The sequence below is a fragment of the Methanobrevibacter sp. genome (genome assembly GCF_017409525.1).
Taxonomy (GTDB): Archaea; Methanobacteriota; Methanobacteria; order Methanobacteriales; family Methanobacteriaceae; genus Methanocatella.
Genome location: NZ_JAFQSO010000011.1, coordinates 57,672 through 115,342, shown reverse-complemented (window position 1 = coordinate 115,342; position 57,671 = coordinate 57,672). Strand labels below are relative to the sequence as shown.

55 protein-coding genes and 6 tRNA genes (2 of these 61 cut by a window edge) are annotated in these 57,671 nt (G+C 37.4%); 17 read left to right on the top strand and 44 right to left on the bottom strand.

The features are described from left to right. Window positions 1–113, bottom strand: the 5' portion of a protein-coding gene (gene rimI, locus IJE64_RS05605; RefSeq protein WP_342764998.1) for a ribosomal protein S18-alanine N-acetyltransferase. The gene continues 343 nt to the left of window position 1, outside the view; only the first 113 of its 456 coding nucleotides appear in the window; the start codon lies at window positions 111–113; its stop codon lies off the left edge, out of view. Window positions 114–183: 70 nt separating this feature from the next. Here rimI and IJE64_RS05600 point away from each other — a divergent pair, with 70 nt between their 5' ends. Genes IJE64_RS05600 through cobK form a run of 3 tightly spaced genes read left to right on the top strand, consistent with a single transcriptional unit; the run spans window position 184 to window position 3,804 of the window. Next, window positions 184–573: a UPF0146 family protein gene (locus IJE64_RS05600; protein WP_292783225.1), complete on the top strand. Its 390-nt coding sequence runs from the start codon at window positions 184–186 to the stop codon at window positions 571–573. Window positions 574–577: 4 nt separating this feature from the next. Then, entirely contained in the window at window positions 578–3,007 is a 2,430-nt protein-coding gene (locus IJE64_RS05595; protein ID WP_292783222.1) for a calcium-translocating P-type ATPase, PMCA-type, read from the top strand. Next, the gene (gene cobK, locus IJE64_RS05590; protein WP_292783220.1) at window positions 3,004–3,804 is read left to right on the top strand and encodes a precorrin-6A reductase; all 801 of its coding nucleotides are present in this window, start codon (window positions 3,004–3,006) and stop codon (window positions 3,802–3,804) included. Before IJE64_RS05595 ends, cobK begins: the two co-directional genes overlap by 4 nt. 2 nt (window positions 3,805–3,806) lie before the next feature. On the opposite strand, the gene IJE64_RS05585 is transcribed toward cobK, so the two are convergent. The 18 genes from IJE64_RS05585 to IJE64_RS05500 form a co-directional block, all read right to left on the bottom strand. Then, window positions 3,807–3,890, bottom strand: a tRNA-Ser gene (locus IJE64_RS05585). A 34-nt stretch (window positions 3,891–3,924) separates the two neighbouring features. Next, window positions 3,925–4,233: a 30S ribosomal protein S10 gene (rpsJ, locus tag IJE64_RS05580; protein ID WP_042691424.1), complete on the bottom strand. Its 309-nt coding sequence runs from the start codon at window positions 4,231–4,233 to the stop codon at window positions 3,925–3,927. Between the two features lie 68 nt (window positions 4,234–4,301). Further along, window positions 4,302–5,543: a translation elongation factor EF-1 subunit alpha gene (gene tuf, locus IJE64_RS05575; RefSeq protein WP_292783217.1), complete on the bottom strand. Its 1,242-nt coding sequence runs from the start codon at window positions 5,541–5,543 to the stop codon at window positions 4,302–4,304. A 148-nt stretch (window positions 5,544–5,691) separates the two neighbouring features. Continuing rightward, window positions 5,692–7,893 carry an elongation factor EF-2 gene (locus tag IJE64_RS05570; protein WP_292783214.1) on the bottom strand — a complete coding sequence of 734 codons (2,202 nt, stop codon included), beginning with the start codon at window positions 7,891–7,893 and terminating at the stop codon, window positions 5,692–5,694. A gap of 31 nt (window positions 7,894–7,924) precedes the next feature. Beyond that, window positions 7,925–8,485, bottom strand: coding sequence for a 30S ribosomal protein S7 (locus tag IJE64_RS05565; RefSeq protein WP_292783211.1), 561 nt, complete (start codon window positions 8,483–8,485; stop codon window positions 7,925–7,927). Window positions 8,486–8,498: 13 nt separating this feature from the next. Further along, window positions 8,499–8,924, bottom strand: coding sequence for a 30S ribosomal protein S12 (locus tag IJE64_RS05560; protein ID WP_067044341.1), 426 nt, complete (start codon window positions 8,922–8,924; stop codon window positions 8,499–8,501). 336 nt (window positions 8,925–9,260) lie between these two features. Beyond that, a complete protein-coding gene (locus IJE64_RS05555; RefSeq protein ID WP_292744083.1) occupies window positions 9,261–9,692 on the bottom strand; it encodes a NusA-like transcription termination signal-binding factor in 432 nt (143 codons plus the stop codon). A 6-nt stretch (window positions 9,693–9,698) separates the two neighbouring features. Then, window positions 9,699–9,998: a 50S ribosomal protein L30e gene (locus IJE64_RS05550; protein WP_292783208.1), complete on the bottom strand. Its 300-nt coding sequence runs from the start codon at window positions 9,996–9,998 to the stop codon at window positions 9,699–9,701. Window positions 9,999–10,006: 8 nt separating this feature from the next. Further along, the gene (rpoA2, locus tag IJE64_RS05545) at window positions 10,007–11,197 is read right to left on the bottom strand and encodes a DNA-directed RNA polymerase subunit A'' (protein ID WP_292783206.1); all 1,191 of its coding nucleotides are present in this window, start codon (window positions 11,195–11,197) and stop codon (window positions 10,007–10,009) included. An 8-nt stretch (window positions 11,198–11,205) separates the two neighbouring features. Then, complete coding sequence (locus IJE64_RS05540) at window positions 11,206–13,968, bottom strand: DNA-directed RNA polymerase subunit A' (protein ID WP_292783203.1); 2,763 nt, start codon at window positions 13,966–13,968, stop codon at window positions 11,206–11,208. Window positions 13,969–13,993: 25 nt separating this feature from the next. Continuing rightward, on the bottom strand, window positions 13,994–15,799 hold the full coding sequence (gene rpoB, locus IJE64_RS05535; protein WP_292783201.1) for a DNA-directed RNA polymerase subunit B: 1,806 nt from the start codon (window positions 15,797–15,799) through the stop codon (window positions 13,994–13,996). A gap of 24 nt (window positions 15,800–15,823) precedes the next feature. Beyond that, complete coding sequence (locus IJE64_RS05530; RefSeq protein WP_292783199.1) at window positions 15,824–17,368, bottom strand: DNA-directed RNA polymerase subunit B''; 1,545 nt, start codon at window positions 17,366–17,368, stop codon at window positions 15,824–15,826. A gap of 246 nt (window positions 17,369–17,614) precedes the next feature. Beyond that, the gene (locus IJE64_RS05525) at window positions 17,615–17,848 is read right to left on the bottom strand and encodes a DNA-directed RNA polymerase subunit H (protein WP_292783196.1); all 234 of its coding nucleotides are present in this window, start codon (window positions 17,846–17,848) and stop codon (window positions 17,615–17,617) included. Window positions 17,849–17,891: 43 nt separating this feature from the next. Further along, window positions 17,892–17,965 (bottom strand) — tRNA-Lys (locus tag IJE64_RS05520). Between the two features lie 31 nt (window positions 17,966–17,996). Next, a tRNA-Asp gene (locus IJE64_RS05515) sits at window positions 17,997–18,068 on the bottom strand. Between the two features lie 131 nt (window positions 18,069–18,199). Beyond that, window positions 18,200–18,273: transfer RNA gene (locus tag IJE64_RS05510), tRNA-Tyr, on the bottom strand. A 6-nt stretch (window positions 18,274–18,279) separates the two neighbouring features. Further along, window positions 18,280–18,354 (bottom strand) — tRNA-Pro (locus tag IJE64_RS05505). A 115-nt stretch (window positions 18,355–18,469) separates the two neighbouring features. Further along, window positions 18,470–18,543, bottom strand: a tRNA-Thr gene (locus tag IJE64_RS05500). A gap of 120 nt (window positions 18,544–18,663) precedes the next feature. Between IJE64_RS05500 and thiM the strand changes: the two genes are divergently transcribed. Beyond that, window positions 18,664–19,527: a hydroxyethylthiazole kinase gene (gene thiM / locus IJE64_RS05495; protein WP_394355592.1), complete on the top strand. Its 864-nt coding sequence runs from the start codon at window positions 18,664–18,666 to the stop codon at window positions 19,525–19,527. After that, window positions 19,524–20,144 carry a thiamine phosphate synthase gene (gene thiE / locus IJE64_RS05490; RefSeq protein WP_292783146.1) on the top strand — a complete coding sequence of 207 codons (621 nt, stop codon included), beginning with the start codon at window positions 19,524–19,526 and terminating at the stop codon, window positions 20,142–20,144. Before thiM ends, thiE begins: the two co-directional genes overlap by 4 nt. A gap of 38 nt (window positions 20,145–20,182) precedes the next feature. On the opposite strand, the gene IJE64_RS05485 is transcribed toward thiE, so the two are convergent. The 4 genes from IJE64_RS05485 to IJE64_RS05470 are packed head-to-tail and all read right to left on the bottom strand — an operon-like array spanning window position 20,183 to window position 23,874. Further along, window positions 20,183–21,397, bottom strand: a complete 1,215-nt coding sequence (locus IJE64_RS05485; RefSeq protein ID WP_292783143.1) for a phosphoglycerate kinase — start codon at window positions 21,395–21,397, stop codon at window positions 20,183–20,185. Between the two features lie 15 nt (window positions 21,398–21,412). Beyond that, window positions 21,413–22,081, bottom strand: a complete 669-nt coding sequence (tpiA, locus tag IJE64_RS05480; protein ID WP_292783141.1) for a triose-phosphate isomerase — start codon at window positions 22,079–22,081, stop codon at window positions 21,413–21,415. A 46-nt stretch (window positions 22,082–22,127) separates the two neighbouring features. Continuing rightward, on the bottom strand, window positions 22,128–23,006 hold the full coding sequence (locus IJE64_RS05475; RefSeq protein WP_292783139.1) for a site-specific DNA-methyltransferase: 879 nt from the start codon (window positions 23,004–23,006) through the stop codon (window positions 22,128–22,130). Window position 23,007: 1 nt separating this feature from the next. After that, on the bottom strand, window positions 23,008–23,874 hold the full coding sequence (locus IJE64_RS05470) for a hypothetical protein (protein ID WP_292783138.1): 867 nt from the start codon (window positions 23,872–23,874) through the stop codon (window positions 23,008–23,010). A 131-nt stretch (window positions 23,875–24,005) separates the two neighbouring features. Between IJE64_RS05470 and twy1 the strand changes: the two genes are divergently transcribed. Beyond that, on the top strand, window positions 24,006–24,923 hold the full coding sequence (gene twy1 / locus IJE64_RS05465) for a 4-demethylwyosine synthase TYW1 (protein WP_292783137.1): 918 nt from the start codon (window positions 24,006–24,008) through the stop codon (window positions 24,921–24,923). Here twy1 and IJE64_RS05460 read toward each other — a convergent pair. The 7 genes from IJE64_RS05460 to IJE64_RS05430 all read right to left on the bottom strand — a co-directional run bounded on the left by IJE64_RS05460 (window position 24,898) and on the right by IJE64_RS05430 (window position 32,172). Next, window positions 24,898–25,560, bottom strand: coding sequence for a flavodoxin family protein (locus IJE64_RS05460; protein WP_292783135.1), 663 nt, complete (start codon window positions 25,558–25,560; stop codon window positions 24,898–24,900). The two genes, twy1 and IJE64_RS05460, sit on opposite strands and share 26 nt — an antisense overlap. A gap of 1 nt (window position 25,561) precedes the next feature. Continuing rightward, window positions 25,562–26,680 (bottom strand): ADP-forming succinate--CoA ligase subunit beta, encoded by a 1,119-nt coding sequence (sucC, locus tag IJE64_RS05455; protein ID WP_292783133.1) that lies wholly within the window; start codon window positions 26,678–26,680, stop codon window positions 25,562–25,564. A gap of 8 nt (window positions 26,681–26,688) precedes the next feature. After that, entirely contained in the window at window positions 26,689–27,240 is a 552-nt protein-coding gene (locus IJE64_RS05450) for a 2-oxoacid:ferredoxin oxidoreductase subunit gamma (protein WP_292783131.1), read from the bottom strand. 9 nt (window positions 27,241–27,249) lie between these two features. Beyond that, window positions 27,250–28,113: a 2-oxoacid:ferredoxin oxidoreductase subunit beta gene (locus IJE64_RS05445; RefSeq protein WP_292783129.1), complete on the bottom strand. Its 864-nt coding sequence runs from the start codon at window positions 28,111–28,113 to the stop codon at window positions 27,250–27,252. A 1-nt stretch (window position 28,114) separates the two neighbouring features. After that, on the bottom strand, window positions 28,115–29,233 hold the full coding sequence (locus IJE64_RS05440) for a 2-oxoacid:acceptor oxidoreductase subunit alpha (protein ID WP_292783127.1): 1,119 nt from the start codon (window positions 29,231–29,233) through the stop codon (window positions 28,115–28,117). A gap of 2 nt (window positions 29,234–29,235) precedes the next feature. After that, window positions 29,236–29,499, bottom strand: coding sequence for a ferredoxin family protein (locus tag IJE64_RS05435; protein ID WP_292783124.1), 264 nt, complete (start codon window positions 29,497–29,499; stop codon window positions 29,236–29,238). Between the two features lie 144 nt (window positions 29,500–29,643). Further along, window positions 29,644–32,172 (bottom strand): right-handed parallel beta-helix repeat-containing protein, encoded by a 2,529-nt coding sequence (locus tag IJE64_RS05430; protein ID WP_292783122.1) that lies wholly within the window; start codon window positions 32,170–32,172, stop codon window positions 29,644–29,646. A 57-nt stretch (window positions 32,173–32,229) separates the two neighbouring features. On the opposite strand from IJE64_RS05430, the gene IJE64_RS05425 reads away from it, so the two are divergent. Then, window positions 32,230–32,721 carry a fumarate hydratase C-terminal domain-containing protein gene (locus IJE64_RS05425; protein ID WP_292783120.1) on the top strand — a complete coding sequence of 164 codons (492 nt, stop codon included), beginning with the start codon at window positions 32,230–32,232 and terminating at the stop codon, window positions 32,719–32,721. On the opposite strand, the gene IJE64_RS05420 is transcribed toward IJE64_RS05425, so the two are convergent. Beyond that, window positions 32,718–33,293 carry a DapH/DapD/GlmU-related protein gene (locus tag IJE64_RS05420; protein WP_292783118.1) on the bottom strand — a complete coding sequence of 192 codons (576 nt, stop codon included), beginning with the start codon at window positions 33,291–33,293 and terminating at the stop codon, window positions 32,718–32,720. The genes IJE64_RS05425 and IJE64_RS05420 overlap by 4 nt on opposite strands. 869 nt (window positions 33,294–34,162) lie before the next feature. Between IJE64_RS05420 and IJE64_RS05415 the strand changes: the two genes are divergently transcribed. The 3 genes from IJE64_RS05415 to IJE64_RS05405 all read left to right on the top strand — a co-directional run bounded on the left by IJE64_RS05415 (window position 34,163) and on the right by IJE64_RS05405 (window position 35,855). Further along, on the top strand, window positions 34,163–34,777 hold the full coding sequence (locus IJE64_RS05415; RefSeq protein ID WP_292783116.1) for a TetR/AcrR family transcriptional regulator: 615 nt from the start codon (window positions 34,163–34,165) through the stop codon (window positions 34,775–34,777). Window positions 34,778–34,893: 116 nt separating this feature from the next. Further along, window positions 34,894–35,616, top strand: a complete 723-nt coding sequence (locus tag IJE64_RS05410; protein ID WP_292783114.1) for a CPBP family intramembrane glutamic endopeptidase — start codon at window positions 34,894–34,896, stop codon at window positions 35,614–35,616. 47 nt (window positions 35,617–35,663) lie between these two features. Continuing rightward, complete coding sequence (locus tag IJE64_RS05405; RefSeq protein WP_292783113.1) at window positions 35,664–35,855, top strand: hypothetical protein; 192 nt, start codon at window positions 35,664–35,666, stop codon at window positions 35,853–35,855. A 21-nt stretch (window positions 35,856–35,876) separates the two neighbouring features. Here the strand turns inward: IJE64_RS05405 and IJE64_RS05400 are convergent, their stop codons facing one another. Continuing rightward, window positions 35,877–36,611 carry a peptidylprolyl isomerase gene (locus IJE64_RS05400; protein WP_292783110.1) on the bottom strand — a complete coding sequence of 245 codons (735 nt, stop codon included), beginning with the start codon at window positions 36,609–36,611 and terminating at the stop codon, window positions 35,877–35,879. 154 nt (window positions 36,612–36,765) lie between these two features. Further along, the gene (locus IJE64_RS05395; RefSeq protein ID WP_292783107.1) at window positions 36,766–39,117 is read right to left on the bottom strand and encodes an Ig-like domain repeat protein; all 2,352 of its coding nucleotides are present in this window, start codon (window positions 39,115–39,117) and stop codon (window positions 36,766–36,768) included. Window positions 39,118–39,285: 168 nt separating this feature from the next. Between IJE64_RS05395 and IJE64_RS05390 the strand changes: the two genes are divergently transcribed. Further along, window positions 39,286–40,380, top strand: a complete 1,095-nt coding sequence (locus IJE64_RS05390; protein ID WP_292783104.1) for a DUF763 domain-containing protein — start codon at window positions 39,286–39,288, stop codon at window positions 40,378–40,380. Here the strand turns inward: IJE64_RS05390 and IJE64_RS05385 are convergent. From IJE64_RS05385 to IJE64_RS05375, 3 genes are all read right to left on the bottom strand, one after another. Beyond that, window positions 40,377–40,916 carry a tRNA (cytidine(56)-2'-O)-methyltransferase gene (locus IJE64_RS05385; protein WP_292783101.1) on the bottom strand — a complete coding sequence of 180 codons (540 nt, stop codon included), beginning with the start codon at window positions 40,914–40,916 and terminating at the stop codon, window positions 40,377–40,379. The two genes, IJE64_RS05390 and IJE64_RS05385, sit on opposite strands and share 4 nt — an antisense overlap. A 249-nt stretch (window positions 40,917–41,165) precedes the next feature. Beyond that, window positions 41,166–41,948 (bottom strand): adenosylcobinamide-GDP ribazoletransferase, encoded by a 783-nt coding sequence (cobS, locus tag IJE64_RS05380; protein ID WP_292783099.1) that lies wholly within the window; start codon window positions 41,946–41,948, stop codon window positions 41,166–41,168. 2 nt (window positions 41,949–41,950) lie between these two features. Further along, complete coding sequence (locus IJE64_RS05375) at window positions 41,951–43,036, bottom strand: phosphatidylglycerophosphatase A (RefSeq protein WP_292783097.1); 1,086 nt, start codon at window positions 43,034–43,036, stop codon at window positions 41,951–41,953. 86 nt (window positions 43,037–43,122) lie between these two features. On the opposite strand from IJE64_RS05375, the gene larC reads away from it, so the two are divergent. Both larC and queC read left to right on the top strand, forming a co-directional pair. Beyond that, window positions 43,123–44,292, top strand: coding sequence for a nickel pincer cofactor biosynthesis protein LarC (gene larC, locus IJE64_RS05370; RefSeq protein ID WP_292783095.1), 1,170 nt, complete (start codon window positions 43,123–43,125; stop codon window positions 44,290–44,292). Beyond that, window positions 44,289–44,966, top strand: a complete 678-nt coding sequence (gene queC / locus IJE64_RS05365) for a 7-cyano-7-deazaguanine synthase QueC (protein WP_292783092.1) — start codon at window positions 44,289–44,291, stop codon at window positions 44,964–44,966. Before larC ends, queC begins: the two co-directional genes overlap by 4 nt. Here queC and IJE64_RS05360 read toward each other — a convergent pair. Both IJE64_RS05360 and IJE64_RS05355 read right to left on the bottom strand, forming a co-directional pair. Further along, window positions 44,963–45,577 (bottom strand): vWA domain-containing protein, encoded by a 615-nt coding sequence (locus IJE64_RS05360; RefSeq protein ID WP_292783089.1) that lies wholly within the window; start codon window positions 45,575–45,577, stop codon window positions 44,963–44,965. The two genes, queC and IJE64_RS05360, sit on opposite strands and share 4 nt — an antisense overlap. A gap of 141 nt (window positions 45,578–45,718) precedes the next feature. Then, window positions 45,719–46,816: a M48 family metallopeptidase gene (locus IJE64_RS05355; RefSeq protein WP_292783086.1), complete on the bottom strand. Its 1,098-nt coding sequence runs from the start codon at window positions 46,814–46,816 to the stop codon at window positions 45,719–45,721. Window positions 46,817–46,908: 92 nt separating this feature from the next. Here IJE64_RS05355 and IJE64_RS05350 point away from each other — a divergent pair, with 92 nt between their 5' ends. Continuing rightward, window positions 46,909–47,478: a hypothetical protein gene (locus IJE64_RS05350; protein WP_292783083.1), complete on the top strand. Its 570-nt coding sequence runs from the start codon at window positions 46,909–46,911 to the stop codon at window positions 47,476–47,478. Between the two features lie 25 nt (window positions 47,479–47,503). Here the strand turns inward: IJE64_RS05350 and IJE64_RS05345 are convergent, their stop codons facing one another. After that, a complete protein-coding gene (locus IJE64_RS05345; RefSeq protein WP_292783080.1) occupies window positions 47,504–47,917 on the bottom strand; it encodes a pyridoxamine 5'-phosphate oxidase family protein in 414 nt (137 codons plus the stop codon). A gap of 173 nt (window positions 47,918–48,090) precedes the next feature. Between IJE64_RS05345 and IJE64_RS05340 the strand changes: the two genes are divergently transcribed. Then, window positions 48,091–48,390: a hypothetical protein gene (locus tag IJE64_RS05340; protein WP_292783078.1), complete on the top strand. Its 300-nt coding sequence runs from the start codon at window positions 48,091–48,093 to the stop codon at window positions 48,388–48,390. Between the two features lie 161 nt (window positions 48,391–48,551). Here the strand turns inward: IJE64_RS05340 and IJE64_RS05335 are convergent, their stop codons facing one another. The 3 genes from IJE64_RS05335 to IJE64_RS05325 form a co-directional block, all read right to left on the bottom strand. After that, window positions 48,552–49,565: an NADH-dependent flavin oxidoreductase gene (locus IJE64_RS05335; RefSeq protein ID WP_292783076.1), complete on the bottom strand. Its 1,014-nt coding sequence runs from the start codon at window positions 49,563–49,565 to the stop codon at window positions 48,552–48,554. A 51-nt stretch (window positions 49,566–49,616) separates the two neighbouring features. Continuing rightward, the gene (gene oadA, locus IJE64_RS05330) at window positions 49,617–51,338 is read right to left on the bottom strand and encodes a sodium-extruding oxaloacetate decarboxylase subunit alpha (protein WP_292783073.1); all 1,722 of its coding nucleotides are present in this window, start codon (window positions 51,336–51,338) and stop codon (window positions 49,617–49,619) included. Window positions 51,339–51,489: 151 nt separating this feature from the next. Beyond that, window positions 51,490–52,584, bottom strand: coding sequence for an inositol-3-phosphate synthase (locus IJE64_RS05325; protein WP_292783070.1), 1,095 nt, complete (start codon window positions 52,582–52,584; stop codon window positions 51,490–51,492). Window positions 52,585–52,741: 157 nt separating this feature from the next. Between IJE64_RS05325 and IJE64_RS05320 the strand changes: the two genes are divergently transcribed. Both IJE64_RS05320 and IJE64_RS05315 read left to right on the top strand, forming a co-directional pair. After that, the gene (locus tag IJE64_RS05320) at window positions 52,742–53,584 is read left to right on the top strand and encodes a UbiA family prenyltransferase (protein ID WP_292783068.1); all 843 of its coding nucleotides are present in this window, start codon (window positions 52,742–52,744) and stop codon (window positions 53,582–53,584) included. A gap of 216 nt (window positions 53,585–53,800) precedes the next feature. Continuing rightward, entirely contained in the window at window positions 53,801–55,345 is a 1,545-nt protein-coding gene (locus IJE64_RS05315) for an NERD domain-containing protein (protein ID WP_292783066.1), read from the top strand. A 23-nt stretch (window positions 55,346–55,368) separates the two neighbouring features. Here IJE64_RS05315 and IJE64_RS05310 read toward each other — a convergent pair whose 3' ends face one another. After that, the gene (locus tag IJE64_RS05310) at window positions 55,369–56,421 is read right to left on the bottom strand and encodes an N-acetylneuraminate synthase family protein (RefSeq protein WP_292783064.1); all 1,053 of its coding nucleotides are present in this window, start codon (window positions 56,419–56,421) and stop codon (window positions 55,369–55,371) included. Continuing rightward, window positions 56,418–57,671: the 3' portion of a cytidylyltransferase domain-containing protein gene (locus IJE64_RS05305; RefSeq protein WP_292783061.1), read on the bottom strand. It continues 432 nt past the right edge of the window; 1,254 of the gene's 1,686 nt are visible here — the last part of the coding sequence; its start codon lies off the right edge, out of view — the gene reads right to left on this strand; the stop codon is at window positions 56,418–56,420. Before IJE64_RS05305 ends, IJE64_RS05310 begins: the two co-directional genes overlap by 4 nt.

Here is a 57,671-nt window from a genome sequence, read left to right as displayed (position 1 = left end):
CCCATGTCATGCAATTGCTGAAACATGTTTATGCCATATGACTGGTTGAATGACATGCTTTCAATTTCAAAGACTCTTTTTAAATCTGTGGGTTGGAATTTTCTTACAATCATGCTAAGATAACATATTAAAAGCAATGTATTTAATAGTTTGTATGAATTAATATAAAATGAGGACAAGAAAATGTGGCAAGATTTCAGGGATTATATAATCAGCGAATCCGAAAACAAAAACGTCAAGATAGCCGAGATAGGTGTTGGAAAATTTGACAGGATAGCCAATGAGCTATCACAAAAGGAAAACATCACATTGATAAAAACCGATATCGCACCGGCAGATGACAGCATAATAAGGGACGACATCAGAAATCCCAATCTTGACCTTTACAGCGACGCTGACATAATCTATTCCATCAGGCCGCCAAGCGAGCTTCAGCCATATCTGGTGAAGCTTGCCCTGAAAGTCGACTCGCAGCTCATAATCAAGCCTCTGACGAACGAAGATTTAAATACCGGCAAGGTTAAAATGAAATTAAAAAATTTCAGAAAAGCAAGCTTCTACTGCTTGAGGTGATGTTATGGTCGACATATTATCCAAATACAAAACATCAGCAAATGGATTGAGCACAAAAGAAGCGCTTGAAAGACAGAAAAAATTCGGATTGAACGAGCTTGAAGAAAAAAAGCCAACACCGGCATACGTTTTGTTTCTCTCACAGTTCATTGACGTTCTGATAGCTCTTTTGATTATAGCAGCCATCGCATCATTCGCCATCGGAGACATAATTGACGCAAGCGTGATTCTTCTGGCAGTCATGCTGAATACAATCATAGGATTCATACAGGAATACCGGTCCCAAAAGGCTGTCGAATCGCTTAAAAGCCTGATGGTTAAAAAGGCCGTTGTCAAAAGGGATGGCAAGACTTTCCAAATCAATGCATGCGAGCTGACGGTTGGAGACATCATAGTTCTGGAGGAAGGGAATAAGGTTCCCGCAGATGCGATACTGCTTGAAGCCAAAAACCTGAGCTGTGACGAATCATATCTCACAGGGGAATCCGAAGCGATTCCAAAACAAAAAGATGATGAGATCTACATGGACTCAAATATAGTTTCCGGAAACGCCACAGGAGTCGTGAGCGCAATCGGAATGGATACTCAAATGGGTCAAATCGCAGACATCGTCCAAAGCGAGGATGAAGACACCCCGCTAAAGCAAAAGGTAGGAAGGCTTGGGAAAATCCTCTCTGCAATTGCAATAGTTGTCTGTATAGCCATTTTCATCATGGAATTCATGAAGGGAATTCCTCTTGTCGAGACATTCATGACAGCAGTATCGCTGGCCGTTGCCGCAATTCCAGAAGGTCTTCCTGCAGTCCTGACCTTGACACTGGCACTTGGAATGAGCGAAATGGCAAAATCCGATGCCATCGTCAAAAGATTGCTTTCTGTTGAAACGCTCGGGTCATGCACTGTAATCTGCAGCGACAAAACAGGCACACTGACCGAAAATAAAATGACTGTAGTGGAAAGCTTTCTTACAAACAAAGACAAAAGCGAAGTCATTGGAAGTTTATGCAATAATGCAGTCCTTAACGGAGATGAAGTGATAGGAAATCAAACCGATGGAGCCATTCTAAAATTTTTCAAGGATTGCAAAAAAAGCTATGAAAGAATTGATGAAATCCCACTTGACAGCAATCGCAAAATGATGACCACTATACATAGACTGGACGGTGAAAAAAATATTGTCTTGTCAAAAGGTGCGCCAGAAATCATTTTAGGTAAATGCAAATGGGTAGATGATGATGGAACTATTGAAATAATTACTCCTGAAATTAAGGAAATGCTCACTGAAAAGATTACTGAAATGACAACACAGGCATTGAGAGTAATCGGCCTTGCATACAAAATCGGTGACAGTGAAAATCCGGAAGAGGAACTGACATTCACCGGCCTCGTCGGCCTGATAGACCCTGCAAAAAAAGATGCTAAAAAGGCCATAGATGACTGCAAAAACGCAGGAATCGAAGTGGTGATGATTACAGGAGACCATGAAAGAACCGCATGCGCAATAGCACGAAATCTAGGCATCCTGACTGACGGATGCACAATGACAGGAGACCGGCTGGACAGCTTAAGCGATGAGGAATACTTAAAGGTTGTGAGTGACGTCCAAGTATACGCAAGAGTGAAGCCAATCCAAAAAATGAGGATAGTCGAAGCATTGAAACAACTTGGAAATGTCGTTGCAATGACAGGAGACGGAGTCAATGATGCTCCAGCACTCAAAAAGGCATCCATCGGAATAGCCATGGGTGACGGAACTGACGTTGCAAAAGAAGCATCCGACATGATTCTTAAAAACAATGACTTCTCGACAATAGTGAAGGCAATAAGGGAAGGGCGAAAGATCTATGACAACATCAAGAGATTCGTCAAGTTCCAGGTATCGACAAATGTAGGGGCAATCCTGACAATTATCGGAACAAGCCTATTGTCACTTCCACTTCCGTTCAACCCCGTGCAATTGCTATGGCTCAATATTGTGATGGACGGACCTCCTGCACAGACATTAGGCATGGAAGGGGGCGAAAGAAACATAATGCAGCGCCCTCCTGAAACCGGAGACATCCTGACAAAAAATGCCCTCATGGAAATATTCATCCTGGGGCTCGTGATGGCAATCGGGACAATACTGGCATTCAGCTATGAGATATATATGGGAAGCACAACTAGAAGAGCTATGACAATAGCGTTCACGTTATTCGTGATGTACCAGCTGTTCAATGCCTACAACGGAAAATCCAATTCCGACAAATCAAGCAAATACCTGTATATGGGAATTATATTGTCATTCATCCTGCAGGTGCTGATAATATACATTCCACAGCTTCAGATAATCTTCAGGACAACTGCAATAGGATTGCTTGACTGGATAGCGATTACGCTGATTGCCTCAACAATAGTAATAGCTAACAAAATAATGAATAAAGTGATAAAATGAAAATATTCCTACTGGGCGGCACCAAAGATTCGATAAATATCATAGAACACATTAAACAGAATTATGATGCATTCATCCTAACCACAACCACTACGGAATACGGTGCAAAATTGGCGATTGAAGGCGGAAGCGACGATACAATCGCAAGGCCTCTTCTCAAAGATGAGATAATTGAAATAATAAATGATGGTGATTTTGACATGTTGATTGATGCGACCCATCCGTTTGCAGCCCACATAACACAGACTTCAGCAAGCATTGCCAGTGAGCTTGAAATTCCATATGTCCGCTTTGAAAGACCCACCACCAACCTTGATAACATAGACACGTCCCGCATTCATTATGCAGATTCATTTGACGAAGCGGGAAAACTGATAGCCGATGAATTTGATGAAGGAAATGTCCTGCATTTTGCAGGAGCCAACACCATGGAGGATGTCATGAAACATGTCCCTGCCAAAAGGTTCTATCCAAGAATTTTAAAAGTGGAGAAATCACTTGAAAAATGCGAGAAACTGGCCATCAATCCTGACCACATCATCCCAATGACTGGCGCCGCAACAAAACAGGAAAACATCGACTTGATAGAAAAGTATGATGCAAGCGTGATGATCACCAAAGAAAGCGGGGAAATCGGCGGAGTCATCGAAAAGATTCAGGCAGCCAATGAAAAGGACATAGCCATCATAATGATAAGACGCCCAAAAATAGAGATGTTAAATAAAGACGACATCGTGAATGATTTAAAGGAGCTAGACTCCAAAATAAAAAGTTTTTTTAAAAATAGATATAGATAACACGCCGAGACTGGGATTTGAACCCAGGCGAGGATGACCTCACAGGATTTCAAGTCCTGCGCCTTACCAGACTAGACTATCTCGGCATGTGAAAGGAATATTTAGAAGGATTCTAAATATTTATCCTTTAAGTTCAATTTCAATACTTACGTTATCAGGAACGTTAACTTTCATGACTTGTCTCATTGCACGTTCATCAGCTCCAATACCGATTAAACGTTTGTGAATTCTGAGTTCCCATTTTTCCCAAGAAGCTTTACCTTCTCCATCTGGAGATTTTCTAGTTGGGACTACCAATTTTTTAGTAGGCAATGGAATAGGACCGGACAAGTCGACACCAGTTCTTTCAGCAATCTTTTTAAGTTGATCACATACGTATGCTAATTTTTCTGGGTCTGTTCCAGTAAGCTTAATTCTTGCTTGATTCATTTATTCTCCTCCAAAAAAACAAAAAGAAAAGAAAGTAAAAGATTACTTTCTAATTATTGTTTACAAACTTATTTTGCTGGGGTAACGTTAAGACATAAACCTGCAGCAACAGTTTGACCCATATCTCTGATAGCAAATCTACCCATTTGTGGGATTTCTTTTGCGTTTTCGAGACACATTGGTTTGGTAGGTTTAATTTTAACAATAGCTGCGTTACCGGTTTTTAAGAAGTCAGGGTTTTCTTCGTCAACAGCACCAGTAGCAGGGTTTAATTTTTTGGATAATTCTAAGAAAGTACATGCTACTTGGGAAGTGTGACAGTGGAATACAGGAGTGTATCCAACGGTAATTACACCAGGGTGTTGTAAAACAACAATTTGTGCGTCGAATTCTTTAGCTACAGTAGGAGCGTTGTCAACGTGACCAGCTACGTCTCCTCTTCTGATATCGTTTTTACCTACACCTCTTACGTTGAATCCGATGTTGTCACCAGGTTCAGCTGCATCAAATTGTTCGTGGTGCATTTCGATAGATTTAACTTCTCCGGAAGCTCCAGCAGGTTCAAAGATAACGTTTTCACCTTTTTTCATTACACCAGTTTCAACTCTTCCTACAGGTACGGTTCCTACACCAGTGATGGAGTAGACGTCTTGAATAGGAATTCTTAATGGTAAACCGGTTGGTTTATCAGGTGCGCTTAAAGCGTCTAAAGCATCGATTAAAGTAGGTCCTTTGTACCAGGAGGTATTTGAGGATGCTTCAACAATGTTGTCCCCTTCAAATGCAGATAATGGGATGAAAGGTACGTCAGCAGGGTTGAATCCTACGGTTTTGATTAAGTTTGATACTTCTTCTTTTAATTCGTTGTATTTGTCTTCAGAGTAATCGATTAAATCCATTTTGTTGATAGCAACGATTAATTGGTTGATACCTAAAGTTTTTGATAAGAACACGTGTTCTTTGGTTTGAGGCATTACACCGTCGTCAGCTGCAACTACTAATACACCTGCGTCTGCTTGGGAAGCACCAGTGATCATGTTTTTAACGAAGTCTCTGTGTCCTGGGCAGTCTACTACAGTGTAGTCGTATTTTTTAGTGGAGAATTTTTGGTGAGCTAAGTCGATGGTTACTCCTCTTTCTTGTTCTTCTTTAGTAGTGTCCATAATGAATCTGAACTTGTCTTCTCCAGAAGCTAATTGTTGTTCATTGATGGTACCAGCTTTAACTAATAAGTTTCCTACTAAAGTAGATTTTCCGTGGTCAACGTGTCCGATAAATGCTAAGTTAAGATGTTCTTTTTCTTTTGCCATTATAATAACCTCTATTGTAATTATTAACAAACATATCTATAAGCTTAAATGTTAGCTTAAATTAAATATTATACTTTAACATATAAAAAGATATGTTTTTTCTTATGAATTTTTAATAAAAATATAAAAAATTAAAAAATTTTAATTCTTATAAATCACCTAAGTAGTGGCTTGCAGGGAACGGCTCTTCTGATAAGCCTTTTCTTTGCCTGATTTGCCTTACGATTTGATGTTGCATTTCACGAGGAAGTGGTTCAAATCCAGCAATTTCAGTAGACCATAAACATCTACCTTCTGCTGCAGATCTGATATCTCCAGCGAAACCGAACATTTCAGCTACAGGTACTTTGGATTCAATTTTAGCCATGTCTCCGGTTCCTTGACCCATATTTATGATTTGGCCTCTTCTGTTTTGAATCTCACGAGTACATGCACCCATATAATCGTTAGGAGTATCAATTACTACTTTTTGCATTGGTTCGAGTAATGCAGGTTCTGCAAGCATCATGGAACCTAAGATTGCATTTCTGATTGCAGGCAATACTTGAGCAGGTCCTCTGTGAACTGCGTCTTCGTGAAGTTTTGCATCGTTGAGCTTGAATTTTAATCCCATGGAAATTTCGTTTCCTAAAGGACCGTTTTCCAAAGTGGATTCGAATCCTTCAAGTAAAAGCTCTTTTACTTCATCCAAGTATTGGATACCACGAGTCATGTTAAGGAAGACGCTTCTGTTGTGAACAGCCCATACCCTTCTGGCTTCCTCTTTATCCAAGCCATGTTCCATGAAGTCGTTGGCAGATTCTTTACCTTTAACTCTGCCCTCTTTAATTTTTCCTTCTTGAATTGCTTCGAAGAGTTCAGGTTCAATAGGTTCAACAGTAATGTAAAATCTGTTGTGCTTGTTAGGAGATTTACCTTCAACTTGTGGAGAGAGTTTTTTCACGGTTTCCCTGTATACTACAATAGGTTCGGAAGTTGTGATGTCAACACCTTTATCCTTGATTCTGTAACCGATGACTTCCAAGTGAAGTTCACCCATACCGGATACCAAGTGCTCACCAGTCTCTTCGTTAATCTCGATTTTTACGGTAGGGTCTTCCTTACCGGTTTGTCTTAATACTTCGATTAATTTTGGTAAGTCTTTGGTATTTTTAGCTTCTACAGCTACAGTAACTACAGGCTCGGATATGTGTTCCAATCCTTCAAACTCTTTGATTTTGTCTTCTGGAGAACATAATGTTTCACCGGCAATAGCTCCTTTTGCACCAGCAATGTATACAATGTTACCTGCAGGCACCCTATCGGTGTTAACCCTTTCAGGACCGAAGTATACACCTACTTGCTGTACTCTGGATTTACCGTGGGAACCTACCATGTAAACTTCAGTTCCTTTTTCGATAGCTCCACCGTATACCCTACCGGTTGCGATTTCACCAGCGTGCTTGTCTACAGATACGTTGGTAACCATAACTGCTAAAGGTCCGTCAGGAGCGGTAGTGACCATACCTTTTCCTGCAGGAGACTCGATATCTCCATCCCATATGTTAGGTACCCTGTAGACTTGCGCTTCTTTAGGGGAAGGCAAGTGTTCGACTACCATACCTAATAATACGTCGGATAAAGGTACTTTCTGTGCTAGCTCTTTTTCATTTTCAGCATTACAGTAATCGATAATGTCTTTGAAGTTGATTCCGGTTTCTTGCATGGTTGGAACATTGATAGCCCAGTTGTGATATGCGGAACCGAAAGCTACACTACCGTCAGTGAAATCTAATTTCCACTCTTCTTTCTTGTCTTCAGGAGCCATGTTCTTAATCAATTTATTGGCTTCCATGAAGATTTTCAAGAATCTGTTCTGCAATTCTTCAGGTTCTAACTTTAACTCGTTGATTAATCTGTCAACTTTGTTAATGAATAAAACCGGTTTAACATTTTCTTTTAAAGCTTGTCTGAATACAGTTTCGGTTTGCGGCATGATACCTTCCACAGCACAAACTACAACCACTGCACCGTCTACAGCTCTCATAGCACGAGTTACGTCCCCACCAAAGTCAACGTGACCAGGTGTATCAATCAAGTTAATTAAGTATTCCTTGTCCTGATAATCGTGTACCATGGATACGTTAGCCGCATCGATAGTAATACCACGTGCTTGTTCCTGTTCGTCAAAGTCCAAGAATCTTTGATCACCTGCAAGCTCTTCGGAAATCATTCCTGCGCCTGCCAAAAGGTTATCAGATAAAGTGGTTTTACCGTGATCGATGTGAGCACAGATACCAATGTTTCTGATTTGACTAGGTTCATACATTAACTCTTTGATTTTTGCAATCATTTTGTCTCTTCTACTCAAAATAACCACCTAAAATATAAACATGATATGATTAGTGTGCTGCTTTAGCAACTCTTTCTTTCTCTTCAGCTTTTTGTAAAGCGAAGCTTCTTGAATCTTCTTCAGAAGCAAGAATCAATTCATCAGCTAAACATTCAGCAACAGATCTTCTGTTTTTGAATGAAGATTGTAAAGTACCTCTAGTCAAGAATCCTAATGAAAGGTCAACCCTTCTTTGTGGAGAAATGTCTACAGCTACCTGGTATCCGATACCACCGTATTTGATACGGGTAGTTTCTTCACGAGGTGCAGTGTTTTCAACTGCAGTGACTAGAACCTGTACAGGATTCTTTTTAGTTCTTCTGTTGATAATCTCTAAAGCATCTTTAACGATATTGTAAGCTTTGTTTTTCTTACCTGAGTTGAGATGGGTTCTCATAATCTTGTTCATTAATCTTTCAACAATTGATACTTTAGATTTTGCGAATTGTCTTTTTACGTGTCTACCAGAAGTATGTGGAACTAAAGTTTCATCCAAGCAGATATATTTTACTAAACCTAAGTCCTCAACTTTTACTTCATCGAGATCCCATTTGTTAAATAATTTACTCATAAATATAACCACCTTATCTTACAGGTTTTTCTATTTTTCCACTTACCATTTCTGATAAAGCTACGTTATTAACTTTGGAAACTTTCCAACGGACTCCAGGAATATCCCCCATGGATCTTCCGGATGGTCCACCGATTCCTTCAATCATCACTTCATCGTGCTCATCGATAAATCCAATAGCTCCGTCACCTGGTGCGAAAGCAGTTAATTGTTTACCGTTCTTAATCAATTGAACACGAACACATTTACGGATAGCAGAGTTAGGTTGCTTTGCTTCTATCCCTACCTTTTCTATTACGATACCTCTAGCTTGAGGAGCTCCTTCGAGCGGATCCGCTTTAACATCTAACCTTAAAGCTCTCCTTTTGTAATCTACATCTTTCCACTTAAAATTTTGTCTATTCTTTTTAAGTTTTTTTGCAGCAAAAAGTCCTGGCATATTTTTTCCTCTAATCTTTTTGTTAAAAACATATCTAAGAATCCACCGCTGCGATTTATACTATAGTCTATAGTACAATCTAAATTCAAAGATATTAATCAGTAATAATAATTAATTAGATAAAATACATTATCTAAAAGAAGATATCTTGAAATAAAATTCAAAACATTGACAAAAAGCACACATAGTCAAGTTATTAAAAAGTACAGATATCTTAAGATAAAATATATATTTCAACCTTTATAAAGGTATGTTTTTTCAGGTCTAAAATAAAAATAAAAAATGTTTTTTAAAAAAAAACAAATGAAAAAGAAATATTAAAAAATAGCATGAAAGCTATTTTAAAATAATATTGTCAATATTATGTTGCCTATTTGCTAATAATTTAGCTCTTTCAATATTGATTCCGTTTTTACCGATAGCAATACGCTTGTTGGTATTGTCTGCTGTGACAGTAGCTATTTTTTCGCCTGACTGTTTTTGACTAATCTTGACAGTCTGCAACTTTGCAGGGGATAAAACGTTCTTAATGAATTGTATCGGATCATCATCCAATTCGATAATCTCAACACCCTTATCTACTGCTCTTTGAACTTTAGAAACTGAACTTCCTTTTTTACCTATAGCAAGTCCCATGTCACCATTCTTAACAACGAAAGTGACTTTTCCATGTTCATCATCGATAATGCAATCCTTAACCATTGCTCCAGTCATATTTTCGAAAAGAGCTATGTATCTAATCTCATTTGCACTAAATTTAATAGACACTTAAATCTACCTCAAATCGTCTAATATTGTAGAATCTCCTGGATCGTTTACGATTAATGTAGCAACAGTGAAAGGTTTACCACAAACAGAGCCCAAATCCACACTGGTTCCATCATATACGAAGGATGGAATTTCGGAAAGATTTGCATAATATTCAACATCTTCAAGAATTTCTTTAGGAGCGTTACTAGCAACAACTACAAGCTGTCCTTTTCCTAATTTTAAAGATTGAATTGATTTTTCAGAGCCTAAGATTACATCACCAGTATCTACAGCTACCCTGATTCCTCTATCTACGTCCATCATCTAGCCTCCTATTCATTTTTATAATCCATTTTGACACCGACTGAACCGGTACCAAGAGGTATTGGTTGTCCAATAATAATATTTTCGATGATACCTGTTAAATCATCCACTTCACCGCGAATACTTGCGTTAAGTAAATGTTTACCAGTTTCTTCAAAAGCTGCACGAGCTAATACGCTTGATTTTTCACCACTAATACCATGTCTTCCAATAGATTTGACGATTCCCTCTGAAGTCATGATATCAGCGACTAACATGATATGCCTTACATCAACACTAAGACCTTGTTCGGAAAGAGTATTTTGAGCTTCGTTGATAATAGATTGACGAGCAGCTTCAATACCTAAAACCTCACCTATCTCGTGAATGTTGTTGGTGGTTGTCCTCACATGGTCGATACCGTCCATGTCAAGAATCTCCTTAAGGTTGGATCCTTCAGTGTGAATAATCCATTCAACATCATCTTTACGAATGATAACTTTACCTATTCCTTTTATACCACTGATCTGTAAATCACGAACTTTATCAGCTAAAAGACGAAGTTCACGTATTTCAAACTTGGAATCAGATTTATCTGATTTAGGAGAAGGAATTATTATGGTGTTATTATTGATTGTTGACTTTTTGAAAGTCTTTTGAATAATAGCATCAATTTCTTCTCTGTCAAGTCTTTTCTCTTCAATTTTCTTATTATCTAAAACTGCTTCCACTTCCATTGTACCATAGTTCAGATTGAAGTCGGAAAGAATATCGTTGATGGTGCTTTTACCTATTTGGTTAGCTAAGGTTCTAACGAATTCCTCATCATTGCGCCTTTCCTCATCAAAGTAAATGTCCATGGTAGGAGTGGCAATCTCTTTTCTAGCGTCAACAATCTCGATAAGTCTTGGAAGACCCAATGTTACGTTTAACTCAGTTACCCCTGCATAGTGAAAAGTACGCATGGTCATCTGAGTACCCGGTTCACCAACAGATTGTGCAGCTACTGTTCCAACAGCCTCGCCAGCTTCAACATGAGCTCGGTCATAGGCGGCCTTGAGCTTTCTGATAAGCACTCTTAATTCATCATCAGTTAAGTCTTTATTAATGTATGCTTTTGATAAATCCTCGATGTAACTATCTGGAAAATCAATAGCAAGATTCTCATCTTCATTTAACTCAGCTATAGTATCTTTTACCTTAATTATAATATCTTCCATAATTACACCTACTTAGCATCCGCTTTAGTTTTAATTCTTATCTCATCAATGAGTTTATTTAAATCTGCAGGTTTACCGAAGTCAGATTTTGCAGGGTCCACTCCATCTTCACCGAACATGGTTTGAATAACATTACCTTGATTATCGGTAACAAGTCCTGAAGATTTAACCTGCAAGTCCTGAAGTGCGTTTACAAGCCTTCTTTGCATGTAACCGGATTGAGCTGTACGAATCGCTGTATCTACAAGACCTTCCCTTCCACCCATTGCGTGGAAGAAGAACTCGATTGGGTCAAGACCGGATTTGTAACTTGAATGCACAAATCCTTTCGCTTTTGCCCCTAACTCACCTTTCTTGAAGTGAGGCAAGGTTCTGTTGAGGTATCCCCTTTCGATACGTCCACCCCTAACCGCCTGTTGTCCTACACAAGCAGTAATCTGAGTAAGGTTCAACATGGATGCCCTTGCACCAGTACGTGCCATTACTACAGAGTGGTTTTCCACAGCCATCACATGGTCATATGGATCATCATCGGACTGTTTACCCATTGTAAGGTAGTTTTCTGCAATGCTACCGGACATGTCCCTAGCTTCCCCGAGAACTTGCATGATCTTCATCTCCAAAGTTTCTTCTAGACTTCTACCCGGCAAAGCTTGGAGATATCCTTCTTCATAAGATTGAACAAGCATGTCTACTTCTTCCATCTTCTTGTTCAAGTGCTCATTAATACGGTCCTGAGCCTCTTCAGGAATTTCCTCATCATTTAAGGAAGTTGTAATTCCGGTTTTCATGATTCCGCAGATAGCCAAGTCAGTGGAACGGTCTAGGAATTCTTTTGCTCTTCCAGGACCGTATTCCTTAACGATCTTATCTAAAATCTTACCTGAGAATGAACCGTAAGCGGATTCATCGATTACACCCTGAGTCAAGATACCGTTCTTGATTACAACAGTAGCGTCTTCAACAGGGAATACTGCAGGACATTTTGAAATTTCAGCACTATAAGACAAGTTCATGTCATTAGGCAGTAACAGTGAGAATAACTCTTTTCCAGTCCATTTCTCTCCTTTTTCCTTGAAGATATAAGTATCTTCATTGTATTCAGAATCATGTTTTAAAACCCAATGGTTGGATTTGAACGGAGGAATAGGCAAGTGAGATTTGCGGATGATTTGCAAGGCTTCCTCTTCCGTGAATTCAACGCCATCCCTTGTCAATAGGTATGCTCCTGAAATGTGGTCGTGAATAGCACCGATAATCGGTCCACCGAACCTTGGAGATAAGATGTGTTCCTGAACACGCATTAATGATTTGGCTTCAGCACGTGATTCGTCAGTCTGGAAAACGTGCATGTTCATTTCGTCCCCATCAAAGTCCGCATTGTATGGAGGACATACACATAAGTTAAGTCTGAAAGTTTTGTAAGGCAATACCCTTACCTCATGAGCCATCATACTCATTCTGTGCAAGGAAGGTTGTCTGTTGAATAAAACCATGTCCCCATCTTTTAAATGTCTGTCGATGATGAAACCAGGTTCCAATTGTTCTAAAATGAACTCTTTGGTATCATCAGTAACCCTTCTTTTTGTATTGCCGTTTCTTACATAGTTTGCACCAGGGTGAATATCAGGACCGTTCTCGATATAGGTCCTCATCTCATCGATGTTCCATTCATTTACATATACGGGCACGGTCACTTCCTTAGCAATCATTTCAGGTACACCGACCTCATTGATACTGATGTTAGGGTCCGGTGAAATAACTGTACGTGCAGAGAAGTTAACACGTTTACCGGAAAGGTTGGAACGGAAACGTCCTTCTTTACCTTTCAACCTTTGAGTCAAGGTTTTAAGTGGTCTTCCTGACCTGTGCCTTGCAGGAGGAACACCGGATGCTTCATTATCAAAGTAAGTAGTAACGTGATATTGCAATAACTCCCATAAGTCTTCAACAATCAATTGAGGAGCTCCAGCTTCCATATTCTCAAGCAAACGTTGATTGATTCTCAAGATATCTACAAGCTTGTGAGTCAAGTCATCCTCAGACCTCTCACCTGTATCGAGAGTGATTGATGGCCTTACAGTTACAGGAGGAACCGGAAGTACGGTCAAGACCAACCATTCAGGCCTTGCAACTTCAGAGTTAACACCTAAAATGTAGGCATCTTCATCAGTAATCTTTTCAAGTCTTTCACGAACTTCAGAGGGAGTTAACTTATAGTCGCCTTGACGGATAGTGACAGGCTTGTCTAAAATAATGGCTTCCTGAGGCTCGCCACAGTGAGGGCAGCAGTATTTCAAATCCACTTCCTCGTCGTCTTCAGGCATGGTTTTTAACTCTCTTTTAGCAGATTTATAAACATCTTTTAGGATATTGTTAATGCTTTCCTTATTGCCCATTGATTCGCGTATTCTTTCTTCATAAAACTCAATCTGATCGTCACTTAAAAGAATACGACCACATTCGTTACATGTAGAACGCAAGATTTTGTGGATTATATCACCAAAACCTACATGAATGACAGGTCTTGCAAGTTCAATGCTACCAAAGTGACCTTGACAATCCCCACCTTTAAAACCGCAAGTTCTACATACCAAACTAGGATCAATAATACCTAAACGAGGGTCCATTAAACCTTTTTCAATAGGAAAACCATCATCCCCATAAGTATCAGGATATTCAACAGTGACAACAGACATCTTACGAATATCCTCAGGAGACATTAAACCAAAGTTAATTTGTTCAATTTTTTTAATATAATGATCTGTCATGAATTGGCTCCTTTAATAAATGTAATTATGCTTTGTCTCCTAAAACTAATTTAGGGAAAATACATAAACTCTTAAGTTCGTCTAATAATAATTTAAATGCGTATGATATTTCTACAGGATAAGTTTCCACATCTCCACAGATTGGACAGTATTTCTTGTTTTTATTCCTGTCATATACAGCCAACATACCGCAGTTATCACATACGATAGCTTCGTATTTGTCGGACTCGTCAAGAAGTCTTTCCTTTAATGTTAAAGCTGCACCGTGTGCAATAAGGCAGTCCCTTTCCATTTCTCCAAATCTTAAACCACCTTCACGTGCTCTACCTTCAGTAGGTTGACGTGTAAGCACTTGCACAGGACCTCTGGAACGAGCATAAACCTTATCTGTAGTCATGTGGTGTAATTTCTGATAATATGCCACTCCTACAAAGATTTCAGCATCAATTCTCTCACCGGTTACTCCGCTGTATAATGATTCGCATCCTGCAGATTCGAATCCATGATTGATTAACTGCTGTTTGATTTCATCTTCAAGGTCTTGGTTGAATGGAGTTGCGTCAACTCTTGCACCTTCAAGACAGCCTGCCTTACCCGCAACCATCTCTAACACCTGTCCAATGGACATCCTGGATGGAATAGCGTGAGGGTTAACTATTAAATCAGGAACGACACCGAATTCTGTAAATGGAATGTCTTCAGGAGATAATATTAAACCGACAACCCCTTTCTGACCGTGTCTTGATGCGAATTTATCACCAAATTCAGGTTGCCTGGTATCTCTTACTCTTATTTTAGCTAATCTTGAACCTTCAACTGTTTCAGATAAAAGAACTGCATCGACAATACCTTTTTCACCGTGTCTTACAGTGACTGAGGTTTCCCTTCTTCTGTCTGCAACAGAACCGAAGTCCTCTTCCAAGAATCTTGGAGGTGAAGTCTTTCCAATCAATACGTCACCTGATTCCACATAAGATTCAGGGTTTACTACACCGTCCTCATCCAAGTTCCTGTATGCCTCTTCGGACCTGTATCCCTTGATGTTCTTGTCCGGAACCTCAAACTTGTCCACTTGACCTCCGGCATATCTTTTCTCTGAAGTGTCGTAAGCTCTGAAGAAAGAAGACCTTGCAAGACCCCTTTCAAGGGAACCCTTGTTGATAACCATTGCGTCTTCCATGTTGTATCCTTCATAAGACATCAATGCCACAACGAAGTTCTGGCCGGATGGTCTTAAGTCATAATTAGTTGAATCGATGATACGTGTTTTTACGATAGGGGTTTGAGGATGATGTAACAAGTGAGCTCTGGTATCGGTACGTAATGCATAGTTTGAAACATATAAACCTAAAGCCTGCTTTGTCATACCCGCTTCCATAGTGTTCCTTGGAGAGGAGTTGTGGTCTGAAAACGGAATGATTCCTGCACAGATTCCAAGCATTGTGGCAGGGTCGATTTCCAAGTGAGTGTGCTCATCATTCAAGTCCGCTAAAGTCATTGCAATGTATGAGTTTTCCTCTTCCTCAGCATCCAGGTATTCGATAAGCCCTTTGTCAATTAAATCGTCCCATTTTAACTTTCCGTTTGCAACTTTGTTTAAATGTTCCTCTTTTAAAAGTGGGAGGCCTTCCTTAACAATGATTAATGGCCTTCTAGCTCTACCTGGGTCATTGAATATGTAAATTTCATTATTATCTTCATAATATGTAATATTCATTTCATGAGAGATTTCACCATTTCTTCTCTTCTCTCTCATTTCTTGGGTAAATGATATCGGATCTTCACAAGACCCTAAAAGTTCACCATTTATATAAATTTTAGATTTCTGCAAAAAAATTCCCTCCTAACAAGTAACTTAATCTATTAATACACCCATACTTTCAATAACATCTCTAATTTCTTGTTCATCAGAACCTTCAGAAATATTACACATTAAAGCCAAGTTCTTAACCAAACCACAGTTAGGCCCTTCCGGGGTCTCGTTCGGACATATCTTACCGAATTGTGTTGGGTGCAAATCTCTTGCTTCAAAGTGAGGTTGACTTCTTGTTAACGGAGATACGACACGTCTCAAGTGAGAAAGAGTTCCCATGTAACTGGTCCTATCTAAAAGCTGACTTACACCAGCTCTTCCACCTACCCAATTACCTGTAGCAATAGCGTGCTTGATGTTTTCAGTTAAAACATCACTACGAACAGCTTGCTTAATTGAAAGTTCCTTGCCTCTTGAAAGGCTTCTTTCAAGCTGATAACTCATGTCCCTAGTTAAATTGGTGAAAGCCACTCTGAATAAATCTTCCATCAAATCACCAGAAACCCTGAGTCTCTTATTGGTGTAGTGGTCCTTATCGTGAGGTTCTCTTTTCTGTTCGATAACTTCAAGTAACATTTCAGTCATTTCTGCTAAATAAATAGCTTTATCGTAACATCTTTCCTGTTCAGTACCCATATGAGGCAATAGATAACGGTTTACAACATCTGTTGCACGTTTGATACGATAATCCTTAGGCATGTTCTTAGCCACTCTGTTACCAATATATTTGATGGCGGCATTTTGCATGTACTCCCTTCTTTCTTCAAGAGTCATTCCATCCATTTCGTTCTGATCCAGTTTCAAGGCTTCAAGTGAAACCTGGATATCATCCGCTATCATCATCTGGAAATTATTATCGTCGGAAATTGCGGTAATAATCTCTTCATCAGTAGCCAGACCAAGTGCCCTTAATAATATAACTAATGGAATTTCCCCTGGAAGATATGGGAAAGAAATTCTTAAGAACACTCCGTTTTTACGAGGTTTTTTGTATTCCAAAGTAATTCTTGCTCTGAAACCGCTTTTGATTGAAGTGACAACAGCTTTAGCGTGCCTTTCTTCAACTTCGCCTAAGCGTTCAAGAATAATTTTGTTCGGAGCTATTTCCTCCATTGTAACTACAGCCCTTTCAGAACCGTTTACAATAAAGTAACCTCCTAAATCTTGAGGGTCTTCATGTTTTTCAATTAATTCTTCAGCGCTGAGACCGTTAAGATGGCAAATGTCTGATTTGAGCATTACCGGCAACTCGCCGATATACACCTCTTCCAAAGGATTGTCTTCTCCTTCTTCATTCAATGCCATTTCAAGGTACATGTCTGCAGAATAATTTAAGTTTCTAAGTCTTGCTTCAGTTGGATCTATTTCGCTACTGGATCCATCTGCTTCCTTATTAGATGGTTTTTCAATACGTACTTTACCAGTTTTTAAAGTGTATTTTCCATCATCTAATGTAATAGGTTCAGTGATATCAATAATATTCTGAATCCTATTGTTTACAAAATCGTTGTATGACTTAATATGGTGATCGACCAAATCATACTTATCAAAAAATGCATCAACTAATTTCCAGTTATTCTCTGTCATGGACATCCTCCAGCATTACGTACGCAATAAAAATAATAATATAAATAAAAACAACACATACATTAGGATAAACCTAATAACTAATTCATTTAATCATTATTCTTAATTTACTCATAACTATCTCCTTTTAAGATAATTCCTCTCAAACTAAGTTCAAATTTATTATATGAATTTCTAAAAAACAAAAAAATACAGAAATTATACTATATTAAATTTACTTTCTAAAATTATATTAAAGACTAAAATTTACCCTTCTACAATTCTGTAAGTAATGAATTCTCCCGCTGTTTGGCTTTCACGAGTGATTCTTAAAACATTACCCGGCTCAGCACCTATCGCTTCCACAACAGGATCGTTAGCCCTTATTTTTGGAAGGTCTTTAAAATCATAGTCAACATCACTAAATTCTTCAGAAATTTCTTCTTCAGTCATGATTTCATGCTTTGGTACGAGCATATGGTCTTGAATATCTATTTTCAAATTTTTTCCTCCAGATAGAAAAGTTAAAATATAAAATTAGAAACAGGCCTGACGGGAATTGAACCCGCGGCCGCTTGGTTAAAAGCCAAGCGCTCTGCCAGACTGAGCTACAGGCCTAAACGATATATTACTACTTAAGAACTTGAAGCGCCCTGGCCGGGATTTGAACCCGAGTCGCGGGCTCGACAGGCCCACATGATAGCCCCTACACCACCAGGGCAACCAACACTTAAATAGCACATGTGTAAAAATACACTATCAATTACTATAATCTTAATCATATATAAAGTTTTCGGAAAAAACAGATATTTCACAAAAAATCACATATGAAAAATTATAAATAAATTGAAATCCCGCCTGCCGGACTTGAACCAGCAACATTTGGATCTACAGTCCAACGCTCTGCCAAATTGAGCTAAGGCGGGTTGAAATGGGTCCGCCCGGATTTGAACCGGAGTCTCAGGCTCCCAAAGCCCAAAGGATCGACCAAGCTACCCTACGGACCCACATACAATATGTATGTAGATAACATACTAATAGTAATATCTATTAACAACTATATAAATGTTACTATAGAGTATAAAAACATTGAAAAAAACTTAAATTAACAATATAAATTAAAGCCCCGGACGGGAATTGAACCCGCGACCACGAGATTACAAGTCTCGCGCTCTACCAGACTGAGCCACCGAGGCAATATTGTTAATGTTATATAACAATATAACTTATATCAATTGTCATTTAAATACTTTACTATAAACAACCTTTTTTTAGAAAATATCATATTAAAATATAAATATTAAATAATATAATTAATAATCATGACAGACACTATTCTAGATAAGATTGACGAAACTTTAAAAAGCATTAAAGAGAAAAACCCATTAACCCATTGCATAACAAATTCCGTAACAATCAATGACTGTGCAAATGCAGTTCTGGCAATTGGCGGATCCCCATTCATGGCAGAAGATGCAGATGAACTGGAAGAAGTGGTGACCATAGCAGATGCATTAGTGATAAACATTGGAAAATTAAGTGCAGAACAGGTAAATGCCATGAAGATAAGTGCTGAAACTGCGAATAGAACAAACACTCCAATTGTATTGGACCCAGTAGGCGTCGGAGTAACCGAACTTAGAAACAGAACAACCCTAGATTTAATTGAAAACTATGATATGGCCGCAATTCGCGGAAACATTAGTGAAATCAAAGCAATAGCCAAATTAGTTGGAATAATTGATGAGAATAACACCGCAAAAGGAGTGGACGTTAACCTTGACGACATAATAACCGAAGAAAATCTAGCTGCAAATGGAGAAATCATTAAAGAACTCTCATTGAAATTAAATGCAACCATACTAGCCAGCGGCCCCATTGACATTTTAAGCGACAGTAAAACCACAATAGCAATAGACAACGGAGACGACATGATGCCATTAATCACAGGAAGCGGTTGCATGTTATCTTCAATTGTCGGAACCTGCATTGGAGGTTCAACACCATTGGAAGGCAGCCTTGTTGCAATTTTGGCAATGAATCTTGCTGGAGAAAAAGCAAGAGCAAAAGTTGATGAAAAAGATGAAGGAACCGGCTCATTCAGAGCATACTTAATCGATTACCTTTACAAGACTAATGCTGAAAGCTTAGTAAACGAATCAAATATTATGATACTATGAAAAATCTAGACTTGTCCCTATATCTTGTGACTGACAGAAGCGACGATGTGGAAAAATTCCTGAAAACAATTGAAGAAGCCATAAAAGGAGGAGTGACTGTTGTTCAAATTAGAGAAAAGACTGCAGATACCCTTGACTTTTATAACTTATCATTGAGAGTTAAAGAAATTACTGCAAAATACGGAATTCCATTGATTATCAATGATAGGGTGGATATTGCACTGGCCATTGATGCTGATGGAGTTCATGTCGGGCAATCCGATATGCCATGTGACGTTACAAGAAAGCTTATTGGAGAAGATAAAATTTTAGGCGTTTCTGCAGCTACAGTAAAAGAAGCAAAAAAAGCTCAAAAGGATGGTGCAGATTATATTGGATCAGGAGCAGTATTTCCAACCCAAACAAAATCGGATGCCGAATCAGTCAGCAAACAAGAGCTAAAAGAAATTGTTGAATCCGTTGACATTCCAGTTGTAGCCATTGGAGGAATTACCCTTGAGAATGCATCACAACTAATGGATATCGGAATCGGAGGATTGTCTGTTGTAAGTGCAATAATGAGTTCTGAAAATCCTAAAAAATCATCCGAAGAGCTATTAAAAATATTTAATGGCTAATCTTATTTTTTTAAAAAAAAGAGAAAGTAAAAAAAAAATTATTTTTTACTGTTTTTAAGCGCTTCCACAGCAGCCAACTTTTTGCCGGCAAGCATGCTAATGCAAGCGCCTCCACCACTGCTTAAATGACTCATCTGGTCTTCCAAACCAAGTCCGGCAGTGGCCGCTGCAATATGTCCCCCACCTATAAGTGAGAATCCATTGGAGCTGGCCATGGCATTTATTAAATCCTCTGTACCCATTGCAAATTTAGGGTCTTCAAATACACCCGCAGGACCATTTGCGAATATGTATTTGGCATCCCTGATTTCTTTTGCATAAAATGCAATGGTCTTAATGCCTATGTCAAAAATGGCTTCATTTGGGATTTCGCTATTGTCAATGTCAACTCTTTTGCCATCGATTTCACAGGCAACATCAATAGGATACTTAACTTTATCTCCAAATCTTTCAATCAGGTCCTTAGCTTTTTCAACCATGCCTTCATATCCTCTGCTTGCTATGAAATCCCTATTGACTTGGCCAATATCAACTCCTGCAGCCCATAATACAATATTTCCTACAATACCAGTAGTTAAGATGGAATCTGCAGTGCCATTGCTTAACACATTCTCCATGACATCAATTGAATCGTCCGGTTTCATTCCGCCGAGTAAAAACACGCATGGATGCTCAACATTATCGAGCGCATCCTGAATGACAGTTAATTCCTCTTCCATCACACGGCCTGCAGCGGAAGGAGTGTCTACTGTAAAACCAACCAATGACGCTTGAGACCTGTGAGCTGCCGCAAATGCATCATTTACAAAATAATCAATCAAAGGAGACAAATGCCTTACAAGCAATGTTTTTGATTGCTCTTCAGGACTTCTTGAAAGGGTCTCTTCAGAGAAAAAGCGCGCATTTTCAAGTAATAAAATTTCATGAGGTTTGAGATTATGGATAGCTTCCTTAACAGAAGCTGAGAATAGTGAATCTATATAGTTCACCCTTAAATTTAAAATGTCTGAGAGCGCATCAGCATGCTGAGATAAAGTTGTGAAATCTTTCTTTCCAGGACGGCTTTGATGTGCAAGAATTACTACCTTGGCCCCCTTTTGAGACAATTCCTTAATAGTCCTTGCATGCAACTTCAATCTGGTATCATCCAAAATGATTCCGGAACCCGGATCAACTGGAGCATTTATATCAACCCTTACAAGCACAGTTTTATCTTCCAAATCAAAATCGTCAATCGTGTTAAATTCTACCATTTTCTCACTCGAACATTATAATTTACTTACTAAATCCAGTAAAGCGTCTTTTGGACTTTCAGCCTTGATGATTCCTGATGCGAGCAACACTCCATCAGCACCCAAATCCATTGCGGCTTTCATATCATCACCAGTAGTGATTCCAGCACCACACAATACTTTAATATCCTTATTGATAGCTTTTACTTCCTTAACAGTATCTTCAACAACTTCAGGTTGTGCTTGAGATACTGGAATTCCTGTACCTATCAATTCAGGAGGTTCGACCGCTACAGCATCAGGAGCCAGCGCCGCAACAGCTTTTGAAGTATCAATATTGTTAGTGCATACACATGATTCTATGTCGTTGCCCCTGCACAATTTTACAACCTCATCGATATCGGCCAATTTCATCCTATTTTCTGAATGGTTGATTAGTGAACCGCTTACACCCGCTTCAATTAAGGTATTGATTAAACTAGAACCAGTGTGTCCTCCGGGAGAGATTGGATCAATATGCTGGGCATATATCGGAAGGGAAGCTTCTTCGCTTATTCTATAAATGTCTGCCGCTTGAGGAGCTGCAACCATAGTGATTCCAGATTCATTAGCAGCACTTTCCAAGTCATGTGCAAGTTCTAAAGCTTTCATACCACTTGATTCCAAATATGTCTTATAATTCAATATCACTATTGGTGTATCCATAATAATCCCACAATTACTTTATTATTATAATATTTAGAAAACATTATTAAATAAATTTATGATTAATTATCCTATTTTGAGCCAATTTGATATAATCCTCATCAATGTCATAACCAATATATTTTCTGTTATTTTGAAGCGAAGCGATGCAAGTTGTTCCGCTTCCGCAAAACGGATCAAGCACAACATCGCCCTCATAACTGTAAAGGTTAATCAACCTATGAGGAAGCTCAACAGGAAATGGGGCGGGATGGCCGATTCGCTTTGCATTCACAGCCGGAAATGTCCAGATGCTTTGAGTCCAATGAATGAAGTCATCACGAGTTATTGTATCCCTTTTATCCTGCGTTTTATTTTTGGAATATGATTCCTTTGAAAAGACCAGAATGTATTCATGATAATCCCTAAGCACAGGATTGGAAGCGGACATCCAGCTTCCCCATGCACATGACCCTCCAGCACTGGCGGATTTATCCCAAATAATCTCGCCCCGCATTAGAAATCCTAAACCAAGCATTATTTCAATCACCATTGCATGGAGAGGAACATATGGCTTTCTGCCAATATTTGCTATGTTGATGCAAGCCCTGCCGCCGGTTACTAACTTATTGTAGGACTCGCGGAAAACGGCAGTCAGCAAATCAAGATACTCATCCAGCGCCAAATCCTCATCATATTCCTTTCCAACATTATAAGGTGGAGAAGTAATCATCAAATGAATACTGCTGTCCGGAATCTCATCCATGTTTTCACTGGATTTGCAATATAACTTATTCAAATCACAATCAGGTATTTTTGACTCCTTATATTCAATTTTTTTAGGAATCTTGAAATCCTCAAATAATTTTGAGTTGTAAAACTTTTTTGAGCTATGGGATTCCCTTAAAACTGAACCGAATGAAGAAGTTTGAGTTTTTCTTGTCACTTTAAGACCCCTTTAGAAGGTTTAAAAATTTCAATCCCTTATTTTCACAGGTATTTTCGCAATTAGCTATTTCAATCAACTTGCCTAAATTCTTTGGGCTTTCCATGCCTGAAAAGAAATTCAAATCCTGGATAAACAATTGGTTTAAATGCCGTTTCAACTCATCAGTATTGTCAAATCTGACAAAACCTCCCTTGGGAGTGGTCTTGCGAGTATTTCCATGATTTAGTGGAAACGGATTTAGAGACCAAAATCCTTGAATCAACCCAGAATGTTTAAGATAGTCCGCTTTTTTAGAAAAACCATTGGATAGAGGAGTGTTTCCCAAAACCACAATGGGAATTTTGGTCGATTCAAAGTTTGATACCCTAACATCAATGCATTTACCAATAGCTTTTAAGATTGAATCTGAACGTGTGAAAGACGGTTTTCCCTGATGGGTCCTGTAATCTCCGACTTCACGGACAGTGCCTGAAGTGGGATCATACTCCCAATTCCACACCAAAGACATCTTAACCTCACATATTAGTTTTACCTGCGATGCCTTTAAAATTTTTTTATCCTCCGTTGCGATTACAATATCTGCGGGAGAATTGGATGTGATTCCAACTGATGGAATTCTTGCCTGCTGAACGACAAAAAGGTCATCGCCAATCAGGGAATTGAACAATTCACTGACCCAGTTTTCAGTGTAATTTCCAATCAAAGAATTTCTGGCCTGAAGAGTGGATTTTCTACCGCGATACCTTTTGGGCCAATAGGCCAAATATCTCCCGTCATCAGCCCTGTAAAACAACTGCCTGACGGATTTGATTTCTTTTGAGTTGATAAAAAATAACTTTTCCTGTTGTTTATTCCATAATCTCATAATTTAAATTATAAAAAATAAACATATAAATAGATTAAATAATTATAATACATTTTTGTTCAATATTTGATAAATTAATTTGAGCATATAAAAATGTATATACTAGCAAATTTAAAAATTAAAATGATTTTATGTCATTCAATGAAAGCCAGATAGAAAAATTAGAAAAAAGCGGATACCGTTTCGTCGGGACTCATGGGCATGCGGCTGTAAAAACCTGCCATTGGACCCGCCAAAGTATTGTAGATAAGGGAGTTTGCTATAAGGAAAAATTCTACGGCATCCAATCACACAGATGCCTTCAAATGTCTCCTGCAGTCCCAAATTGCCAGCAGGAATGTGAATTCTGCTGGAGAGATTTGACCTATACCCAAACCCGCTGGGAAGATGACGAATATGACGACCCAAAAACAATAATAGACGAAGCCATCAAAGCCCAGAATAATTTGCTATGCGGCTATTATGGAAATGACAAGGCAAATAGAAAGAAGCTGGAAGAGCTGAAAAAACCAACCAATGCAGCCATCTCCCTAGCCGGCGAGCCCACTCTTTACCCAAAAATTGACGAGCTGATTGGAGAGTTCAACCGACGTGACTTTACAACCTTTGTCGTAAGTAACGGCCAGTGCGTCGAGCGACTAAGAAACCTTGAAAATGATCCATATCAACTATACCTTTCCTTGGATGCACCTAACGAGAAAATATTTAATGATGTGTGCAGACCCAGAATAAATGATGCTTGGAGCAATTTAAATGAATCACTTGAAACATTGGCTAGCTTTAACTCACGTACATGTATAAGAAACACATGCGTTCGTGGCAGAAATATGGAAAACCCTGAAGAGTATGCAAAGCTAATAAAAAAAGCAGACCCCGATTTTGTGGAAGTCAAAGCGTACATGTGTGTTGGCTCATCACGTAAACGACTAAGCCTGGACAATATGCCACTGTTTGATGAGGTCAAAGAATTTGCAAAAAAAATAGGTGATGAATGCGGTAAAGATATAGTCAACGAATCTGAAATCAGTCGTGTTGTTCTGCTCGAATAGCTACCCTTTTTCCAAGTTCAAATGCGTTTTTTAAATCTTTCGGGAATTGTGTTTGGCGGACACGTTTCTTTTCACTTTCGTCAAAAGCGTCAGAAACATATTTTGAATAATTCTTAAATTGATAGGTGTCATAGACATAGAGATGTTCCGGTTTTGTGAAAACCATGCTCAAGCCCATTTCGAAGTGGTCATGAAGGTCGTGGTATCCTATCTGATAGGAAATGTCTTCAGAAGCATTCATGGTGTAGATATAAGCCAGAGGCATCTTCTTGTGTTCCACGGTTTCAGTCTTGCTGTATGCCAAGAATGGAAACATGAACCTTTCCAAAAAGCATCTCATATTTCCTGTGACATCACTGAAGTAGATTGGAGAACCTAAAATAATACCATCGGCTTGAACTACTTCCTCTAGAATAGGTTTAAAATCATCATTTTGAACGCATTTGCCATAATGTTTCCCATCTCTTATTTTACATGCAAAACAGCTCTTACACCCATTAAAAGGGAAATCGTACAAATCTATTCTCTCAGTTGAAGCGTCCGGGAAAACGGATTTGACTCCCTCAAGAGATTTATCCAAAAGCTGGGCAGTATTGCAGTTTTTCCTAGGAGACCCATTGATAGCAAAGAATTTCATTTTATTTGCCTTCAGCCTTAAGTTCTTCACAAATTTCAACGGCCTTACGGGCAGCTTTCTCCATAGATGTCTCATATGGAATTCCCGCTTCCTCTAAAAGCCTTTGACCTTCCTCTTCGTTAGTACCGGTCAATCTGATTACAATATTAATTTCACGTTCAGACTGATTTAAGGCTTCGATTACACCACGTGCAACATCATCTGCCTTAGTAATACCCCCTAAAACATTTAAAAATACCACTTTAACCGGATCATAGTTCAATACAATATTTAAAGCCTGATTAATAATCTGTGCGGAAGCGCCACCACCAATATCCAAAAATGTTGCCGGCTCTCCGCCGTTAAGCTTAATCATGTCCATAGCAGTCAGTGTTAAACCTGCACCATTACCGATTACGGCAATATCCCCATCCAATTGAACGAAGTCCACAGCCTTTTTCTTATAGTGCAACCTGTCAACCAAATCCTGGTGCCTGTATAATGAATCGTTTTCAACCACCATTTTTGCATCGGCTGCAATTAAACCATCCGGAGTTAAAACCAATGGGTTTATCTCTGCGGTTTCAGCATCATATTTTTTAAATACATTATACAATTTCCATATCATGTCTCCCATAGGGGAGATTAGCTCTGAAGGAACCTCCATTTTACGTGCAATCTCACGTGCTTCATAAGGCAAAAAGTCAAGCAAAGGATTAGGGTAGTACTTAATGATTTTTTCAGGGTTTGTCTTGGCCAAGTTTTCAATCTCCACCCCGCCTTCTTTACTTGCCAGAATTACAGGCTTTCTAGCGCCCCTGTCAACAGAAACAGTTACGAAAAATTCGTGCAAGATTTCGGCTTTTTCTTCAACCAGCAAATGTTTTACCTTTTCGCCTTTAATTTCCATTCCTAAAATTTCTTCAGAAACTTTCAATGCTTCACCAGGGTTGTTTGCGAATTTCACACCACCGGCTTTACCTCTTCCACCGGTTAAAACTTGTGCTTTGATAACAACAGGTACACCCATCTCTGAAGAAATGCTCATTGCTTCTTCAGGATAATTTGCAACATGGCCTTCTAGGATTGGAATTCCTTCATCTTGAAAAATTTGTTTTGCTACACTTTCAAAAAATCTCATTTTAACACCTATTCTTCAGCTAATGCATATCCTGCTTCAAAAGCAGAGATGTTTTTCTCTTCGGTTCCTTTTGGAACGCTTGCTTCAATAGCTTTCATAGCAGATTCCTTAGATATGACTTTAGTAATTTTTGTAATGGCCCCCACCATGACAATGTTTGCCACTATCTTAAGACCTATTTCATCAGTGGCTGTCTTGGTTGCAGGAGCTTCATAAACTTTAATATTATGTTCATCAATAAATTCCCTTACATCTTCAACATCAGTTGTTCCAGGATCAACAATCAATGTCCCCTCATCTTTCAAATCCACAATATATTTCATCAAAGCTTCGTTGGACATAGCCACTAAAATATCTGGACTTTGGACTTTAGGATAATCGACTTCAGTGTCGCTAATAACAACTTCGCATTTGGAAGCACCGCCACGGGCTTCAGGACCATATGATTGGGTTTGAACAGCTTCTTTTCCGTCAAAAAGACATGCAGATTTACCTAATATGATGCCTGCAAGAATAATTCCTTGGCCTCCAAATCCACAAATTCTAATTTCAGTTCTCATATTATACACCTATAACTCCGCTTCATATGCAGAATTGATAAGAGTTTTCTTACCAGATTTTTCTACACTTATTTTATCAATGTTCTCTGTGAATTCATCTTTTTGAGTGTTTGCAAATTCACCAACGACAATTTTGCCTTCCAGTTCTTTCGGTTTCATCCTGTCTGCAGCAGATTTGAATATGGTATTCGCTTTCATGACTGCCGCCATTGCAGTAGGAGTTCTCAACTTATTTTTACGACCGAAGTAAGTTGGACATTGAGTTGCAACTTCAATGAATGAAAACCCAGGGTTTTCCAATCCCGCTTTAATTGCAAGGACCAAGTTTTCCATTTGAACAGTTGTCCATCTTGCTGAATAGCTTGCACCTGCAGCCGCAACAAGTTCTGCCAACTTAAATGGAGCATCATGATTGCCGTAAGGTGCAGTTGTTCCGAAACTGCCTTTAGGAGATGTAGGGCTGATTTGACCCCCAGTCATACCATAAATATTATTATTGATACAGATTACAGTTAAATTAATGTTTCTTCTAGCCGCATGAATCAAATGATTACCACCAATGGATGCAGCATCACCGTCTCCAGTAAATACAACAACGTCCAAATCCTTGTTAGCTGTTTTAAGACCTGTTGCAAAGCTTATAGCCCTTCCGTGAGTGGTGTGAAGGGAATCGCATTTCAGATATCCCGGAATCCTTGAGGAACATCCTATTCCGGAAACCATTGCGATGTTGTCGAAATCCATTTCTGCCTTTTCCATAGCGGCCAGAAATGCATTGATAATAGCTCCGTTTCCACAGCCTGGACAGAAAATATGAGGCAATCTGTCTTCTCTTAAATAAGGGAGAAATCTATTTTGTTTATGTTCAGCCATTTTAGTTTCCTCCTATCTCATCAATCTTGTCTAAAATCTCATCTGGGGTTGGCAGCAATCCGCCAATTACTCCCAACAGATGAACATTAGCATCCTTACATGCCCTGTCAACTTCATAATACATCTGACCTAAGTTCATTTCAACAACCAATACGTCACTGGCATTTTTAGTAAGCTCTTTAATTTGCTCATCAGGGAAAGGCCATGGTGTATGAATCTTGATGTAACCAACTTTTTTATCGGTTCTGCTTACCGCTTCAACTACTGATCGGACTGGAGCACCATAAGATACTATAACTATGTCTGCATCTTCACAGTTTTCGGATTTGACAGAGCAGATCTTATCCTTATTGTTCAATACCTTATCACAAATCCTTTGGATAAGCTTGTCATGAGTTTCAGGGTTGTTGGTATCAGGATATCCCCTTTCATCGTGGGTAAGGCCGGTTACGTGAATATTGAATCCATCACCAAATGCCGGCATTGGAGTTGTTCCGTTTTCAACATTTTCAAACGGCAAGTAATCATCACTCTTTTCAGGTCTTTTTCTTGCAACGATTTCAATATCGTCTTCAACGACTATCTTTTCTCTCATGTGCCCTATTACTTCATCAGCCATTACAAATACCGGAACCCTATACTCTTCTGCAAGGTTGAATGCTTTAATTGTGAAATCAAAGAATTCCTGTACGCTTGATGGGGATAATGCAATCGGTTCGTAATCCCCGTGAGAACCCCAACGGGCCTGCATCATGTCTCCCTGTGCAGCCATTGTCGGCTGGGCTGTTGACGGAGATCCCCTTTGAACATCCACAACTACAATAGGAGTTTCGCTCATGAATGCATAACCTATATTTTCCTGCATTAAAGAAATGCCCGGACCGGATGTTGCAGTCATTGACTTGGCTCCTCCCCAAGAAGCGCCAATGATTGCACCGGCAGAAGCAATTTCATCTTCCATCTGAACAAATGAACCTCCAACCTTTGGCAATTCCCTTGCTAAAGTTTCTGCAACTTCAGTTGATGGAGTAATCGGATAACCTGCAAAAAATCTACAGCCTGCAGCTATTGCTCCTTTAGCACATGCTTCATTTCCTTGAATAAAAAATTCTTCAGCCATTTTTATTTCTCCTTTGTAAAGTGCGGATTGAAATTCACATCATTGCCCTCTTTCATCCACCAATTGTCAGGCAAGTCAACTGTAATCGCTTGGTCAGGACATGCAACTTCACAAGTACCGCATTTAGTGCATCTCTCTTCAAACTTAACAAAAGGCAGTTGGACACCTTTCTTGTTAACTTCAGGAGATATTGCGTATACATTCTTATAACACATGAATAAGCAAAGATGACATCCTTTACATAAATTCTCATCAATAATAATCAATTTTTAATCTCCTAATATATTTATCATAAATAAATATAGAATGTGTAATATATATGTTGATAAACATTTAAATATGTTATTAGAAAAGTGGAAAATTAAAAATTTTTAAAAAAAATAAGAAAATAAATAGATTAAATCTGTAATCTATTTAACAATTTTAACATTAGCACTCTTGGAAACTGTGTATTTTTCATCATTTGATGAAACAACGACCTTATGAGTTCCCAAACTGAGTTTATTGGCACTTATGTAGGCAATTCCATTATAATTAGCCTTTAAGTTATAGGTTTTGTAGGATTTGCCAGTGTAAACCTTAACAGTGACCTTGACATTGTTAGCCGGCTTATTGGTGGCCTTATTTTTAACCGTTATCTTTATACTTGATGACTTTTTAACTGAACTGTCAATATTGACTGTTGTTTTAGCCTTGTTTAAAGTGAATGTTGTCTTAACGGTTTTAGCCACATGATTCTCATCACCGCATTCAACAAAAACATTGAATGTGCCCAACTTACCGAAAGTGGATACTGGTGCGTGAACCATACCATTAGAATCAGAGTTTAGAACATAGCAATAATTTATGCTTCCCTTCCTGAGATAAACGTCCACCCCGCAATTTTTCACAGGCTTTTTGGTTTTTGCATCCAGTACCTTAACATCCAAAGTTTTGCCGGATTTGTAGGTAGTTACTACTTTTGAAGTCTTAAAGATGACATTGGATGTCTTAACCTTAATATTCTTAATTGTAACTGAAACCTGTGAAAAATCCTTACTTGCATACATTGCTTTAATGTCATAGTGATGTCTTGAAACATCTAGATCATAATCCAAGGTTGCAACACCATTGCTGTTGGTTCTTGAACTACTTTCATGAATGTACTTAGACTTAGCGGTTTCATACTCATAAATATCGAAGTTCACAACCTGATTTTTAAGCGCCTTGCCCTGATAGGACAAACTCACAGTGATTTTAGTATCATCAAAGGTAGTGCCTGTTCTTTTAATAGTTATTTCGGCCTTAGGTCTATTCACAACATTGCCCGCTTCTGTTAAGATGAATATGTCATCTAAAGAAAGCTTTTTATTGTAGCTGAATGTTGCTTTTCCATCTTTAATCTGAATGTTGTCCACTAGAATATTGCCTGTTTTTTTATCCTGAATTTTGAAATTGTAAGCTGGAAGTTTATAAACCTTGCCGTTTCTATCGATGAAATTCAGGGAATATGTGTAGTTTCCATCCACCAAGCTGACCTGCTTGAATTCGACATTGATCCAAGAAGCATTATGACCTTCAATTCCTACAACATTTTCAAGATCATAATCGTTTTGCACATTGAAACCTAGGAAATTATTTCCAATCTTCTCTTTAGTTAGATATTTGACCATAGGTTCATAATTGGAGTCCATATACTCCTCATAATAAAGACTCATTGTAATTTGAGCCAAATCCCCATTCCCATCCAGATTATTGGAGAAGATATTGTTGGTTATTTGGACAGTGCCCTTCTCCTCAAAATCAAGATATGCTATGCGCTTGCATGTATTATTGCTGAATATGTTGTTATTGAACACCACATCCTTATAAGAATTAGATACAAACATGTCGCCTTTAAATACATTGTTTGAAAATTGAGAATTCGTAATGGAGACTTTGGTCAAGTCATCGTTTTCAATATAAACAAAACTTCCGCCGACAGTGTTGTTTATGACTTTCATGTTTGAATAAGAGAACTCCCCCCTAATACAATTCCCGTCAAATTCATTATTTATGATGTTGATATTTTTCACAATATCATCATGACAAGTGACATGAGAGCCGCCTTTGAATACTGAACCTTTAACATTCACTTTTACAGGGTCAACAACGACCAAATTACCGTTAGTGAAATTGCAGTTTAGAATTTCTGAAGTGCTAAATACTATTAAACTCCCAGGGCCATCAAAAATACAATTTTTGACAGAAGACTTATTTGAGAATAATCTTGCACTGCCGCCTTCCTCATAGCTATTTTTAAACAGGTTTCTATTTAAATAAACCTCATCAGACTCAGTGCCGATTGAATATCCAATTAAATTCATGAACATACAATCTTCAACCGTTAATTTTTTACTAAACCCTCCGATACAACCTTCCTCATGTTCCGTAAAAACAGAATTCTTAATCAGAACATTGTCCGCATCGGAAGTTATTCCGCAATAATTGCTGTTGCTAAATTCGCAACCATCCACTATTAACGAATACCCCTGAAAATCAATCGCATAATAGCTTATGTCTTCAAAAGTACAATTGATTACTGTTAGGTTTGAATTTGAAACAAAAACCATAGTACTTGACCCCTCCGTATTGACAAACTTCAAATTTTTTAAAGTGACATTGGAATCATAAATACGAAATGCTCCATAACCTTCGAAATCAAGAACAGCACCTTTTTCAGACCCCTGAAGAGTAACTGATTTATAAATGTTAATATACCCATCATTGCTATGATAAGTTCCATTGAGTTCAACCACACCATTTTCTTCAACATTATTGATTGTGTCCCTTATACTTTCAAAATCATTACCCGAAACATGAGGGACATCCGCATCATCGATAGTGCTATTGTCTGATGCCGCTGCAAAATTAACAGATAACAATAGAATAAGTAAGAATAATATTACTTTTTTATACATGATATACATTTTATCTAAATATAATATTTATATTAACCCTTAACCACAACTATATTCATGAAGCACTTGACAGCACCAATTAGCGATGAGGATTTAACAAACCTCAATGTTGGAGACCAGATTTCAATTTCCGGAACCATCTATACAGGCCGTGATGCGGCATTGCCCCAACTTGTTGAACTGATAAAAGAAAACGAAGTCCCCTTTGATTTGAATGGGTCAGTGATAATGCACACCGCATTTAGTGATGCTGGAATCGCTCCAACAACAAGCAGCAAAGTTGAAATAGAATCGACAATTCCTAAATTAAGCGAAGCCGGTGTTAAAGTCCATATTGGAAAAGGAATGTTAAGTGATGAAACTGTCGAAGCATTAAAAGAGAACAACTCAATTTTTGTCATAACGCCGCCTCTAGCGGCATTGCTTACAAGCAAGGTTCTGGAAAAAAAGTGCGTTTTGTTTGAAAATGAAGGCATGGAAGCCATTTTTAAGCTTAAAGTGAAAGAAATCCCAGGGATTATCGGCATACACAATGGCGAAAAGCTTTAATCCATCCTGATGTCCCTGATATATCTGGCAGGAATTCCGCCAACGACAGTGTTTTCCTTAACGTCTTTTGTAACGACAGCCCCTGCCGCAACAATCGCCCCATTTCCAACCGTTACACCGGAAAGTATTGTAGCATTTGAGCCTATCCACACGTCATTTCCTATTTTTATTGGTGCAGGAATTAAGTTGCCCCTTTTAGATGGGTTTTCCTCATGGTTCAATGTGGCCAGAACAACATTATGGCCAATCAATGCATTATCACCTATGTAAATTCCGCCCTGATCCTGAAACCTGCAGCCGGAGTTTATGAAAACATTTTCACCCAAATGGATATTTTTTCCAAAATCCGTGGTGAATGGAGGAAAAACTCTGAAGTCATCACTGACCTTCTTGCCTATCAGCTTAGAGAACAAATCACGAATTTCATCCAGATCATGATACTTGCAGTTAATCTCACAGGTAATCTTTTGAGCTTCCTGCGAATAATAATTGCAGGTCAAGGTCGCCTCTTCATCCATCGTTAAAGTTTCGCCCTTATTGAAAATGGCTAAAAGTTCATCAAGTTCTAACATGAATGATAATTTATTGAAAATAGTATTTAAATTAGTGTTAAATAAACAAAAGCATTATTGTTCAAATAAATATCCGAAAATCAGTGCTAAAAAAGTCAGATTTAATGTCTTATTGCAGAGATAACTCCCCACAATATTCACAGTAGACATTAAAAAATATAGATTTGCATCTCCATAGAGGTTTACTTTAAAAGTAATTCTCTTGTATAATCTTATTATCAAATTATTATATAAATTTAACTATTTTTGTAAAATGAGGTAATTAAACAGTGTTCTCTCCGGGAAAAAGGCCTCACGAAAACTTGGTTTTCAAAGCCCATCATTGAATCGTTTATATTTAATTACCAGTTAAATGGAAGTGAAAATTTGAGTTATTATCTTCTACATTTTATTAGAATCATTAGTGATCTAATAACTGAAGCGATATTAAACCAATATGTTCCAATCGTGAAAATAATCAACTCCACCGTTCTCACCTCCTCGGAGATGCATGGAAAGAACACCAATACAGCCCTGTGAAAAACTGAACTGATTAATACACAAACATTACTTAAAAATAACAATTTCATGTTTATCTACCTCCCACCATACCTATGTTTTGAGGCCTTTTGCTAGATAATATATGGTTTAAAACTTATTTAAGGCTTGTTGAAGCCATTTAGAAAAATTGTAGCGATTTTAAATAATTATAGTCATTAAAACATGATATATGACTGTTTGTTAATGATTAATTCCCAGTGAAAACATTTATATACTATAATTTTTATATTAAAAACAAGAAAAACCGACTGATAGTCGAAAAATGATTGACAAGAATATGGGGTTAATCATAATATAAAAACAGGCCAATGGCCTATTTGGAGGCAACTATGAAAAAAGGTGAAAAAAGGAAAAAAGAGCTGTTAAAGATAGGCTATGATATGTTTCTCACACAGGGATACGAGAATACCAGCGTTGACGAAATCATAGAAAAAGCACAGATAGCTAAAGGCACATACTACTACCATTTCCAAAGCAAGGAGCAGATGCTCGAAGAAGTCATAGACATGATGATTGATAGTGAGACCGAAATGGCAAAGCAGATTATCGCAACGGACATTCCCGTACCGCAAAAAATAGTCGGGATAATTGCATCGATGAAGCCTACCGAAGAGGAAGAACCCATAAAGAACACTCTTTTCCAGCCGGAGAATGTGCTAATGCACCATAAGGTCAGAAAAAAATTGATTGATACGATTACCCCCCTCTTATCTGAAGTTGTAAAAGAGGGAATAAATGAAGGCATCTTTGAATGCGACAACATCCCCGAGCGCGTTAAGATGCTCCTTATCATCAGCGACAGCACATTTAATGAAGGTGGATTCAATGAACGAGATATTTTCGTCTTTATAGACATGACAGAAAAACTTCTCGGGGCAGAGAGCGGAACTATGAGTTTCATTTACGACCTGATTGATAAGAGCGATATGGAGGCGGTCGAGTGAGCAGTACGGAAAAATACAAATATAAGCCTGTTCTCTTTTTTGCTCTGGCGTATGTTTTTACCTGGATATTTTGGATTCCGGCGATCTTTTTGCCTGAAAGCATCAGCCCATTACTCATGCTGATAGGCCTTATGGCTCCGGCTATCGTGTCTACAGTTTTCATTATGGCCTCCGGCTCAGATGCGCTTAAAAAAGACTTTAAGAATAAGATCATCGGCTTTTACAAAGTAAAATGGCTGAATGTAGTTTGGGCCGTGATCGTATTTGCGATTGTAATAGTCTGTTCCATTCTCTTGTCGCTGCTATTTGGACAGCCACTTAGCCAGTTTTCCTTTACTGAAAGCTTTTCCTTTACCGGCGTTGGAATAGCCGGAGCATTTATCACCATTACGATTGCTTCGATAATTGAGGAAGTGGGATGGAAAGGATACTGTGAGGATTCAATTGGTAACTATATGAACTGGTTTTGGGAATCCATGATTTTTGGAGTGCTATGGTCTTTATGGCATTTGCCTTTAATCTTTATTCAAGGAACCTATCAGGCAGGACTTATGGTGAATCCCCTTTATGTGATTAACTTTTTTGTGAGCGGAATCCCTATGGGATTTGTCATTACATGGGTCTATCTTGAAAGCGACCGTTCGATATTAGCTTGCATGATATTCCATTTCTTCGTCAATTTCATGCAGGAGAAAATAGCGTTGACTCCTGAAACAAAGTGCCTGGAGACAATAGTGATAACAGTGCTTACAGTTATGATAATCATGGCTAAAAAAGACATGTTCTTTGAAACTCGCCATGTTGGAAGACTGCTTGAATACAGCAACGAGCAGAAATAAAAATAAGATAAATGAGGCATCGGTCAGGCACCCGGTGCTTTTTTTTAATGCTAAGAAATAGGTTAAGACCAGCGGCAAGCAAAATCAAAGGCATCATGAGAAATTGGCAACTGCAATTCGATAACAAAATGGAGTCACCGGTGATTCCATATCAAGAGCCAGGAAATATGATGCCGCTTAAACTGGTCAATATAATGCTGAAACTATTTATTAGTGATAATTTCAACATTATTGTTTAAAAAAATAAAAAATTAGGGAATCTATTCTTCATCTTCTTCTTCAGATGACTCTTCCCTTTTTTCGAATTCATCTACGAAATTGACTTTGGTGATTCCTTCGATGTTTTCCCAGATGTCTTTAGCAATTCTGAATCTTGCAAAGGTAACATCCATGTAGGATTGTTGGTCGAATTTAGCCATTTCATCCAACTTGATGTTTGCAACACCGTCAACGATGTCAATTTCGGTTTTGTCAATGTCCACGTTAGGATTGGAGTAGTGTAACTCAATCATGCTTTTGATTTTATCATCGTCATCGTCAATTACTTCAGTTACCTCAACATCGTAAATCAAGTCTTTTCCGGCTAATTCATGGTTGAAATCCACTTTCACTCTTCCGCCATTTACGGTTAAGATTTTACCTGAAGATCCTTCAGCATTAATTCTCATTCCAGGAACAGGGTTCATGCCTTGCTTTTTGAATTCTTTCATAGGCACTAATTGAATCATTTTAGGGTCTCTAGGACCGAATGCATTATCTGATTCGACTTCAATATGTTTAGTTTCGCCTTCTTCTAAACCTTTGATAGCTTCTTCAATAGCAGGCAATAAGTGATTTCCTCCTACAACAATTGGAATTGGTTTGTAGGTTTTATTTTCATCGAAAATTCCAGATTCCTGTGCAACTTCATCATAAGTAGTGTCAAATACTTCATCAGTTTCTTTAACTTTTCCAGTAAAGTTTACTCTAACAAAATCTCCGTTATCTATAGCCATAATATTTGCTCCTTAATAATTTTGATTAAATAATTTGTTAATAAATATAACATTTTATACTTTTAGTAACCATCATTTATTAAAGTTTTGCTTGAAGGGGTCGCAAAAGTAGAAAATAGGTGTTGGTGAAAAAAATTAAATTTAAAATAATATTTTAGAACGGTGGACTTACGTATTTGCCGCGTATTTTATAGGAATTGGTATTCCAGTTAGCTATTTTTCCCAAATCATTGATTCTATTACTAGGATCTCCGCAAATCCATGTGTTGTCAACCAAAACCTGAGTCCAGACATGCCCGATATAGCCACTGCTAAAAAGACATCTGCCATGGACATATCTTGCTTTAAACCCTGCTGTCCGGTACATGGAAACCAACAAGTGTGATTTGTCAACACAATTGCCTGATTTGGCATTCAATGTGCCTACTGCGCCACGACGAGTATTATAATAAAAGACATAGGTTATGTTGTACCTTACATAGTTGAAAATAGCTTTCACCTTGTCAACATTATTAGTCAGGCCACTGGTTAACGATTTTACTAAAGCCTTAATCTTTGCATTGTTGACCGGACAGTGACTGGATGACTTGCCATATGCACTTGAACCTGAACCCGCATTCTTCTCATTAAGCCCCTTTCCAAATTTGGAAAGCTCGACATTTATGGAGCTGGATGTTGAAGAAGGAAGATAATCGTTGTTGCCCGTGAAGGTGACCGAAACCTTATATTTTCCCAATGCGACACTGGTTGTGAATTCCGCATAGCCATTTGATGCAGTCTTTGCGGTGTATGTTTCACCATCAATTGTCAGCTCGACATTTCCGTCACGAATAGGCTTTCCACTGGAATCTGTCAGTGAAACCTTAAAGGTCTGCGACGAATCCTTGTAGGAAGTTCCGCATTCCCATGTTAATTTGGAGTCGCTTCTTTTAAAGACATTGATTATAAAAGATTCGGAAGTTCCATTGACTTTAAATTCATCGTAAGACCTGCAATCAACCACATGATTTCCAATATCAAGATTGATAGGTGTTGAGGCTATTCCTTTATTATCAGTAATATCGGTGTAACTTTTTCCTCCAATCGTAAAGGTTACAATCCTATTGACTAAAGGAACTCCACCAGCAGTTAATGCTACCTTAAATGAGGTGCCTGCACCATAACCGAAATCTGTTCTGCCCTGAGCAGTCAAAATTGGAGCAGTTCCATCAAGTATGGTAACAAGATTTGTCGCACTTGACGGATTGAAGAATTTGTTGCCATAATAATCAAATTTGACAGTATAAATGCCTTTACCCCATGATGATGCATTTAGACATATCATTCCCGCAACATCTGTTTTTTTAGAATATGTTACTCCGTTAATGTTCACATTAATATTTTTTCCAGAATTTGAATTTCCTCCCAGACTTGTAGTGAATTTGACTTTGATTTCCTTGGCATCATTTGGTAGAAACGTGTAAAAATTATCTGCAGTGGTTAATTTGGTGATTGCAACATTAAAAAGTGTAACCTTATTGGTTTTTGACAAACCATCAGTATTATAGGAAACGACATCATATGTGCCTTTTTTATAACTGTTGAAAGATAAACTTACAAGTCCATTTGAATCCGTTTTGTACTTGTAAGTTTTACCGTTGATTTTGATTTTAACCTGCTTATTGGCTAATGGCTTGCCATCCTTTTTAAAAAATTTCACTACAAACCTATTATCATCGCCAATGACTTTCTTAAGGTCATAGGATGTAATTGTAGATAGAATTTCAAAAGTGGTGGTTATCTTATATCCCGTAAGGGGATTGGTTGAAACGACCTTATAAATGCCCGGCTTGAAATTCATTGGCAGGCTTATGAGGCCTTTACTATTGGTTTTCCTCGTGTATGAATTTCCATTAACTGTTATGGTAACAATTTTATTTACCAAAAGATTTCCTTTGCTGTCAAGGAATTTAGCCATGTATTGTGTGGCCCCATTATAGTATTTTGTTAGGTTTTTTGCCTGAATGGTGGACGCTATTCTAACTTCAGACGTTAAATTGCTAACTTCAAAATCATTATCTCCATTAAAGTAAGCCATTACGGTATAAGTTCCAGGGTTTATGTTCAAATTAACACCTGCAATACCATTAGCATCTGTTGTGGCCGTATAAGCAATATTATTTATAATAAAGTTGATTTTTTTGTTTGCCAAGACATTATTTGTATTCACATCCTTTAAAACAACACCATAACTTCCATTAACATAGACCCTTGATGCAGGAGATGACAATTCCGTTTTATTTTTAACATTTTCCTTTAAAAAGACTTGATTATCGTTAGTTGATACATTATTAGAATTGGTTGCTCCCAATTCATCAGATTTAAAGCAGTCTTGAATCTGAAGAGACACATCATTGCCAGAATTCAGACTAGGCCCATCCACATTAACATCACTTGCCTGAATTGCACTGATTGAAAAAAATAGAACAAATGCCAAAAATACGGCCATTGCCACCTTTTTATTCAAAATTAATATGCCTCCATCTAATTTTCTTTAGAAAAATCTGATTTAATCTAATGAATATTTATTTTGGCAAAACAATATAAATATTTTTATTCGCCATTAAAACAATGAAATACTTTTCAAATGCTCTTGCTAAAAAACTAATATTTAATATAACATATAATAAAAACCATGCAAAGAAAAGGTGCAGTCAATTTACCCCTCCATGGAGGGCATCCTCCAAAATGGTTATTTACAAGAATGGTTGACCTATCCGGAGCGCTAGCTTCAGTCATCATTGAAGAGTATAGTTTAGAGGACTTTTTAAATAGGATTTCAAATCCCTATTGGTTTCAGGCATTCTCCTGCGTTTTGGGTTTTGACTGGCATTCATCAGGAACAACCACAACCACATTAGGGGCATTAAAAGCATCACTATCCCCTGAAGAACATGGAATCTATCTTAGCGGAGGCAAAGGCGCAAAATCCAGAAAAACACCGGAAGGCATTGAACACGCTGGAGAGATATTCAACTTAAAGACCAAAACAACAGAAAAACTAGTCCAGACAAGCAAATTGTCTGCTAAAATCGACAATTCATGCATTCAAGATGGCTACACATTATATCAACACAATTTCTTTGTTACAGAAAAGGGAGATTGGGCGGTTGTCCAACAGGGCCTGAATACACAAAACAAATATGCAAGACGTTACCACTGGCTGGGAAGTGAAGTCGAAAAGCTTCTAAATGATCCTCACAGCGGAATATCCTGTGACATGAAGACTCCAAATACATTGAACATGTCTTCAAAAGACAGCAAGGAAGCCCAAAAGATAAGCGTGGATTTAATCAATGACAATCCAAATCATTTAAGGCAATATTTTAAAAGAAAAGACAATCAAATGCTTTTGGAAGATTTCACAATGCCCCAACACCATCCAGTGCTCGACATGGACATTTCAGATAAGGAATTCGAGATCCTGACACGAGCCTGGGAGATACAGCCTGAAAATTACGAAGAGCTAATATTGCTTCAAGGAATTGGTCCCAAAAAAATAAGAGCCCTAGCATTAATTTCCGATTTGGTTTACGGTGAGCCGGCCAGTTGGAAAGACCCCGTGAAATACAGTTTCACACATGGCGGAAAGGACGGATTTCCATATCCTGTTGACAGGGAAGTATACGACAATTCGATTCAGACAATCCGAGATGCAATTGACCAGGCACGCATTAAAAAAAGAGAAAAGATAAAAGCCATAAAAAGACTTGACGACTTCATATCCTAACGGTTTTCATCATGAATGTTGACCGTCTTTCCATGAGCTGTCGGAATAACTTCAAGCACGGGATTTTCAAATTCCAAATCAAACTCCTTACCGTCCATCAGCAAGTGCTGAAATACGGCCAAAGAGGATACCTCAGAGTGGGGCTGTGTTGTAACAGACACATTCCAATCTGCAGCTTTATATACTTTTCCAGGAACCTTGGAACCTCCGACGATTATTAAGATATCAGAACCGTCTTTTCTAACTTCAGGAGCCACTTCATGAGCCTGTGATCCGTACATTGTAAGGTGCACCACTTTACCTCCATCTGATTTCCATCTGTTGATGATTCCCATGTAACTTTCAGTGTATTCTATTTCAAAGTTCCCGCCGAATCTTGATGCGGTATCCCGGACATTTTCCATGAGCCTGTTATCGCGTTCACCGGCAAGATAAATTTTACTGGCTCCAAAAGCACGGGCAGTTAAACACACATGGGTTGTAATACGAGTATCCCTTTTCAATCTATGATCCAATCTTAAAACATTTACATTCATACTATCACTAATTAGATTAAGCATGAGAATATATAATTATTTTGAAAAATGATGAGACCACCACTCATATCAATAGGGAGGTAAATTATACTACATTAATAATGTATCTTTTCTTAACTGGTGAGAAATAACAATTAAATACTAACAAAATTTAAAGTGGCAAATCTCATCAGTACTTCATATAATCCTTTTAATATATAAATTAATGATTGAATAACCTCAATATTGATTTTAACATATAAAATTCATTTAAAAGAAATATAAAGCAACTGCCATAAACAGTAATGCAAACAAACGGCCTACCTCATTACTCATTCCAAGCACATCGCCGTTGGCTACAATAAAATTCCTCCTTGCAATGACAGCTATGATAATGCCGCTGACCACAGCACCAACAACGCCAAATATACCGACGGTGCCGCCCAATAAACCGGCGATTATTGCGACTATTATTGTTGAGGCAAAGTAATTTGGAATATTGGTTTCATTTATAAAATAGCTTCCGATTCCAGGAGTCAAAGGAAGAGACAGCAGTGCGGTTGTCAAAAGTGATGTCTTAGCCGCCATCTCACAGATTATGATGCCGAAAATAAAATTATAATCCAATATATTGTATATGCCCGCAATTGTTAAACTGGCAACCAAAAATAATGTGGCAACACCACCAGCACCTACAGAAGAGTCCTTCATGACTTTGATTTTCTTTTCAGGCTCTCCGTGGACCATCACCCCATCCGCCATGTCCATTACGCCATCAAGATGATTGTATCCAGTAATCAACATTAAGAATGCATAGACAATAGCAGCTGTGAAAAATGAATTCAAATGCAGGAATTCCAAAGAAACATACCCGCAAATGGCTGCTAAAACTCCAATGAATATGTGGAGAAACGGCCAGCACCAAGTAAGTTTGGTCATGTACTCAATTGACGTGAAAACATTGATTGGGAGAATTGTCGAGAATGTCAAAAGCCCCAATAAAGACCTGATTGGAGAGAACTCCTCATCTTGAAAGTAATCATCATTTTCCATAGTTATTCCTCAAATATTTTAGACATGCATCCTGCAATTAGGCCTGCAAAAATATCATCAAGCATCGGCGGCAAGCCATAGATAATTCCCGGTTTTGCTTCATCATACCTCTTGAAATTAAAAGTTGCCTTTGTTCCTGCAATCTGATTTGAAATTGCAAGGCCCAATACCTCATCAGTGTAAAAATATGAAGGGTCATCACTGACATCGACTTCCCTTATGCGTCCACAGGACAAGTCCTGCTCAGTCCTTATTGCGGCAACCAAAAGTGCAATCACATTGATGTCAGTTAAAGATTTAAGTATTTGCGCTTCCATCTTATCCCTCAGCTCTTGTGTGACTTCAACACCATCCACAAGCTCCATGCCCGCATCAATCAAATCACCGATTAATATTCCTTCGGAAACGAAATAGTCAAGGATTCCAAAAGTCAGATTTATTTTTTCAAACGCATCCTCAATGGATATTTCAATTGCCTCTTCAAGCCTTATTTTCAGCTCGTCAAAGTCAAGTTCATCACAATCGATATTGTTGATGTCCAAACTTTCTGATTCGGTTACTGGAATATCTGCCAAAACCGCTAAGAAATCATCCCTGTTTAGAATATTTTGGATGTGAACCGGCAAACACATATTGGCCAGTACCTTTGCCTTTATGTTTGTGATAATCTTAAATACCCTAAGCAAATCACGAGCAGAGACAACCTTATTGATGTAAACTACATGACTTATATTGATTCTTGCATCCACAAATCCCTTAGGGGAATTGGCAACCTGCAGTTGAGAGGTGAAATCTTCAATGACAACATCATCGGAAAGAAAAGTGAAGATTGTTAAATCATCATATGAATTTTTAAAGTAGTTTAAGTCATCTGTTGCCTGAGCAATATATGAACCTTCAGACTGATTGAATGTTTCCGCTTTCCTTGCAGTCGATTCGAATTCATCTTTAGCTTTTAAAACATTGACATTTTCAACAATGTCAATGCCGTCACTGACCGTAAAGTCGCTGAAAGCTAAAAAATGATTGGGATTATTTATGCAAATCCCATAATCTTTTTCAATGACGTTAATGTTATTGCCTTCCATAATGATGACCTACCAATTATACATATAATATATTAATTATTTAATTTAAATCTTATATTGATAATGACATTAAAGGGGATTATATTATGACAATTATTATTGACCCACAATCCAGCGGAATAGCTGGAAACATGATTATTGGTGCCTTAGTGGACTTAGGTGCTGATGATGATGACATAAAGGAAATAATGGAAAGAACAGCTAATGAATTCGGAAAAATAGAAGTTACTTTTGAAAATATAAAGAAACAGTGCATTAATTCGACTTACTGCAATGTTGAAATGCTTGAACAATCCCCGTCAATCACTTATCCTGAATTTATAGAAAAAATCAAAAAGCTTGATTTGGATGAGAACGTTAAAAATAAATCCATCAATGTATTTAAGAGAATCGGGAAAGCCGAAGCCAAGGTACATGGAAAACCATTGCAAGAAATTCATTTTCATGAAGTTGGAACAAGTGATGCAGTAGCAGATGTAATCGGGTCAATATATGCATACTATTCACTTAACTTAAACAATCAGAAAATAATTGGCCTTCCGATAGCTGTCGGAGGAGGAACAGTGCAAACATCCCATGGAATCCTACCTGTTCCGGTGCCTGCAGTGGTGGAAATCCTAAAAGACGGGAAAATGATTGGAGGCCCTGTCGAAAGCGAGCTTGCAACACCAACCGGCGCTGCAATCTATGCTGAAATATGCGATGAGATTAAAGAATTCATTCCATTAATCAAACCAAAAAAAGTAGGTTACGGTGCAGGAAAAAAGGATTTTGACCATCCAAATGTCTTAAGGATAATTGAAAGCTCAGACGTCACTGAAAGCGATGAAATAGATGTTATCGAAACAAATATCGATCATTTAACCGGTGAAGAAATTGGCTATTTATTCGATAAGCTTTTAGACATTGGCGCATCAGATGTTTCCATTACTCCAATTATCATGAAGAAAAACAGGCAAGGAAGCCTTCTGAAAGTAATTTCCCCAAGAAAAAATAGGGAAAACCTAATTGATGCGATATTTAAGGAAACCGGAAGTTTGGGCATAAGAATCTCTGCAAATATGCACAGAGGAGTTGCAAAAAGAGAATTTGTAAAAGAAACTTTTGAAATCAATGGCAAACCTTATGACGTGACTTTTAAAATTGGATACATCAATGGAGAAACAATATCAAAAAGACCGGAATATGAAGACTTGAAACGTATTGCAACGGACAGCGGCATCCCACTTAGGAAAATAAGAGAGATGATAAAATGAAAAAGGCCATTTCCGTCTTGTCAGGAGGCCTTGACTGCACTGTTGCAACCAGCGCATATGCCGAGGATTATGAGATTCATGCAATAACATTTAATTACGGTCAGAAAAGCTTTAAAAGAGAGTTTCAGGCTTCAAGAGAAATCTGTGAGAAGATGAATTGGACCCATGAAGTGATTGACCTGCCATGGCTTTCGAAAATCAGCCAATCCAGTTTGAATACATCTCAAGAAATCCCGGAAGTTTCGCCTGAAGATTTAGACGACCTTGAAAAAAGCACTGAAAGTGCAAGCAGCGTATGGGTTCCTGCAAGGAATACAGTATTCACATCAATTGCGCTATCTTATGCAGAAAGCATGGGCGCTGAAATTATTATTGTCGGATGGAACGATGAGGAGGGAACCACATTTCCCGACAATTCAAAAGAGTTTTTAGAGAATTTCAATGAGCTGATAGATGTTGGGTCCCCAGATAAAATTAAAATTGAAGCACCAGCCATTGATTTAGATAAAGAGGAAATCGTTGAATTAGGAGTTGAAGTTGGCGCTCCAATGGAATTGAGTTACTCTTGTTATAACGGAGGAGACAAACACTGTGGCGTTTGTGAAAGTTGCATGAGGCGAAAAAGAGCCTTTAAAAAATTAGGAATAAAAGATTTAACTGAATATGAAAGTTAATCATATCTTTTCAAATCCTTTTTCCAATTTGCTTCATCCAAACTTTTATTTGCTCTAATAGAATCTGCAGCAGATTCAACAGAACAATATAACCTGTCTATACCTTCTTTTGATTTTTGATAATTGGCTGTCCTTGATTTTCTGATGCCTATTTTTTCCGCTTCCCGATATGAATTGATGTCGGCGCCGATGTATATGAACTCCCATCCCTGATTTTCTATCATGTCTGTAATCTGTGATTTTGAAAACTCAACTGAAGAGTTTTCCATCCCATCAGTCATTATGACAAACAATACCTTATTGCTAATTTCATTTTTGAAATTGACGATTGTTCTTCCGATAGCGTCAAAAAGAGCGGTTGAGCCCCTAACCTGATAATCAGCATGAGTCAAATCATCCACATCCTTGATGGATTTCCTTTTGTACAACACCTCGTATTCGTGATCAAAAAAGATTGTGGTTACCTTCGTATTGAATTCCTTTGATTTTTCACGGGCAATAAATGAGTTGAATCCACCTATGATATCCTCTTCGCTGCCGTACATTGACCCACTTTTGTCAATTAGAAATATCAAGTCCAAGTCTGGGCTTTCTGGCAATACCTTAACCATATTATCACATCCTAAAAAAATTTTGTGTTTGAAAAGAATTTGTTAATAAGTTGTTACTAACTTACACACAATATATTAACACTTGATAGTATATAAAGTTTTCCATGACGTGAAAAAAATAAGTAAAAAAAAGAATTATGATTAAATCTTGTTTCCGCAATTGTTGCAGAACACATCATCCGGCTCAATTGAAGCACCGCACTTACTGCATTTAAGCTCATCACCGATTTTAGCTCCGCAATTGTTGCAAAACACATCATCAGGGCCAATTGGAGCACCACATTTACTGCATGTTAGCTCCCCATCAAACCTAGTTCCGCAATTGGTACAGAATACAGCATCGATATCAGCGACAGTGCCGCAATTCGGACAATATTTAACTACATCATTGCCAATGAGATGTGAAGATTCATATTCCTGTTTTGGAGTAGGAACTTCACTTAAAACAGGAGAGGAATAGAAATCCTTCTGGTTTTCAATTTCATGAATCAGCTCATTCATCACTGCAATCCTCTTGCTGTCAGACGGGTGAGTTGAAAAAAAGTCATGATTGTTCGGATTTCCTCCAGCCATTGATTGCCAGAATGCAGGAATGGAAGAAATGTCAAAACCTGCCCAATGGATTATCATCATGCCTAGCTTATCCGCTTCAAGCTCCTGATCCCTTCCCCATGGATTCAACACGAAATACTGGGATCCGATACTGGCAACATTGGTGGCCGCTCTTGTAAGACTTCCGATTCCACCCAACCCCACCAAATCGAGTGCAAAACTTCCAACCCAAGCGGCAGATGTGATTGCATTTTGGGCGTTTTGAGCGCTGGCCCTGGTTCTTGAGTGGTCAAGCAATGCATGTGCCATCTCATGGCCCAATATGAATGCAACTTTCTCTTCAGTGTTTGCAACTGAAAGAATGCCTGAAAACATTACGATTTTGCCACCAGGCATGCAAAATGCATTTACAGTATCATCAGCAACCAGATGAAAATCCCAATCGTAATAATCCTTCGTATAATCGCTTCTGCCTATTTGAGCCAAGTAATCCTCTACGGCCTGAATTAACCTGATTGCCACATTCCTAACAATTTGCCCATTGGGAGTGTCGTCTAAAAGTTGTGATTGGTTAATCATGGCATAATATTCATTATAGGACTCCTGAAGGAATTTATCATCGTTTATAATGTCAAAATGAGATTTTCCTGTGAACGGATTGATTTTGCTTCTATCATCTTTTGCCATATATAGTTATATATCAAAAGTGTGTATAAAAAGTTTTTTCAAAAATGAGAAATAAAAAGAGCAACATGAGAAAAATGCTGATTATATTATCATTGGCAATTCTGTTAGTTGGCTGTGTTAATGCCCAAAACAATACCATTGAGATAAACGAAATAGAATTCGAACTTCCCGACAGATATCTTGGAGGAGAACTAAAAAATGACAGATACGCATTAGATAACGTTTTCTCTATCGAATGCATCGACAACAATGTCGGAAATGAGATAGGCCTTTGGGCATGCGAGAAGGATTTTGAAGAAAATATAATGATTGAAGGTCACCCCGTGAGGCATTACAGCCAGTATAATCAGTATGTTCATGCAAACCAATCCCATGCATATTTCGCATCAGGAGATTCGGTTTACGAGATTACATGGACGGGCGAGGATATTGATTCTGAGATTAAAGACCTCATTAAAAATACACCTAAATCCAATATAAGCAAAGATGAATTTTATAACATGCTGGACGAATCGATTGATATATACAAAAGCACAAGAATAGACCAATTAAACAGTGATGCCGAATACAATTACCTCGAGTCCAGACTCAACTCACTATATTCACAAGACGCAGGCGATGATTCAAACTTAAACCAAATACTTCTAACCTTCTACAGGTGAAAAAAAAGATAAAAAAGGAATCGAATTAAAAATTATATGATTCCATGATTTCTCCAGTGATGTTTCTGATTTCTGCTGTAGCTTCCTCAAGGTGGAAGATGGCCAATTTGAAACCGGTTTCATCATTGTAAATGCTTTCTAAAAATTCATTGCCTCTGACAATGCTTTCAGCAAAATCATATGTTTCTTCAAAAACCGCCTTACCGTAATATCTGAGGAAATCAGTTTCGACCAAGGCCACAATCTCTACAAAAGGATTTTCAGCCATTTGCTTGAAGACATCCTTATGATTACCTACTCCAAAATAAATTTTACCGTCTTTTAATAAGTGAAAGCCAAGAGGCCTATTTTTAGGCTTGTCTCCATCGACAGTCGCCAAGAAAAATACTTTTGCTTCACCAATAAACTCGTCAATTCTTTCTGCTCCTTCTAATGCCATTTAAAATCACCTTAAAATTATCTATAATTGTATATATGAAAAAAATAACTATTTAAATTTAATTAATGAAAAACACTGAAAAATGTCATAGAAAACCATGAAAATTTTAGAAAATAATTTAAGTAGCACTATACATAACTTATAGTAACAATTAAACATTAGAGGTCCAAAACATGCCAAAAAGGGAAGTTGAATTTACAGATGCGCAATTAGAGAAAGTTGAAATTTTAAAATCTAAAGACATAAGTGTCGGCCAAGCTATCGATCTTCTTTTCGAACTTCAAAATGAAATCATATACCAACTTGAAGACATAGAAGATGAGGATAAAGGAAACCTATATGAAAAAATTAAATACACCAGCTTTGATGCTGAAGTAAAAGCGGAACTGCTGAAAAGTAATTACAAAGAACAGACCTATGACGAACAAGTTCAAAGGGTCAAACACGGATTAAAATGGTCCAAATTTTTATAAATTCTAAAATTTTGATATGAATATGCAAAAATACCCTAACTTCCCATAAGTTAGGGGAAATTGCAAATTTGATCGCATTAAAAAACCATCCAAAAACTGAAAGATAACCTTTATAACCAATTAGACTAATCGAAACTGAAAAATCAAATTCGAATCAATGATTAGTTGGCACTGGAATCGTATTTAAAACAAGTACTGGTCTTTTTAGAATAGCAATTATTGCAGCTTTGACAAATTGCTACACCCTCACCATTTGCCTTCCAGTCTGTTAAAAAGTCGGCCTGAGCCACAAACGGCTTAGACATGGAAATGAATTCCACATTGGAATTATTCAATACATCATTGATTTTGGCCATTTCACGCAGTGATCCTCCTAAAACAACAGGAACATCAACAGCATCGATCAAATCATCGACATAAACTAGAAACGGATGTTTTACGCCCTTGTCATAAATTTGTGATATGGTACGTGCAGTCAATTGAATGCTATCTGCACCCGCTTTTTCAAGCTCACGGGCAATGGCTATGCTTTCATCTGAGGTGATTCCGCCTTTTCTAACATCCCACGGATTTATCCTGCAGCTTACATGCATGTCCATGGTCTTTTTAATGACTTTTATAATTTCTGATGAAATCCTTACACGATTTTCAGTGTTTCCACCATATTTATCTTCCCTTTGATTGAAATAAGGATTCATGAAGCGAGCCAAGTAAAAATTATTCCCCATGTTGATTTGAATCCCATCAAACCCTGCAAACGAGAATTTCTTAGCGGCCATTATTACCTCCGCCTGCAATTTCCTAATTCCCTCTTCGGTTATGTCATTGGCTTCTACCTTTTGGTTGTCTCCATCATCATAGTAGAAAAAGGCCAGTTGGCCCAAGATCGGAACATCATAATTATGTGCAATGTCAGTCACCATCTTATATTCCTTGATGAATCCCGGATAATCCAGGCTAGTCGAATATGGGAAAAATCTGTCTTTTCTATCAAGAGCAAATATTTCAGATACGATTAATCCTGTGCCGCTACTTGCAATCTTTTCATATCTGTCATAAATAGCTGGAGTTAAAAATCCCCCTTCCCCTGTTTCTGTTTCCCAAGTGCCTGTTCTGACAATTCTGCTATTGAGTTTAAAATCGCCGAATTGGCATTCATCAAAAATATCCTTCATAAAATCACTGCACAAAAAATAATTTAAAAAAAAAAGTAAAATATTGGTAATCTATTTGATTACCATTAAGATATCGCCCATACTTACTGCATCACCAGGTTCCACAAAGATTTCCTCAACAGTACCGTCAACTTCGGATTGGATATCGTTTTCCATCTTCATGGCTTCAATAACACAGATAGTAGAGCCTTTTTCAACTTTATCTCCAACATTGACTGCAAGCTTAATAACCATACCCTGCATTGAAGATATTACGCCACCTTCAACTTCACCAATAGGGCCTTTTGAAGATTCTGCGCCTTCTCCAATTTCCATAAATCCAGTAGGCATGATTTTAACTTCAAAAATGTCCCCATCAACTTCAACATTATATTCTGTTGGAATTCCAATGGCTGCATCTTCATCAAGAGTGTGAGGAGCTACGAGCTCTTCTTCTTCAGCTTCGCCTTTAAGGAATCTTGGTGCAATCGGAGGATATAATGCATAAGTTAGAGCATCCTCATCGGATTTGACAAATCCTTTTTCTTCACCTTCAGATTTGAATTTGTCGAATTCAGGTTCCAATAAGTCTGCAGGCCTGCAGGTAATCACTTCTTCATCCCCAATTATTTTTTTAGAGATTTCCTCATTTACTGGAGCAGGTGATTTACCGTACATTCCTCTCATGTACTCTTTAACCTCATTGGATACTGTTTTGTATCTTTCTCCACCTAAAACATTCATTACAGACTGGATTCCAACAATTTGGCTTGTTGGAGTTACGAGCGGAGGATAACCCATATCCTTCCTAACACGAGGCATTTCTTCCAGCACATCATTATACCTGTCAAGAGCATTTTGCTCTTTGAGTTGTGAAATGAGATTTGAAAGCATTCCTCCAGGAATCTGGTACAACAATACATCTGCATCTATACTTTCAGAAATCGGATCAAGAATGCCCATATATTTTTCTTTGATGTCATCGAAGTATTTTTTAATGTGAGTTAATAATTTTAAATCCAAACCAGTGTCAAATTCTGTTCCTTGAAGTGCTGCAACCATACTCTCGGTAGGAGGTTGGCTTGTTCCCCAGGAGAGAGGTGAAATTGCTGTGTCCAGAATATCAACACCTGCTTGACATGCAGCATAATAACTGATTGGTGTCATACCACTAGTACAATGACAGTGCAAATCAACAAGCAAATCAGTTTCTTCCTTTAAAGCAGATACCAAATCGTAAGCTGCTTTAGGAGTGATCAATCCTGCCATATCCTTAATGGCCACTGAATCACAATCAAGTGCTTCAAGGTCTTTTGCAAGTTCAACAAAACCATCTAAAGTATGAACTGGACTAATTGTATAACTGATGGTTCCCTGTACATGAGCTCCTTGGTCTTTAGCTACTTTAATAGCTTTTTCCATATTTCTAATATCATTTAAAGCATCGAAAACTCTGAAAATGTCAACACCATTTTCATAAGATTTTTCTACAAATTTTGTAACAATATCATCAGGATAATGTTTGTATCCTACTAAATTTTGACCCCTCAAAAGCATTTGAATTGGAGTTTTATTAAATTCAGATTTTAATTGTCTTAATCTTTCCCATGGATCTTCATTTAAATATCTAATACATGTATCAAAAGTAGCTCCACCCCAAGCTTCTACAGAGAAATATCCTACACTATCCATCTCTTCAGCAATAGGAATCATGTCCCTAGTCCTCATCCTAGTTGCAAGTAAAGATTGGTGAGCATCACGAAGTGCTGTTTCTGTAAATCTTACTTTTGCCATTAATTACACCTCTTTTAAATTTTATTTATAAATAATCATAAAATATCCAACTATAATATATGTCGTTATTATTATATAAATTAATAATATAAAACAGTTTGAAAAAAAGTAATGGAAAAATTAAAAAAAAGAAAAAATTATGCTTGAAAAATTATCTTTCCAGCTCGCCGGAAATGAATTTTTCAACATTTTCATATGCTTCGTCATCACTGAATTGAACTGGAGGATGCTTCATAGTATAGGAAGAAATGGAAGTCAGCTGTCCGCCAATACCTCTTTCTAAACCAATTTTACAACATCTGACAGCATCAATAACACAGCCTGCAGAGTTTGGAGAGTCTTCAACGCTTAATCTGAGCTCAATATTCATTGGAACATCACCAAAGGTGCGGCCTTCCATTCTAAGGAAACACAACTTGTTGTCATTTTGCCAAGGGACATAATCACTTGGGCCAATGTGAATATCGCGGTCATCCATCCTTTCATTTAAGACTGATTGAACCGCTTCAGTTTTGGACTCCTTTTTGGAATCCAATCTTTCACGATTGAGCATATTCAAAAAGTCGGTGTTACCACCCGTATTGATTTGATAGGTCTTGTCTAATTTAACGCCCCTATCCATAAATAAACTAGTTAGTGTACGATGAGTGATAGTAGCACCTATCTGAGCTTTAATGTCATCTCCAACGATAGGAATTCCTTTTTGCCTGAATTTAGCATCCCATTCATCATCACTTACAATGAATACTGGCATGCAGTTTACATAAGCTATTCCGGCATCAAGAGCACATTGAGCATAATATCTTGCGGCCTCTTCTGAACCTACCGGCAAGTAATTGACTAGAATTTCAGCCCCACTCTCCTTCAGAACAGAAACCACATCAACAGGCTCCGCATCACTTACAACAAAAGTGTATTCATCATCATAATTGGACATGTGTTCAGCAACACCATCCAAAACATGACCCATACTTACTTCAACATCATATTTTGGGATGTCCTTCTGAAATACAGTAGTGCAGTTAGGTTTTGCAAAAATTGCTTCGTCGATTGTCTTTCCGACTTTTCGCTCATCAACATCAAAGGCAGCAACCACATCAATGTCGCTAGGTTCATATCCACCAATATCCCAGTGCATAAGCCCTATTGCATCTTCAGGCTTTTTGCCATCATAATAATGAATTCCTTGAATAAGTGAACTTGCACAGTTACCTATTCCAACAATAGCTATCTTTATTTTATCCAAATATAACACCAGCTAATTAATTAATTTGAGTAATAAGTTTATTAAATAAAATACTAATATTATGTTATATAATATACTTAATAAAAGTATGCCTCAAGCATATTAATCCAGAAATGAAATATAATATATGATGATTATTTAACTATAGAGAGATAAAATGAATCCATACATTGAAATATTGAGACCCGGAAATGCACTGATGGGAGCAATAGCTATAATCTTAATAGCAATCATAGATAAAAGTTTTAACGTTCCACTAATCCTTGCGATGCTTGCGGTATTTTTTGAAACCGCTGCCGGAAACGTTATCAATGACTATTTCGATTACAATATCGACCTAATCAATAAACCTGAAAGGCCAATTCCATCCGGAAGAATATCCGTGACCGGTGGAAGAAACTACGGATACCTCCTGTTTATTCTTGGAACAATATGCGGTTTTTTAATAAGTTACTTAACCAACAATTGGATTCCATTTATCATTGTGCTGATAGCTGACGTCATTCTTTATCTATATGCATACAAGCTCAAATCCACACCACTAATTGGAAATCTCACTGTAGGATTCATGACTGGTTTCGGATTTGTATTTGGAGGATTTACATTAAACACCCCCGAAATTATTCTAACTTCAATATATTTGGGATTTTTCGCATTTGTTATGACAACCGCCAGAGAGCTTGTAAAAGACATTGAAGACATGGAAGGGGATAAAGCGGAAGGCGCAAAAACTTTCCCAATATTGTATAGTGAAAAAATAACTGCAATATTGGCATTAATTTTAGTGATAATCGACTGTGCCTTATGTCCAATTTTATATTTCAACCATATTTTTGGATTTTATTATTTAATTGTGATAGCAATTGCCGTTTTACTATTCATCTACTCTGCAATACTAATCATTAAAAATCAGGACAGAACCACAGCCGGAAAAGTTTCAAAATACCTTAAAATTGGAATGTTAATAGCATTTGTTGCATTTATATTTGGATCTTTCTAGCAGCCAATTAAACTTAAGATTATATTGACGATAACTGTTTAAATCTGTTTTTTTAACTAAAGGGTATTTTAAAATAAATATCTTTTAAATTTAAAAGATTTTAAGACATTTTTTAAATCACAACCCCCACATCATCACATCAAAATGCCAATTTTTAGAAAGATATATAATAATTAAAATAAAAAAGTAATATCATAAGTAATTTAAGAGGATAACATGAAAGTCGTATGCTGTAAGAACTGTGGTGCAAAATACCAACTCGATGATGATGACGACATCACAACATTCGAGTGTTCTTCATGTGCAGGTGACCTAGAATATGTGGAAGAATATTCTGATGGTGAAAAAAGCTCTCGTTCCTCATTTATGGACACATTCAAGTATGATAATTCACATATTGTCCAATGTGAAGATTGCGGATTGAAATATAAAATCAGAAGCAGCGATAGCATACTTGATTATGAATGTGACAGCTGTGGAGGTTCTTTAAGATATCTTGATGACGAACTCAATAACGAGTTAGACAATTATCTTGAAGAAAGGCGAAAAGAAATTCAAACCATTAGACAAGAAAATAAAGCCCAAGAAGTAGAGCCTGAAGAAGAACAAACAGAAGATAATACACGCTCCTTAAAATCACTTACTAACAGATTGGAAAACTTCTTCTCTGAAGAAAATATGCAACAAATAGCTGATGATGAAAGGCAAGAGCAAGAAATTAGAGAAGAAGAGGAACTTAGTTCAAAAACTGCAAGAACTACAATCCCCGAATCTGTCCTATCCAAATTTGGAAAAGAATTTGCTCTTCCAAAAACAAATGATTATAACATTTTGAAAAATTTCCTCAAAGACGAATTTTTCAAAGGAATGAATGAGTATTATGCAAATGCCACCCCTGCTGTGGAACATTCAGAAAGGTCCTTTGGAAGCTTAATTGGAAAACTAAGCATTCCTGAACCGGACGAAAACAATGTTGAATCCGGTTCTCTTTTTGACTCAAATAACGATTTCAATTTTAGAGACATGGATACAAATAATATCATCCTCATTGTCGGGGCAGTTATTTTTATTTTAAGCATAGTTGAAATCTTATTAATAAACAGCGGTATTGGAATAATTGCTTTATTCGTTGGCGTGATTATCTTATGTTATGGAATTTATAAAACTAGAGATGTAAAAGAAACTGAAAAACGAACCAGAATCATTAGGGAACACCTATTAAGTTTACCTGAAGAGTTCTACGTGTTCTACAATGTAAAAACTCCAACTTCAAAATCTAGTATAAACCATTTAGTTGTAGGTCCAACAGGAATTTATGCACTCATTTCACAGAAATACAATCCTAAACTTAGATTAGAATCTGAAAACGAAAACTTAAATCTTATCGGATCCAGTGAATCTTATGAAGATAAGATTGAAGAGATTCCAACTCCTGAAAATGCAAGAAGATTTAGATACACAACCAAACAAGCTAAATTCTCTCAGGACAACAAAGTTAAACAAAAAGCTTTAAGTTTAGGTGAAGACTTGATTAACTTCTTAAACGACAATAACATCAGAAATTGTTTTGTCGAGCCTTTGGTTGGATTTATAAATAATGAAGTTGTTGTAATAAATATGCCTTTAACCGATGAAGACTTATTTATTGAAGAGTTACTGAATCAAATCCAAACCAGTACCATAAAATTAGATTCTGAAACAATCGACAAATGTGCTGTTTTAATTAACAACTATTCCGCAGATTGCTCTTCAGAAATTTAATTTCTTTTTTTATTTTCTTTATATTAATCCAACATTCCAAAATCTATGAATGTATTTTTTTCTATGTTCCGGTTAGCTATTTTACCAACCACATCATCCATCTGAGCCGGAGAAATTCCCTTACCCGGTCTTTTAAATGAGATGTCGGATTCGCTAATGGTTTCCCCTTTTTTAATATCCCTTTTTGCAACAATAGATTTTCTAATCTCTTTTCTTGCATAGGATTCGCAAATCAATGGTTGCTTGTTTGTAAATCCATTAATCCTTGATAAAAATAGAGCATTATTTTTGAAATGTATTACATCATCAGGATCCATTGCAAAAGTATTATAGTATCCGCCTAATGTTTTATCAAAAGTGAAATGCTTTTCTAGAATAGTGGCTCCATAACTGTAAGCAGTTGTTAAAACCATCATGTCTTTATCCGGTTTTGTATAATCGACATAACCAATTTCATAATCCGGAAAGTTTTGCACCAAGTCTTTTATCATCAGCAAATTTGCATCCTTATATTCAGTGGGATAAGATAAAATAGAATGCATAATGGCAATGTTTGAAGTGGAAACATCTTCAATAGCATTGATTGCATTTTTAATTTCGATTAAAGTAGCCCCACCTGTTGAAAGCAATATTGATTTGTTTTTAGAAGCAACATGTTTAACAAAAGGAATATTTGTTAAATCAGATGAAGAAATCTTATACACATCTACAAAATCATCCAACAAGTCAACAGATTCAAAATCAAGTGGTTCAGATAAAAATTTAATACCCAATTCACTGCAATACTGCGCTAATTTACGATATTCTCCAATCCCAAATTTTCCATATTTATTAAACAATTCAAATTGAGACACGGATTCTTCTAAAGAAAGATTCCAAAAAGATGGAGAATCACGTGAAATAAATTTTTCAACGTCGTATGCATGAAATATGACTGCATCCACACCGCATAATTGCGCATCATCAATTAACAGTTTTGCTGCATCCATATATGATATGTTTTCTTTTTTTGCCAAATCATAAAAATTAAAACTGATATTTGCAATCAGAAATGGTTTTTTGTTAAATATATTCATGATAAAACCTGATTTAAACCTTTATTAAATTCGAATTTGCGGTATTCCTCTTCAATTACTGCCAAAATATTTTCAAACCCGTTTTTCAAATCAATTGACAACATCTTCCTATGCAATTCCATCCTCAAATCAAAATCATTCACTACATTTACAAATTCGTCCACAACATCCTGTCTTTCAAGGGCATCTCCAAGACCTAAATTAATAAATCCGTTCTTGTTATTTGCAAATACATGTGACACGTCCCTATCATCCTTACAAAGACAAATAGTTGGCACACCCATTGAGCAGATTTCATACATTGATTTATTAGGAGATGTGAAAATAAGGTCTGCTTTAAAAATAAATTCGCTGAAGTTTGGTACATCCCTGTAAATTTGAATCAATGTATTGGATTCATATTTTGAAATAAGTTCCTCAATGCCTTCATAATCCAAGCCTAAAACTACATCGATTCTTCCTTCATAATTAGTAGTTAGAATTGCATCAATGACCTTTTCTGTGAAATTATTTGAGTCGAATTGGCCAAAAGCAATCAAAACCCGGTTAACATTATTTGTGATTATCTTAGGCGGCTGATAATAAAATTCATCCTTTAAAATGAAATACTTATGACCTGTGAACACATTATGTTCTCCCAAATCATGCTCATATAAGTCATCAAAGACAATATCGGCAATAGCGCTGCCCATACCCAGATCTTCAAAATTGACAACAAAATAACCTTCGTTTTTCAAAGCGGAGACATATTCTTCAGAAGTGTCTAAAATATCATTGATGACAATCTGAGGATTATATTCAATTAAGTATTTCAGCAAATCGCCTTCATCCTCATAAGTTTTATAAGAAAAATTATTTTTATCCACTATGTCCACGCCCAATTGGTGATGTTCGTCAATTAAAAACAGCACATCATGGAACACTAATTTTGAAGCCAAAGACAAACATCTATTAATATGGCTTGTTCCAATATCATCAGAGGCATTTACAACTATTGCTGTTCTTTTCTTTTGCAAATAATTTTCTGCAATCCACCAATCCTCATAGTTTTCAATATTAACACTTTCCTCACGGGACACCTCAACGATGTCAATGTTAGTGCCAAACCGTGAATCAACATGAACAAAGTTTCTTCTTGTTGCCAGAATAGCACCTGTTTCTCTAAATGACTTCGGAAGTGATTTTTTATCAACACGTTCAATATAATTTGGGAAATACCTATGGTTGTTCTCGTCATATCCCCAACTCAA

Coding starts and splice junctions, on each gene's coding strand:
- IJE64_RS05600 (WP_292783225.1), top strand. CDS start 184: ATGTGGCAAGATTTCAGGGATTATATAATCAGCGAATCCGAAAACAAA.
- IJE64_RS05595 (WP_292783222.1), top strand. CDS start 578: ATGGTCGACATATTATCCAAATACAAAACATCAGCAAATGGATTGAGC.
- cobK (WP_292783220.1), top strand. CDS start 3,004: ATGAAAATATTCCTACTGGGCGGCACCAAAGATTCGATAAATATCATA.
- rpsJ (WP_042691424.1), bottom strand. CDS start 4,233: ATGAATCAAGCAAGAATTAAGCTTACTGGAACAGACCCAGAAAAATTA.
- tuf (WP_292783217.1), bottom strand. CDS start 5,543: ATGGCAAAAGAAAAAGAACATCTTAACTTAGCATTTATCGGACACGTT.
- IJE64_RS05565 (WP_292783211.1), bottom strand. CDS start 8,485: ATGAGTAAATTATTTAACAAATGGGATCTCGATGAAGTAAAAGTTGAG.
- IJE64_RS05560 (WP_067044341.1), bottom strand. CDS start 8,924: ATGCCAGGACTTTTTGCTGCAAAAAAACTTAAAAAGAATAGACAAAAT.
- IJE64_RS05550 (WP_292783208.1), bottom strand. CDS start 9,998: ATGATGGACGTAGATAGAGGAATCAGGGTAGCTGTAGATACTGGTGAT.
- rpoA2 (WP_292783206.1), bottom strand. CDS start 11,197: ATGGAAGATATTATAATTAAGGTAAAAGATACTATAGCTGAGTTAAAT.
- IJE64_RS05540 (WP_292783203.1), bottom strand. CDS start 13,968: ATGACAGATCATTATATTAAAAAAATTGAACAAATTAACTTTGGTTTA.
- IJE64_RS05530 (WP_292783199.1), bottom strand. CDS start 17,368: ATGACAGAGAATAACTGGAAATTAGTTGATGCATTTTTTGATAAGTAT.
- thiE (WP_292783146.1), top strand. CDS start 19,524: ATGAAAAATCTAGACTTGTCCCTATATCTTGTGACTGACAGAAGCGAC.
- IJE64_RS05485 (WP_292783143.1), bottom strand. CDS start 21,397: ATGGTAGAATTTAACACGATTGACGATTTTGATTTGGAAGATAAAACT.
- tpiA (WP_292783141.1), bottom strand. CDS start 22,081: ATGGATACACCAATAGTGATATTGAATTATAAGACATATTTGGAATCA.
- IJE64_RS05470 (WP_292783138.1), bottom strand. CDS start 23,874: ATGAGATTATGGAATAAACAACAGGAAAAGTTATTTTTTATCAACTCA.
- twy1 (WP_292783137.1), top strand. CDS start 24,006: ATGTCATTCAATGAAAGCCAGATAGAAAAATTAGAAAAAAGCGGATAC.
- IJE64_RS05460 (WP_292783135.1), bottom strand. CDS start 25,560: ATGAAATTCTTTGCTATCAATGGGTCTCCTAGGAAAAACTGCAATACT.
- sucC (WP_292783133.1), bottom strand. CDS start 26,680: ATGAGATTTTTTGAAAGTGTAGCAAAACAAATTTTTCAAGATGAAGGA.
- IJE64_RS05450 (WP_292783131.1), bottom strand. CDS start 27,240: ATGAGAACTGAAATTAGAATTTGTGGATTTGGAGGCCAAGGAATTATT.
- IJE64_RS05445 (WP_292783129.1), bottom strand. CDS start 28,113: ATGGCTGAACATAAACAAAATAGATTTCTCCCTTATTTAAGAGAAGAC.
- IJE64_RS05440 (WP_292783127.1), bottom strand. CDS start 29,233: ATGGCTGAAGAATTTTTTATTCAAGGAAATGAAGCATGTGCTAAAGGA.
- IJE64_RS05430 (WP_292783122.1), bottom strand. CDS start 32,172: ATGTATAAAAAAGTAATATTATTCTTACTTATTCTATTGTTATCTGTT.
- IJE64_RS05425 (WP_292783120.1), top strand. CDS start 32,230: ATGAAGCACTTGACAGCACCAATTAGCGATGAGGATTTAACAAACCTC.
- IJE64_RS05420 (WP_292783118.1), bottom strand. CDS start 33,293: ATGTTAGAACTTGATGAACTTTTAGCCATTTTCAATAAGGGCGAAACT.
- IJE64_RS05415 (WP_292783116.1), top strand. CDS start 34,163: ATGAAAAAAGGTGAAAAAAGGAAAAAAGAGCTGTTAAAGATAGGCTAT.
- IJE64_RS05410 (WP_292783114.1), top strand. CDS start 34,894: ATGCTGATAGGCCTTATGGCTCCGGCTATCGTGTCTACAGTTTTCATT.
- IJE64_RS05405 (WP_292783113.1), top strand. CDS start 35,664: ATGCTAAGAAATAGGTTAAGACCAGCGGCAAGCAAAATCAAAGGCATC.
- IJE64_RS05400 (WP_292783110.1), bottom strand. CDS start 36,611: ATGGCTATAGATAACGGAGATTTTGTTAGAGTAAACTTTACTGGAAAA.
- IJE64_RS05390 (WP_292783104.1), top strand. CDS start 39,286: ATGCAAAGAAAAGGTGCAGTCAATTTACCCCTCCATGGAGGGCATCCT.
- IJE64_RS05385 (WP_292783101.1), bottom strand. CDS start 40,916: ATGAATGTAAATGTTTTAAGATTGGATCATAGATTGAAAAGGGATACT.
- cobS (WP_292783099.1), bottom strand. CDS start 41,948: ATGGAAAATGATGATTACTTTCAAGATGAGGAGTTCTCTCCAATCAGG.
- IJE64_RS05375 (WP_292783097.1), bottom strand. CDS start 43,036: ATGGAAGGCAATAACATTAACGTCATTGAAAAAGATTATGGGATTTGC.
- larC (WP_292783095.1), top strand. CDS start 43,123: ATGACAATTATTATTGACCCACAATCCAGCGGAATAGCTGGAAACATG.
- queC (WP_292783092.1), top strand. CDS start 44,289: ATGAAAAAGGCCATTTCCGTCTTGTCAGGAGGCCTTGACTGCACTGTT.
- IJE64_RS05360 (WP_292783089.1), bottom strand. CDS start 45,577: ATGGTTAAGGTATTGCCAGAAAGCCCAGACTTGGACTTGATATTTCTA.
- IJE64_RS05355 (WP_292783086.1), bottom strand. CDS start 46,816: ATGGCAAAAGATGATAGAAGCAAAATCAATCCGTTCACAGGAAAATCT.
- IJE64_RS05345 (WP_292783080.1), bottom strand. CDS start 47,917: ATGGCATTAGAAGGAGCAGAAAGAATTGACGAGTTTATTGGTGAAGCA.
- IJE64_RS05340 (WP_292783078.1), top strand. CDS start 48,091: ATGCCAAAAAGGGAAGTTGAATTTACAGATGCGCAATTAGAGAAAGTT.
- IJE64_RS05335 (WP_292783076.1), bottom strand. CDS start 49,565: ATGAAGGATATTTTTGATGAATGCCAATTCGGCGATTTTAAACTCAAT.
- oadA (WP_292783073.1), bottom strand. CDS start 51,338: ATGGCAAAAGTAAGATTTACAGAAACAGCACTTCGTGATGCTCACCAA.
- IJE64_RS05320 (WP_292783068.1), top strand. CDS start 52,742: ATGAATCCATACATTGAAATATTGAGACCCGGAAATGCACTGATGGGA.
- IJE64_RS05315 (WP_292783066.1), top strand. CDS start 53,801: ATGAAAGTCGTATGCTGTAAGAACTGTGGTGCAAAATACCAACTCGAT.
- IJE64_RS05310 (WP_292783064.1), bottom strand. CDS start 56,421: ATGAATATATTTAACAAAAAACCATTTCTGATTGCAAATATCAGTTTT.